We start from the raw sequence: 57,060 nt of genomic DNA, 5'->3' as shown, positions 1-57,060 counted from the left end.
CAGGATAATGCCAGCAATAATAGCGGGCCGGTGGCGATACAACGCAGTGGTCGCTTGAAGGTGATCCGCGCCAGCGAGGCAGAGCTGGCTGCACATGAAAGCCGGCTGGATCTGGTGCAGAAAAAAGGAGGCAGTTGCCTGTGGCGAAATTAATCTGCTTACTGATGCTGGTTATGCTGCTACCTGCCTGGGCGCAGCAATCAGAGCAGCAACCACAACAGGCGATTACACCAGAGCAGGTCGAGCAGGCCTTGCAGGAACATGGCTTTGCCCTGCTCAACGACTTGCCGACCAAAAACCAGATCCCGCTGTTTGACAATCGTTTTCGGGTAGATAACAACGTTGAGGAAATAACCTTACTGTTATTTCGCAAACGTGGCTCGGCATCAGCCGTGTTGGTGCGACCTGATGGCAGTAAAATCCACTTCAATACCGCAGAGGCGCAGCAGGTGCGTTGGCATGACGCCAGCAGTTACGACTTAATTCAGATTAAAAACCCTATGCCCGGCCCCTGGCAGGCCATTGGCCGGTTGTTGCCGGAAAGCCGTATTATGCTGCTAACCGAAATCCGGCTGCAGGTCGACCCGTTACCAGCCAATTTAATGGTGGGCGAAACGGTAAAGATCAGTGCCCGGCTAACTAACGGCGACGAGCCGATTACGGCCAAAGACTTTAATGAAGTGCTGGCGCTGGAAGTGATCTTTGTCAGTACCAATAATGCACAATACGATAACTTTGGCCGCGGCGTGGTGCAGGTGGCGCAATTTCGTGATGATGGCAAAGGCTATGATGAAAGAGCACGCGATGGCGTATTTACCGGCGAGTTTCAGCTAAGGTTTGTTGCCGGTGAATGGACGCCGAAATATATTGTCAGAACGCCACTCTATACCCGGGAAGTACAGCAAGCGCCGGTGGTACTCAAACCCGCCCCGATAATTGCGGACATCACCGCCTCACCGGCGGTGCCGGAAGACAAACCACAGCAACAAGCAATACCGCATCAGGTACTGTTTAAAGTGACTGACGCCAGTGTTAATGCCGACAGTGTTTTGCTGCAAGGGCGGGTACGTTATCCCAACGGCGAGGTAGAAAGCTTCTCGCTGAACGAGCCGGGTAGCGCTCCGCGTGAACTGAAGCTGCATAATCGTGGCCATGGTAGCTATATTCTGGAAGTGTCGGCCTATGGCACTATGCAGGATGGCCGTGAATTTATGCTCAATTTACCCGAAGTCAGTTTTGTGGTGAACCGGCCGGTGGCAGAAGCGCCGGTACTGCAAGAGTTACCCCAGCATGTAAAAGATGAAATTGCCAAAGAAAATGCCCCGCCAGAGCCTGAGTTTCCCTGGCTGCTGGTGATCCTGGCTAACCTGGTGATTTTGGGTGGCGGCGGTGTGGCGATCTGGCTGGTGATGACTGATCGTAAATTCGCTGACCTGATGTTCTGGCGTAAGAAGCCAGTAGCACCACCAAGCACAGCAAAACCAGCAGCCACAGCGGCGGCAACGGATAAAAATGCGCCGAATGCGCAAAAAAACAACGATATGGATGACATTCTTGATCTGACCTTGCCGGATGATTAAGGATTAAACAAAAGCGGCAAAAAAGAAGTTGACGGCCTTTTCGCTTATCCGTATCATTCCCGCCGCACTGCAGGATACCCAAATGAAATTTTGCAGCGCAATTGGCGCGGAGCGGTAGTTCAGTCGGTTAGAATACCGGCCTGTCACGCCGGGGGTCGCGGGTTCGAGTCCCGTCCGCTCCGCCAATTTTCGATACACACCGGAGCGGTAGTTCAGTCGGTTAGAATACCGGCCTGTCACGCCGGGGGTCGCGGGTTCGAGTCCCGTCCGCTCCGCCACTGTGTCGAATAAGCTTCCTGACCCGGAGCGGTAGTTCAGTCGGTTAGAATACCGGCCTGTCACGCCGGGGGTCGCGGGTTCGAGTCCCGTCCGCTCCGCCACTGTGTCGAATAAGCTTCCTGACCCGGAGCGGTAGTTCAGTCGGTTAGAATACCGGCCTGTCACGCCGGGGGTCGCGGGTTCGAGTCCCGTCCGCTCCGCCACTGTGTCGAATAAGCTTCCTGACCCGGAGCGGTAGTTCAGTCGGTTAGAATACCGGCCTGTCACGCCGGGGGTCGCGGGTTCGAGTCCCGTCCGCTCCGCCACTGTGTCGAATAAGCTTCCCAATCCGGAGCGGTAGTTCAGTCGGTTAGAATACCGGCCTGTCACGCCGGGGGTCGCGGGTTCGAGTCCCGTCCGCTCCGCCACTTCAGTAAGTTACCCAAGAGCCATAAGCTCACTCCAACGCGGAGCGGTAGTTCAGTCGGTTAGAATACCGGCCTGTCACGCCGGGGGTCGCGGGTTCGAGTCCCGTCCGCTCCGCCACTTTAAACCAGCATTATGCTGGTTTTTTTGTTTTAGGCAGCGGTAGTTCAGTCGGTTACTCTCTGTTAAGAACTTAGCCGGCCTGTCACGCCCCAAGCCAAAAGTGCTCGCGGGTTCGAGTCCCGAGAGCGTAGCCACTTTAAACCAGCATTATGCTGGTTTTTTGCGTTTTAGCCCCGGCGCTAGTGTACACAGCTGTTTATTGTTGACAGCGTGGCCAAAATGTCTTGGCGATTATTTAACAATAATCCATTTTTATATTCTTTTTGTCTGATTTTCGCCGGATTTTTTCTGGAAAAACAGGTACATCACTTCTAGAGTTGTAACTATTGTCAATAAACGGCAGTGTAATTTAGCAAATTATTATATTGCCTACTAATAATAGGTTTGGCCAGGTATGGATACTTTTGAGCTGAGTCAACTGCAGGAAGCCATAGTGCGCTCTGCGGTTGATGCCATTATCGTCATTGATCAACGGGGATTAATGTGTTTTTTCTCTCCATCGGCAGAGCAGCTGTTTGGCTATAGCGCCGCCGAATGTGTTGGTCAGAATGTGCATATGTTAATGCCGGAACCCTTTCATAGTGAACATGATAATTACCTGGCAAACTATGTTGAGGCGGGTAAAACCGCAAAAATTATTGGTATCGGCCGCGATGTGCAGGGCAAGCGTAAAGACGGCAGCATCTTTCCGATGCATTTGTCTGTCGGTGAAGCTAAAGCTGGTGCTAAGCGCTATTTTGTTGGCATCTGCCATGATTTAACGGCATATCAGGCCAGTGTTACAGCACACCTGAGTTTGAGGTCGATGCAGGATGCGCTATTGGAAGCTGCTGTCGATGGCATTATTTCTATCGATGAATGGGGCATAGTGCAAAGTTTTAACCGGGGGGCAGAACTGCTGTTTGGTTACCATAAACAAGAAGTAATCGGTAAAAATATCAGCATGTTAATGACATCAGCACATGCTGAAATGCACGATGGTTACCTGCACAATTATAAAACCAGCGGCAAAGCACAAATTATCGGTATTGGCCGCGATGTGCAGGCGCAACGTAAAGACGGCTCGGTATTTCCTATGCACCTGTCAGTGGGGGAATCCCGCACTGAGCAAGGGCGGCTGTTTGTTGGTGTGTGTCACGACTTATCTGAATTTAAGGCGGTATTACAGCGGCTTATCTCGGCTGAGCAACGCTATCGCGATATCGTACAGAACCAGAAAGAATTTATCTGCCGTTTAAGTAAAAACTCGCGGCTTACCTTTGTTAATAACGCTTTTTGCCGCCAGCTAAACCAGCAGTTGTTTCAAATGCTCGGCATTTCAATTCTCGAGTTTATCCATGCTGACGAGCGCCATAGTGTCGAAGCCTTGCTGGAGCAGCTCAGGCAAGCCGAGAAGTCTGCCACCGTATCGTTATCGGTGAGAATGCTTGGACCAAATAATAATGTGCACTGGGTCGATTGGACCTTTAGTAACCTGGCCGGCAGCGCTGAGTCTGCGGATGAGATTCAGGGGGTTGGCATCGATATCACCGAGCAGGTTAAGGCAAAAAATCATGCTAAATTCCTGACCAATTTTGATACGTTAACCGGCTTACTAAACCGTGAAGGGCTGGCAGAGCAGTTTAACCGCCGGCAAGACCCGCTTCAGCCGTACGCCATCTTATTTATTGATTGTCATCGGTTTCGGCTGATTAATGAAAAATATGGCCACGAGTTTGGTGATCTTATGCTGATAGAGGCCGCGCACCGGCTGCAGAGTGTGTTGCCCGAAGAAGCGTTGGCCTGCAGGCTTGGCGCTGATGATTACATTGTATTGTTGCCGGTCACTGAGCGGAGCAGCTTGCTACCTTTTATGCATTATTTAGTGGAAAAATGTGCAGAGCCTTACTGGTTAGCAAATGAAAAAATCTCGCCCTCAATATGTGTAGGTGGCAGCATTTACCCGGATGATGCCACAGAGCTACATGTGTTGATCCGCCAGGCAGAGGCGGCAATGTTTGAAGCAAAACAGCAGCGGCTGTTATTACGGCTGTATCACGAAGATATTCATAATGCCCTGACCAGACAACTGGAGATAGAGCAGGGCTTACGTCGTGCCCTGGAACAAGACTTGCTTAGCCTGGTATTGCAGCCGAAATACCATTTACAAACCCAACAATTAATTGGCTACGAGGCCCTGCTGCGCTGGTATGACCCCGAGCTTGGCACTATAGCGCCGGATGTATTTGTGGCTATTGCTGAAACTGTGAATCTTGGTAAACAGCTGGACCGTTGGGTGTTGAAAAATGTGCTGCGACAAATCCGGTTATGGCAACTGGCTGGTTTGCAGCCATTACCTGTAGCGGTAAATATTACCGCTAAGCATTTTTCCGATCCGGCGTTATACGATTATATAGCAAGCAAACTGAGCTTATTGGAGTTATCACCGGCATGCCTGCAACTGGAGATCACCGAAGGCGTAGCGATGGAACACTCTCCTACCATTCAGGAGAACCTCAATGCGTTTCGCAGCGCCGGTATTAAAATTGCGATTGATGACTTTGGTACCGGGTATTCATCCTTATCTTATCTGACCGCTTTACCTATCGACTATATCAAGATTGACCGCATCTTTGTGCAACAACTGGATAAAGAGAACAATTTAGGCTTGGTTAAAGCCATGCTGGCGATGGCGCAGGCTATAGGTGTTGCTGTTATTGCAGAGGGTATTGAAACGGCAGAGCAGCAAAACATGCTGTTGGCGTTAGGCTGTGAATTTGGCCAAGGCTATTTTTACGCTAAACCCACCGGCTTGCCCGACATTGAGCAACAGTTGCGTCAGGCAAAGGCTCAACGTGAGAAATAACTTAATTGCGCTTGCGTCGCATAGCGGCTTAACTGCTGATGGATATAGCTTTTATGTAGTGATTGCTCCGAGATTACATAAAACGCATCTATATGCTCCAGCAGCTGGCATTGGTAGTGTTTGGCGAAGGGCAGGTTATGCTGGTGCAGGTAATGGTTAAACGGCTCTTCGTAGGTCAGCAGGGCACTGCTGCGGGCCTTAATAAACATTTCAACCGCACTGATGCTGTCGGGCAGATCGATAAAGGTATAGCCTTTATCGGTTAATACCTGACGCTGGCCATGGTAGTCAAAACCACGAATGGCGGCGATGGTAGGGACTTTGTCGCGTGCCACGGCTGCACCGTGTGTCAGTAACACCAAAGACAGTTGCACATAAGGCGTTGCCACAAAGCTGACGTTATCGGGCAGGGCTTTGGTTTGCTTAATATTAATGGTTAAGTCCACCTCACCGCTTTGCAGCAACTTGTAAAGCCTGGCCGGCGTTGCGCATACGGTAGTAAGTTTAATGGTGTCTGTTTGCAGTAAATGACGGGTTAGCTCTACAGCCTCACCGCCGCAGTTTTCGTTATCGCTCATCACAAAATAAGGCGGGAAGTTATGCACCCCCAGGCGAATTTCACTACCGCTTGCCAGGGTGTTGCCAAGCAGCAAGCTTAACACCAGTAAGATACGCATACAGAGCCTTGCATTCACACTTAGCTGCATCTTAGCCTAAAGACGGACGCTTAAAAACCGGGCCAGCGCAGATAACTGACTGGTCGGATAATGTCCAGCCACAGCTCAGGCCCGCTTTTTCACCAACTGGGCAATATCATCAGCACTGCTGACTACTTTTATATCACTGGTCGTTTTGCGCGGCCGCAGTTTTTCACCCAATACCAGCATACAGGGTGTTAAAAACAGCGTTAGCACGGTGGCGAAGGTTAAGCCGCCGGCTATGGCACTGGATAACTGTGTCCACCATTGGGTGGATGGCGCACCAAAACCCAGGCTGGGTTCCAGCAAGTTAACGTTTACCGCCAACACCATCGGCATCAGGCCCAGCACAGTGGTAATCGAGGTTAACAGCACCGGGCGCAGGCGCAGGCAACCGGTTTCCAGCGCCGCATCTGCCGCTGACAGGCCGGCATCGCGCAGCTGATTGTAGGTGTCGATAAGCACGATATTGTTATTTACTACGATTCCGGCCAGACCAATAATGCCCATACCCACCATCACGATGCCAAAACTCTGGCCATTAACCAGCAGGCCCAGTAGCACGCCGGCGGTAGAGAAAATTATCGCTGATAAAATAAGCAGGCTTTGATACCAGCTGTTAAATTGCAACAGCAAAATCATCAGCATTAAAAAGATGGCAGTCGCAAAGGCGCCGAGTAAAAATGTCATCGCCTCTTGCTGATCGGCGCTTTCACCGGCGGTTTTTACCAGTACATTGTCTGGCAGTTTAATATCGCTGCCCAGCAGTGCCTGTAAACGCTCACTTACCTGAAAGCCTTCAGCTAAATCGCTTTTTATCGTTACGGCTCTGTTACCATCAATGCGTTTTATCACACTGGTTTTCGCTGCCGGCACCAGTTTAATAAAGTTACTCAGCGGCACCTGACCACGGGGGGTTTGAATGGTTAAGCGGCCTAACTGCTCTAAGGAGCGCCAGTTCTGCGGAAAACGCACGCGGATATCCACTTCATCACTGGCGTATTCGGGGCGGAATTTGGCCAGCAGTAAGCCATTACTGATCATCTGCACCGCATTACCCACGGTAAGCACATCGGCGCCGAAGCGGGCGGCAGCAGCGCGGTCAACCTCAATGCGCCATTCTATGCCGGGCAGGCTGCGGTCATCTTCAATATCAACAAAACCACCCGTTTCACGCATTTTGCTCACTATCTGCGTTACAGCCTGCTCGGTTGCCGCCGCCTCCATGCTGCTTACCTGCAGCTCTATCGGCTTACCGGCCGCCGGGCCTTCCTGCTGCTGGCGAAACTCAAGAATGACGCCGGGGATATCAGCAGTAAGCTGGCGCATATCAGCTAATATCGCGGCGGCACGGCGTCTGTCGTGCCAGTCGATAAACTGAAACTGCAAGGTGCCTACCACATCAGGTGCCAGCTCGCCGCCGGCGCTTGCCATAGAGCGGGCATATAGCGCTTTTACCTCTGACAAGCCAAGCAGGCGTTGCTCGACTTGTTGTAGCAGGGCGTCTTTTTCATAAATGGACATATCACCACGCGCCCGCACCCATACTTGTGCCGATTCAGGTTCGACAGACGGGAAAAATTCCAGGCCATGATTGTACTTACCATAAGCGACAAAAATCAGCAGCATAGCGCCCAGCATGCCGGCAAAGGTCAGGCCGGGACGGCGCAGCAAACGGCCAAGCAGGCTGCGATAAGCCTTACCCGCGCTGCTTTGCTGCACTTCATGCACCGGCGGCCGGGCTTTGCTTAAGCCACCCATTACTGGTAAGAAAATCAGCGCCATAAATAACGATGCCAGCAAACACAGGATCACCGTGGCGGGCAGGTACTTCATAAACTGACCGACGACACCGGGCCAGACCAATAACGGCATAAACACCACTATAGTGGTGGCGGTTGAGGCAATAATAGGCCAGGCCATACGGCCGGCGGCATTGGCCCAGGCTTGTTTCGGTGGCTGGCCTTCAGCCAGATTACGATCTGCCAGCTCACTGACCACGATAGCGCCGTCTACCAGCATGCCTGCTACCAGAATCAGGGCAAACAGCACGATGATATTCATGGTGTAACCCAGGGCGGCGATCATCAAAATACCGGCAAAAAAAGCACCGGGAATCGTAATGCCCACCAGCAGCGCCGAGCGCACGCCCATAGTGGCGATAATCAGAATAAGCACCAGTACCACAGCGGTTAACACGTTGTTCAGCAGGTCTGACAGCATGTTTTTCACTTCTTTAGACTGATCCATGATGTAGTTAATCTGCATACCGTCCGGAAACTGGCTGCTGGCTTGCTCTATTAACGTCTTGGTTTGTTCAATGGTGGAGATAATATTGGCGCCGGCGCGTTTTTTCACCTCTAATACCACGGCCGGTTGGCCGTTAATCCGGGCAAACCCCAGCGGATCTTTAAAACTGCGGCTAATGGTGGCAACGTCAGCAAAGGTAATGACAGTATCGCCGTCGGTTTTAATTGGCATCGACAGCACATCGTTTAAATCTTCAATCACGCCAGGCACTTTCATCGCCATGCGACCGGCGCCGGTATCTAAACTGCCGGCGGCCACCAGCCGGTTATTATTCGATACCAGGCTAAACAGCTGTTGGTAATCCAGGCCATAACCTTCCAGTACCTGGGGGTCGACCACGATTTCCAGTAAGTCTTCGCGGTCACCGCCAATATCTACTTCTAATACTTCGGGGATCGCTTCAATATTTTCCTGCAACTGCCGGGCGATAAACACCAACTGGTTTTCGGACACCGGGCCGGATAAACCGACTGACAGCACCGGAAATAAACCAACGTTAATTTCGTTTACCGTAGGTTCGTCCGCTTCGCTGGGCAGTTTAGAACGGGCTGCATCCACCTTTACCCGCACATCGGCCAGCGCTTTGTCGGCATCAAAACCGGCGTCAAATTCCAGCATCACAGAGGCGTGGCCTTCGCTGGCGGTGGAGGTCATTTTTTTAATGCCTTCCAGTGAGCGCAGCTCGTGCTCCATCGGCCGCACCAGCAAACGCTCGCCATCTTCCGGACTGATGCCGTCCAGTGACATCGACACATACATCATCGGAATGGCGACATCGGGGTTGGCTTCTTTCGGGATCGTTTGATAAGCGCTGATACCGGCAATAAATAAAAACACCAGCAGCATCATGCTGGCGCGGCTGCGGCCGATAGCGGCTTGGATCAGCTGATTCATAATGCAGCTCCACCCAGGCGTACCTTGTCGCCGCTGGCAACAAAGCCCGCCCCCTGTGTGATAATACGGGCGCGCTGTGGCAGGCCGCTGACCCAGGCACCGTTATTGTCAACGGTTAAAATGGTCACCGGGTAAGTCATCACTTGCTGCTTCTCATCGACTACAGCAATGGTTAACTGGCCACTGTCAGCCAGGCTTAACAGCGCGGGCGATACCCGATGCGCCTGCACGCTATCGAGCAGTATTTCAACAGTGGCGCTGGCACCGGCGATGCGCCATTGCTGTGGGTTGTCGACCGTAACTTCTATGTAAAAACTGCGGGTGGCGCTATCGGCCGCGTAGCTGATAAAGCTAAGCTCGCCTTGCAGGCTGCGCCCGTCCAGTAAGCGGATCTGCGCCTGTTGGCCGGTGTGCATCGCAGCGATATGCTGCTGAGGAATTTGCGCTGTCACTTTAAGTTTATCAATCTGTACCAGCTGCAAAAGCTCGCTGCCGCTTTGTACCAGCGAGCCTACTTCAACATGGCGACGGTCTATTACACCGGCAAAAGGTGCCTGCGGTACCGTTTGGCGCAGTGCCAGGCTGGCGGTTTGCATTTCTGCTTCGGCTTTGGCTAATTCGCTTTGCAGCCGGGTAAGCTCAGTTGCTGATAAAAACTGCGCTTTACCCAATGTCTTGGCACTGGCCAATTCAGTTTGGCGCAGGGTTAAATTCGCTTTAGCTTGCGCCAGTATGGTGCTGCGGCCTTCATCAGAAATCCGCAGCAAGTCATCACCTTGTTGTACAGCGTCACCCTGCAATTTTAGCAAGGCTTCAATCCGGCCTGCCTGTTGGGCTTTTATACTGACACTGCGCCAGGGCAACACCTGCCCCTGCGCAACCTGGGTTGCCTGGTAGGGCTGTGCCTCTGACCAGTGCGTTTCTACCAGTGGTAGTTGTTTTTCCGGTAATTGCTGTGCGGCCGGTGCGCTGTGCTGCGCGCTGTCATGGTCACCGCTTAACAACCAAAGTACTAAGGCGACACCGAGAATAACGGCCAGAATAACAGGAGAGCGGGGCAGTGTTTTCAGCATAAAGCGTCCTTGACGGCAAAAGGGTATCGGATGGTTTTAGTACAGCGGTAAAATATACCTACAGGTCTGAATGTCAGCAAGCCGCTAACTGTAAGCAAATATGGCTGGTTTAACAGAGTTTGCACTCTGTTAAACCGATAGACAGCGATTACGGTTGGCTGCGGGCAAAGCGACCTAATTGCTGCTGGGTACGGGCGGTGCCGGCCAGCAGATCTTTTGCCGCCTGATCAATCGACGCCATCTGGCTGTAGGCATCACTGGTTACCTGCTCTATCGCAGTTAAATGCTGGTGGGTTTGCTGATAACGCTGCTCCAGCTGCAGCACGGTCTGGTTGATATTCTGAATGCCGTTTTTCGCCTGTTGCAGCTCCTGTTGCAGTTGCTGAAATTCGTCACTGGTATTGGCAATTTGCTGCTGCGCTTGCTGTGCCTGCTGGTTTAGGCTTTGTGACTCGCTGCGTGTTTCGCCGACCAGCTGCTCCATTTCATTTAAAAAGCCGGAAATTTGCTTGGTAGCGTCATTTACTTTAGCGGCCAGGGTGCGCACTTCATCTGCCACTACGGCAAAGCCGCGGCCGGCATCACCGGCACGCGCCGCTTCAATAGCCGCGTTTAATGCCAGCAGGTTAGTTTGATCGGAAAAGGTTTCCACCATCACCAGAATTTGCCGTACATTTTCAGAGTTTTTGTGTAAGCCGGTAATGGTGCTGGCAAAGCTATCGAGCAGTGTCACTATACCGGCCAGCTGCTTGCTCAGTTGCTGCATCTGGCTGCTGGCGACTTTGGCTTTATCTACTGCAACAGTGGAGACGTTATTTACCTCGTCACCGTGCTGCACGATGTCGGCCAGTTCATGCAGTACCAAATCGCTGTCGCGGCGAATTTGTCCGCTACGCTGCTCGGTATCCTGTAAATGGCTGCGGGTGCTTTTAACTGCCTGTGCGACCTGTTCATTCACCTGATGGGTTTCCCTTGCCTGCAGATGAATATCGCCCAGTAATACCCCCAACTGGCTGACAAACTGATTGTACTCTTCGGACAGGGTGCGAAACTCATCAAAGGTAAAGGCCGGCAGCCGGTGCTGTAAGTCGGTGCCTTTACGGTTGGTGTCGTGCAAAGCGCTGACCAGGGCTTTTACCGGCCGCACAATCAGATAATGCATATAACCTACAGTAAACACAAAGGCGCCAAGCCCAAGCAGTGCCAATACCCACCAGGCAGTGTCGGCACCGCCTTCGGGGTAGGCTAAATACAGCGCCAGGATAAAAAAGATAGCTAAAAAACTGATATTGCCAACAATTTTGCGGCTTAAGGTGGCAAAAAAACTGCGCTCAATAAACAGGTAAACAGAGGTGAAAGCCGTCATAAGGTCGCTCGTCCTGGTAAGCTAAACTGAGTAAAATCAGCATAACATAGCCAATAACAGCCCGCGACCTCGATACTCTATAACGGCTTGATCTGCAGCAAATGCAGCTTAAATGGGGAGGCGGCGGCTGATAAACCAGCCGGCGACCATAGCGCCAATAAACACCAGCGTACCAACACTGCCGGAACTTATCGCCGCCAGTGCGGGCCCGGGGCAATAACCCACCAGGCCCCAGCCGGCGCCAAACAATAAAGAGCCAATAATCAGGGGTTTATCCAAATCTTTTTTGCTGGGTAAGCTAAAGTGGCTGGCAAATAACGGCTTGTCCTTTTTGGCAAACAGCCAAAACCCGGTGCTGTAAACGGCCAAACCTGCTGCCATTACCAGCATCAGGCTGGGATCCCAGTTTGCATTTAGCGTTAAAAAGCCCAGCACTTTTTGCGGATCGATCATCTGCGAATAAGCAACACCGACCGACATCAGTAAACCGGCAACAAAAGCAATAATAATGGGCATACTTGTCTCCTTAGCGCAGCAAAGTGGCAACTACAACGCCACTTAACATAAACAGCAGGGTGGCAGTAACCGAGCGGGGCGATAACCGGCTGATACCACAAATACCGTGGCCAGAGGTACAACCGCTACCCCAGCCGGTGCCAATACCGACCAGTAAGCCGGCGACAATGACCTGCCAGCCAAACTCTGGCGTGCTGTAGCTAAAATCAGTCACCAGCAAGCCAAGCAGTAACGGGCCGGCAACCACGCCGGCGACAAAGGCCAGCCGCCAGCTGCGCCCCTCGCTGGAAAACAGCGCCGAGCTGGTAATGCCAGAAATACCGGCAATACGACCGGAAAAGATAAACAACATAACGGCGCCCAGGCCAATCAGGCTGCCGCCGACGACAGCTTCAAACGGGGTAAAGTTTTCCATGCTATGCTCCTGTTACTGTTTGGTGGCCAAACCGGCATCCAGCCAGGCTTGCATGCCGCCGGCTACCGAATACACCTTGCTAAAGCCCATCCGCTGCAGTGATTCGGCCGCCAAAGCCGAGCGTGCGCCAGAGCGGCAAATCAGGTAAACATTTTGCTGTGCCAGCTGGCTTAAGGCCACGGCCGGCTCGCAGCCGCTGGCGGCCACTTTGGGGTGGTTGTGAATATTCATCTCCAGCACGCCACGTGGGTAGTTCACCGCGCCGACGATATGCTGCTGGCTAAATTCGGCAGGCTCGCGCACGTCTATCAGTACGGTTTCACTGTCTTGTGTCAGCGCCTGTTGTAAGGCATTAACGCTGACTTCCTGTATCGCGGCTTTGGCTTCGGCTACTAGCTGTTGTGCAGTTTTCATTTTCCCCTCCCGGCGAGCGTTAAATAACAGATTGATAAATGACCACCGCGGCCATGACGACTAAAAATACGGCAAAAGCGCGCTGTAGCTGTTGTTTGGGTAAGCGTTTACCCAGCGCTGAGCCGGCAAAGCTGCCGGCAATGCCGGCGCCAATCATTAAGCCGATGGTCGCCCAGTCAAACACGGCGCCCTGTGCCGCCATTACCCAATAGTATTTGCCAAAACCAACAAAAGACTTCATCGCAATTACCACCAGGCTGGTCGCCACGCCTACCGGCATACTTAAACCACCCAGCAGTACCAGCGCCGGTACGATTAAAAAGCCGCCGCCCACGCCAACAAAACCGGTGATGGCACCAACGGCCAAACCATCAATAACAATTTTTACCGGTTTAAAGGCTTTGCCATTGCCAAGTTCGCTTACCTTATTGCGCCACATCATCAGCGCAGCCACCAGCATCAGTATGGCAAATACCAACAATTGCCAGCGGGCATCCACTAAGGTGCCCAGCCAGGCACCACCATAGGTGCCCAGCATACCCGGTAAGCCAAACCACCCTACGTGACGCCAGCTGATTAAACGTTGTAAACCATTACGCACTGAACCAAACAGGCTGATAGCGGCGACTATCAGCAGTGACGAGGCAATGGCTAATTGGGGCGGCATGTGCAATAAATACAGCAGCACCGGTACGGTCAGAATAGAACCACCAGAGCCAAACAGCCCCAGACTTAACCCGATAACAATGGCACCCAGTAAGGCTAACATAATGACTTTACCTTATATAATAAAATGGAATATGCTTATAACCGTATTTGCATTCTAGTTTGGCTTTGGTTAAACTGCAATCAAAATTTAGCATATTCTAATGTAGTGCTGTATCAGACGGGGTGAGGTGAGTATGGTCGCAACTAAGGCAACGATAGAAATGTTTTTCGACAAGGACAGCTCTACCTTCAGCTACGTGGTAGCTGATGTCAGTAGCGGTATGGCTGCGGTGATCGATCCGGTGCTGGACTATGACGCCGCCGCAGGCCAGGTCAGCACTGCAGGGGCGGATACCATTCTGGCTTATCTTGCCGCGAATAAGTTAACGCTGCAGTGGATTTTAGAAACTCATGCCCATGCCGATCATTTATCTGCCGCGCATTACCTGAAAAACAAAACCGGCGCGCCGGTTGCCATCGGCGAGGGCATTAAAAAAGTACAGCAAACTTTTAAGCTGGTGTTTAACATTGGCGATGACGAGCTGCTGGCCAAAGGCGATTATTTCGACAAGCTGTTTGCCGACAATGAAACCTTTAGCATCGGCAGCCTTAAAGCCACAGTGATTAACACACCGGGCCACACCAACGACAGCGTCAGTTATTTGATTGCCGGCAATTTGTTTGTCGGCGACTCACTGTTTATGCCTGATGCCGGTACCGCCCGCTGTGATTTCCCCGGTGGCGATGCCCATGTGCTGTATCGCTCTATCCAGCGCATTTATCAGCTGCCCGATGACACGCAAATTTTTATGTGCCACGACTATCAGCCCAATGGCCGCGAGCTGAAGTACCAAACCAGCGTACTGGAACAAAAAACGCAGAATATTCATGTAAAAGCCGACACGCCAGAGCAGGAGTTTGTACAAAAGCGCGAAGCGCGCGATAAAACCCTGGCAGTACCGCGCTTAATTTACCCGGCGGTACAGGTGAATATTCGTGGCGGCCAGCTGCCTAAAGCTGAACAAAATGGCGTTAGCTATATCAAGATCCCACTAAAACCGCAGAGATAAAAAAAGGCCGATCAGGGGTTGGGGCGCTGACCGGCCGAATACAACAAGAGGTACTAAGCAATGTCGATGTTAAAACAGCACCGCCCTGTCTGCTTTGATATAACGCAATATTACGCCGCTTAGCCCACTGCTGTCAGAAACAAAATGTAAGCTTTTATATCGGCGATAACACTTTAGCGTGTTTCCAGTCTGGGGCATTCAACCGTAAGCTGGTAGACTGTCGCCAGATGTTTAGCTTGGGAGACAGCAGTGCGTTACCAGTGGATTTTATTCGATGCTGACGAAACCTTATTTCATTTCGATGCCTTTGCCGGCTTACAGTTAATGTTCTCCAGGCATGATTACCAGTTTGACAGCACTGAGTACGATTACTATCAGTCTATTAACCTGCCGCTGTGGCAGCAGTATCAGCAAGGCGAAATCAGCGCCAAGCAGCTGCAGATAAACCGTTTTACGCCCTGGGCGGCCAAGTTGAATACCAGCGCCTCAGCACTAAACAGTGCTTTTATGCAGGCGATGGCCGATATCTGCACCCCGCTGCCCGGCGCCACTGAGCTGATCACTGCCTTAAAAGGCCGGGTTAAGCTGGGTATTATTACTAATGGCTTTACCGAGCTGCAGCAAATACGGCTTCAGCGCACCGGCTTTGCCGAGGTATTTTCGCCGCTGGTGATTTCTGAACAAGTCGGCGTCGCCAAACCGCATATTGATATTTTTAACCATGCCTTTGCACTGATGGGTAACCCGCCGAAGCAACATATTTTAATGGTGGGTGATAACCCGCATGCCGATGTGCAGGGCGGCATTAACGCCGGTATCGACACCTGCTGGCTAAATCGCCACGCTGCGGCTCGGCCAGAGGGCATAGCACCGCATATCGAAGTTAGCTCGCTGGCACAGCTGCAGCAGTGGCTGCTGGGGTGAAGTAGATACCCTCACCGCAAAACCGGCCAGCTGAGCTAACTGCAGAGCTTTATTTAATCAGCTGGTATTGCTGCGCCACGGTATCGGTTTGCAGGCCAAAATGGCCCAGCACATAGGTGTAGCTGGCATTCTCGCCCCAGATACTGCTGCTGTGGATACCATATACCAGACAGCTGCCGGTGGCACAGACCACCTGATCGCTGTAACTTTTAATTGAATACACTCTCTGGCCAAAGCGGTTGCCGTATAAGCTATCTAAAAACGGGCTGGATACCGACAAACCGGCACTGCCGCAGGTAGCGTTCCATACATTGTACGGGTAGACACCACAACTTAATAAACCGCGAAACGCACCGGCAATACCAACAAAGCTGTTTACCTGTGACGCTATCGCCAGCTTATCAATTTGCTGCGCAGCCAGCGTGGCGCCCATCGAATGGCCTATCACATCTATCTTGCCGGTGCAGGAATTAGCCAACGCCTGTTGCAGTGCATTGCGTACCGGCGTTTCTTCACTGCCGTTGTGGTCATTGCAGGCAGCGCAGCTTTTCGAGCCCCAGTCCGGCCGGTAAATATCGCTGCTGCTATAGCCTTTAGTCAGTAAGTAGTTGTAAGTGTTGTTCCAGCTGGCCGGTGTGGCGGTATTGCCATGCACCAGCACTACCGCATCAACGCAGGCGGCCTGCAGCATCAGGCTACAGCTGGCAAAAAGGCTAAACAGGGTGGTAAGGGCAATATTCTTATAGTTATACATGGTGTTAGCTCCTGTTGGGTTGCAACAACAAGCTAAGCAACTGGCGAAAAATTCACCATAGCACTTTAGTGCTGAGACCTATGCCCTGTGCTTTTGTTTAAATTTAGTAAATTTAAAGTTGATTGACTGGGTGTTGTTAGCTAATTTAGCCGTCTACAGAAAAATGCAGTATGGAATAAACAGGCAGGGAGTCTATATGTTGAATTTCGAAAAGCTATGGTCAGATTTTCCAACCAAAAATGAGATCAAGGGAAGGTGCTTTAATAAACAGCAGCATAATTCGCAGCCTTTTAGCGATTACTGCGCGATTTTACTTAGCGAAGCTTTGATACGCTCCGGGGTTTCCACAGCAAGTTCCGGAGCGAACAAATGCTGGTCTCATGCAGGGATGAAACATATTTTACTGGCCGAGCAAATGGCAGACTGGTTGTTCAAAAGCAACATAAAGGGGCTTGGACAGCGAGAAAGCATTTTGCCTGCTGAATTTCAGGAAAAACTAGAAGGCCGTACCGGCATTATTTTTTTCAAAGATTATTGGACTCGGGGTAATGAGTCTTTTGCCAATCGAAGTGGAGATAATATCGATTTGTGGAACAAGGATCGGATAACCAGTTCTTCTATGTTTACGCGCAGCATTCTGGAGTTTTTCGGTCGGGTAAGTGACTTAAATCAGGCAAAAGAAATTTGGTTTTGGGAGGTGAAATAATCAGCCTATGAAAACACTGTTGGTATATACCGGCTTAACATTGTTGAATTTTATCGTATGCTTTTTTATTTTTAATTATTCCTTTAACCAACAGGCAACGCCGTTTTTAGTGGAAGAGCAGCGGGTTGAAAGCGGCCTATTGATGCTACAGACGACATTGCCTGCCTATCTGGTGTGGTCAGTGATAATTAGCTTAATGTTCTATTGGATTGCAAGGAAGCTAAAGAGCAATCGTTAACAAGTGATAAGTTTCTAAAACCAAAAGCCCGCTTGCGCGGGCTTGGTTTTTTAATGCTGCCAGGTTACCAGCCGCACTGCAGCCCTTTGTTTTGCTCATCTAAATAAGCTTGCAGCGGGGCGAAGTAATCCAGAATGGCAGTGGCGTCCATTTCCGGCTTGCCGGTGACTACCTCCAGTGCTTGCTGCCAGGGCTGGCTGGAACCCATTTCCAGCATCTGGTTAAGGTTGCTGCCGGCTTCTTTGCTGTTGTAAATCGAGCAGCGGTGCACGGCACCTTCGTTACCGGCGATATCACACAATGCCTTGTGGAACTGGAACTGCAAAATATGCGCTAAGAAATAGCGGGTATAAGGCACATTGCCCGGCACATGGTACTTGGCACCCGGGTCAAAATCGGCTTCAGTGCGGGCGATTGGCGCGGCTACGCCCTGGTACTTTTCACGCAATTGCCACCAGCTTTGGTTATATTGCTCCGGCGTGATCTGGCCGTTAAATACCTGCCAGCGCCACTGATCAACTAACAAACCAAAGGGCACGAAGGCAATTTTATCCATCGCCATTTTCAGCAGCAGGCCGATGTCTTTGCTTTCATCCGGCACCTTATCCAGCAGGCCAATTTGCTGCAGATAATCCGGTGTTACCGACAGGGCAATGGTATCGCCAATGGCTTCGTGGAAGCCGTCGTTAGCGCTTTCCTGATAATACACCGGCTGGTCTTTATAGGCGCGCTGATAGAAGTTATGCCCCAGCTCATGGTGAATAACCGAGAACTCTTCGCCGGTGCGCTGAATACACATTTTAATGCGTAAGTCGTCTTTGGCGTCTAAGTCCCAGGCCGAGGCATGGCACTCTACGTCGCGATCACGCGGTTTGGTAAATAGCGAACGCTGATAAAAGGTCTCCGGCAACGGCGCAAAACCTAACGAGGTAAAGAAGGCTTCGGCGCCTTTGACCATTTTTATTTCGTCATAGTTATGTTTGGCCAGTAGTTCGGTAACGTCATAACCGGGATCGGCATCTTGCGGGGCGACTAAATCATAAATATTGCCCCAGCTTTGTGCCCACATATTGCCCAGCAGATGCGCCGGGATCGGTTTATCCAGCGCCACTTTATCGGCGCCGTAGTGCGCAGATAACTTGCTGCGCACATGGCAATGCAAAGACTCATACAGCGGCTTTACCTGGCCCCAGACGCGGTCTAGCTCTTTGGCAAAGTCATCGGCCGGCATATCGTATTTAGAGCGCCACATGGCGCCGGTGTCGGCATAACCGAGTTCTCTGGCACCTTCATTGGTCAGTTCTATTAAGCGGCTGTACAGTGGCCGCATCGGTTTGCTGATTTCACGCCAGCCCTGCCACATCTCCAGTTGTTCGTCATAATCGCGGCTGCTGGCCATAATGGCCGACATTTCACCAAGCGATAAACAGCTGCCATCGGCTTTGCAATATTTACCTTTGCCGTACATGCCGCCCAGTTCTGCGACAATTTTTGCCATTTCGGCGGTTTTCGCTGCATCCTGTGGTGCCGGTAAGGTTAGCGCCAGTTTGAGTTTGTCCAGCTTGCGCCGGCTGTCGGCTGATAAGGCTACCTGATCAAATTTTGCCGCAGCGCTGGCCAGGTTGACCATTTCTACAGTGAGTTTTTCGTTAACATCGGCGGCTAACGAGGCGGTATCTTCGGTAATAAAGTTGGCATAAATCCATTCGGCGCGGTTGGACTCTTTATACAGCTGTACCAGCTTGGTCTCGGTTTCTGCTAAAAACGCCAGCGCATCAGCTTCAGTTAAGGCGCGCTGCTCCGCTTTGGCGGGCGTGGTGGCTTGCTGCTTTTCGCCACAGCCGGCCAGTAACAGCGCTGACCCTACTAAGGCGGCTGTCAGCGAAAGTTTAAAAGGTGTCATCGTGATCCCCTGTGAAGGTGTTATTGTAATTAGCGTTGCCAGTATAGTCAGTCTGTCGCGGGCAAGCCAGGCAGCCGGGTTTTAGTGCTGCTGCTTTTGCTGCAGCTGCCACATACGGGCGTACTCGCCGTTGGCGGCGAGTAACGCATCGTGTTTACCCTGTTCGGCCAGTTGGCCGTTTTTTAGCACAATAATAGTGTCGGCATCGGTAATGGTTGACAGCCGGTGGGCAATGACCAGGCTGGTGTGATTACGACTGACCTCGCGCATGGCGTGTAAAATGGCCTGCTCTGAGGCGGAGTCGAGCGCTGAGGTGGCCTCGTCAAATACCAATATCGGCGAGCCTTTAAGCATGGCACGGGCGATGGCGATACGCTGCTTTTCCCCGCCAGACACTTTTAAACCGCGCTCGCCTACTAAAGTAGCATCACCCTGTGGCAGGCTGTCGATAAAGTGGCGCAGGTGCGCCAGCTTAATCGCCTGATCAATCTCCGCCTCACTGGCATCAGGGCGGCCATAGCGGATATTGTCGCGGATGCTGCTGTTAAACAGCACCGTATCTTGCGGCACTATGGCAATGGCCTGGCGCAGGCTGTCCAGTGTCACCTTGCTGATGTCCTGGCCATCAATATAAATGGCACCGGCGCTAATGGGGTAAAAGCGATACAACAGCCGGGACAAGGTGCTTTTACCGGCCCCGCTGGCGCCGACCACGGCGACTTTGCTGCCGGCCGGCACAGTAAAACTGAGCTGGTGCAATATAGGCCGCGCGGGCTGATAGGCAAATGACACCTGCTCAAAGCGGATCTCGCCCTGAGTTAGCTGCAGCGGCCTGGCGCCCGGGGTATCGGTGATGGCAGGCTGGCGCTTAAGTAGCCCCAACATATTTTCTAAATCTGTTAAAGCACGGCGGATTTCGCGGTAAACAAAACCTAAAAAATTCAGCGGTAAAAACAGCTGGATCATATAGGCATTCACCATCACCAAATCGCCCAGCGTAAGCGCGTTATTCACCACTTCGTCAGCGGCCAGCCACATTAGCGCGGTAATGGCCGCGGCGATAATCAGCGCCTGGCCCGAGTTTAACGCCAGCAGGCTTAGGCGGTTTTTTAACCGGGCTTGCTCCCATTTGGCTAAAAAGCTGTCGTAGGTATTGGCTTCGTACTGCTCATTATTAAAGTATTTTACTGTCTCATAGTTCAACAGGCTGTCGATGGCACGGCTATTGGTGGTGTTATCGGCCTGGTTGGCTTCACGGGTATATTTATTACGCCACTCGGTAATCACCACCGTAAAAAAGATATAGATGCCCACTGCCAGCACGGTCACCAGTGAATACAGCGGGGAGAACAGGGCGGCGAAAATAACCGCGACGGCCAGAATTTCAAACAACGTCGGCGCGATATTAAACATTAAAAAGCGCATCAAAAAGCTTAAGCCATTGGTGCCACGCTCAATATCACGGCTGATGCCGCCGGTTTGGCGGTCCAGATGAAAGGCCAGCTCTAAGCTGTGCAGGTGCTGAAATACCCTGAGCCCGAGTTTACGCATTGCATGTTCGGTTACCCGGCCAAATAGTGCATCGCGCACTTCACCGAAAAACACCCCGGCAAAGCGCAGGCCGCCGTACAGCAGTAACAGCGCCACCGGCAGCACCAACAAGGCTTGCTGGCCGCCGTCCAGTGCATCGACAATGTATTTAAGCGCCACTGGCATTAACAGCACGGCGGCTTTGGCGCCAACCAGTGCCAGCAGCGCCAGCAGCACACGGTATTTAAACTGCCACAAATATGGCCATAGCATGGCCAGGGTTTGCTTCAGGCTGGTTGCCCCGGGGCGTTTGCTGGGCTCAGGTTGTTTCGCCGCAGAGCGCATACCGCGCATGGTTAATCCTTGAACTGGTATCAGGCGTAGGTGCAAAGGTACGCGGTATCAACGGCCACCTGCAACTGAAATTTGCTGTTGGCCGGCACGTCAAAGTGCTGGCCGCGGCTAAAGGTTTGCCAACCTGCTGCGCCGGGTAGCAATACCGTTAAGGCGCCGCTTATTACCGTCATCACTTCATGTTGGCTGGTGCTAAATTCATATTCGCCCGGTGCCATTACGCCAACGGTGGCAGGGAGTTGCTCACCGGCAAAGGCGATTGAGGCCACTTTGCCGTCAAAATACTGGTTTACTTTAAACATATGTCGCTCCGTTATGAATAAGGCTAACAGTAAAGCCCAATTAGGTGCTGAAAGGAATAGCCGTGTATAAATTTAGCTGTCTGGGTGGCTAAATAAAAGCGGCTATGTTGTAAAACAATCACTTGTATAACTGTAAATTTATTTGACGAATTTATGTCAAAAAAAACCTGACAATATTTAACCAAAGTTAATGAATCTGCCATAAAAGCGTTTTATATTCGACTGCCCTAAACAACACAGCACGATAACAATAACCCTAATAACAACTCCAAGGAGCAATAATGAAACTCAGGATGCTATCAGCAACCATCGCCATGTTACTGGCCCCGGCGGTATCGTCACAGGTATTTATCTCTGAATATGTTGAAGGTTCAGGTAACAACAAAGCATTAGAATTTTACAACCCCGGCAGCGATACCGTTAATTTAGCCGATTACCGTATCAACGTGTTTTTTAATGGCAGCAGCACTGCCGGCTTTAGCGTAGCATTAAACGGCCAACTGGCGCCCGGCGGTGTTTACGTATTTGCGTCAGCCAGCGCGGCGCCGGAACTGGTCGCCTTGGCCGATCAGACCACCAGCGCTGGCTTATGGAATGGCGACGATGCCATTACCCTAACCAAAAATGGCATAGTAGTAGACAGCATTGGCCAGGTAGGGTTTGACCCAGGCTCGGCCTGGGGCAGCGGCAGCATTACCACGGCGAATGATACGTTGCGCCGCGCAGCTGTAAGCTATGATACGGAACCCTTTGATACTTTTGAGCCAGCCGATCAATGGCTGGGGTTTGCCCAGGACGATTTTAGCGATATTGGCCTGTTTAACGGTGAGGGTGGTGGCCCGACTGATCCTGAACCGGATCCGGACCCGGTGCTAAGCTGTGGCGCTACCGCTACGCCGATTTCGGCCATTCAGGGGCCAGGCTTTGCCAGCCCGTTACTGGGCCAGACGGTGCAGGTAGAAGCTGTTGTCACCCAGACCTTACCGGGACTGCGTGGCTACACGATTCAGGCTGTTGGCACTGAACAAGATAACGATCCGGCCACCTCTGAAGGTGTGTTTGTTTATGTGAACAGCAGTAACCTAACGGTAGCAGAGGGCCAGCGCGTGCGTTTGTTGGCCACCGTTGCGGAATTTAATGGCCACACCCAGCTAACCAATATCAGTGCCAGCTTAGATTGTGGCAGCAGCGAACTGCCTGCACCGACGCCGCTGACTTTACCGGTAGCCAGTTTAGCTGAGCTGGAAGCCCATGAAGGCATGCTGGTACGCTTTGAGCAGGAGCTGACAGTAAACGATACCTTTACCCTTGGCCGGTTTGGCGAGTTAACCCTGGCCAATGGCCGACGGTATACACCAACACAAGTGGTTGCCCCAGGTGCCGAGGCTATTGCGCTGGCAGAGCAGCATGCGCTGAACAAAATTGTACTGGACGATGCCAGTACCCAGCAAAACCCGGCAGTGGTCCCTTACCCAACCGGCGGTTTGTCGGCCGCTAACACGGTACGCAGCGGCGATACGGTTATTAATTTAACCGGTACTTTGCATTACGGTTTTAATGAATACCGCATTATGCCCACACAGGCACCAAACTTTGTGTCGGCTAACCCCCGTACGGCTGCGCCGCAATTAGCCGCTGAGGGTAACGTTAAAGTGGCCAGCTTTAACGTGCTTAACTACTTCAATGGTGATGGTTTAGGTGGCGGTTTCCCAACCTCACGCGGCGCAGACAGTGCCGCCGAGTTTGAGCGCCAGCGCGCAAAAATTCTCTCTGCCATGGTGGCACTGGATGCCAGTGTGATAGGGCTGATGGAAATTGAAAACGATGGCTACGCCGACACCTCGGCGATTGCCGATCTGGTGGCCGGGTTACGCCAGGCCTCAGGCATTGATGGCTGGCAGTATGTAAGCGCGGCAGGCCCGGTAGGCAGTGACGAAATTGCGGTGGGGTTAATATACCGCAGCGATGTAGTGACGCCAGCTGGGGCATTACAAGTGCTGGATTCCAGCAATTCAGCCGTCGATGAGCAAGGCGTGGCTTTATTTGATGATAGCCGTAACCGGCCGATGCTGGCGCAGCAGTTCCGCCTGCTGGAGAACGATGCTGAATTTGCCGTGATGGTAAACCACTTAAAATCTAAAGGCTCTGGCTGCGGTGCGGCTGATCCTGATACCGGCGATGGCCAGGGTAACTGTAATTTAAGCCGTACCCGTGCTGCCCAGGCTATCGGTATCTTTGCCGCCGAGCATTTTGCCGATGTGCCGGCACTGGTGATTGGTGACTTAAACGCCTATGCCAAAGAAGATCCTATTACCACGCTGGCACAAGCCGGTTATCAGAACGTGTTCGAGGTACTGGGCAAGGTACCCAGCCATGGCTACGTGTTCTCCGGTTTATCGGGTTCACTCGATCATGCACTGCTAAACGATCTGGCGGTAGAGTATCTGGCTGATGCGGCTAAGTGGAACATCAATGCCGATGAGCCAATAGCACTGGATTACAATGTCGAGTTTAAATCGCCACAGCAGCAGCTGGATTTCTACGCGCCGGATGCGTACCGCTCATCGGATCACGACCCGGTGATCGTAGCACTTAACTTACCTGCGGTTATTCCGCCACTGGATGTCAGCCTGGAGCTACTGCGTACTGTCAGGTCGCGCTTTGGTATGAGCCTGGTGCAATTGCGCTGGAGTGGTGACGCCGCTGGCTTGACGCTGTATCGCGATGATGTGGCAGTAAGAGATTTAAACCCGTCAGGCCGGGTAAACGACAACTTCCGCTCCATGGCCGATAGCGTGACGTACAAGATCTGCCAGCCAGCGACCGGTAGTTGCTCGCCAGAGTTGGTGGTGCAGTTTGACTAAGCAAAACTAAGCCAATAAAAAACGCCGGCATTATTAGCCGGCGTTTTTGTTTGTGTTGCTTGATGTCGGTATTGCGCTTAAGCGGCTTTTACCTTCTTGCTGCCAACGACGGCACCGGCACCTTGCTGCGGTAAACTTTTGTCTGCGGCCAGGTACTCAGGCTCGAAGTCGTCGACATTAATAGCAAACAGGCGGCCTTGCTCTGCGGTGCGCAGTTGCTCAGCTTCAGCTTCAGTAATGGCTTTTAACTGCAAGCCCAACTCCGCCACCTCATTCAGGCGGTAAAACGGTAAGCGTTTTCCGGCGGCATGGGCCACTTTATCAAAGATAGGCTCTGCGGCGAGGATATCAGCTAACGCCTGCTCCATTAAGCCTAACTGGTTTAATGGCTCGTTTTTCAGGTACAGGAAGTGGCCCAGACGGTTACGCGCCTCCCCCGGAGTTTGCATAATGCGGGCAACTTTGTGCTCGACCACGTCAGAGGCTTTACGTAAGGTGCGGCCCCACGGGAACACGATACGTTTTAATACGACACCGATTGCGCGGTTCGGGAAATTATCAAATAACTCATTTAACGCCAGCTGGGCTTTGGCCAGGTTGTCTTCACAGGCCCACTGTACCAGCGGTAAATCTTCCGCTTTACGGCCTTCATCGTTATACCGCTTTAACACCGCTGACGTTAAGTACAACATACTTAAAATATCACCCAGACGGGCCGAAATCCGCTCGCGACGTTTTAAATCACCGCCCAGTGTGCCCATGGCCACGTCTGACATCAGTGCTAAGGCTGCACTGAAGCGGTTCATTTGCTTGTAGTACTTAGCGGTGGCATCGGCAAAAGGTGCGCTGCTAAAGGCACCACCGGTGAACGATAACCAGAAGGTACGGAAGAAGTTACTGATAGCAAAGCCGATATGGCCAAACAGCGCTTTATCAAAAGCGGTGACTGCTGCGCCCTGATCGTCTAACTGGGCTGCCTGTAGCTCAGCCAGTACATACGGATGGCAGCGGATAGCCCCCTGACCATAAATAATCATGTTACGGGTCAGAATGTTAGCGCCCTCTACCGTGATGGCAACAGGCGCACCCTGATAGCCACGGGCCAGGTAGTTGTTCGGGCCCATACAAATGCCTTTACCACCGTGTACGTCCATCGCGTCAATAATGGCCTGGCGCATCCGCTCGGTCATATGGTATTTGGTAATGGCAGAAATAACGGATGGCTTTTCACCTAAATCAATTGAGCCCACCGACATGGTGGTAGAGGCATCAGCCATATAGGCATAACCACCGATACGTGCCATCGCTTCTTCGACGCCTTCCATTTTACCAATTGGCAGTTTGAACTGGCGGCGAATACGGGCATAGGCACCTGTAGCCATCGCCACGGCTTTAATACCACCGGTACTGTTTGATGGCAGGGTAATAGCACGGCCTACCGACAGACACTCAACCAGCATGCGCCAGCCCTGACCGGCCATTTTGGCACCACCGATAATGTAATCCAGCGGCACAAAGATATTCTCGCCCTGAGTCGGACCATTTTGAAACGGCACGTTCAGCGGGAAGTGACGACGGCCAATTTTAACGCCCGGTGTAGTAACCGGAATAAGGGCACAGGTAATACCCAGCTCTTCTTTATCACCGAGTAATTTTTCCGGATCATACAGTTTAAAGGCTAAACCCAGCACCGTAGCAATCGGCGCCAGCGTGATGTAACGCTTGTTCCAGGTCAGGCGCATACCAATCACTTCTTTGCCTTCCCACTCGCCCTTACAAATAACACCAGTGTCCGGAATAGCACCGGCGTCAGAGCCTGCTTCCGGGCTGGTTAGCGCAAAGCACGGTACTTCCAGGCCCTTGGCCAGGCGGGGTAAATAGTGGTTTTTCTGCTCGTCAGTACCATAGTGCTGTAGCAGCTCGCCCGGGCCTAACGAGTTAGGTACACCGACGATGCTTGATAACACCATACTTTTACTGGTTAATTTTTGCAGTACACAAGATTGGGCATAAGCGGAAAACTCCAGACCACCGTATTCTTTTTTGATGATCATGGCAAAGAAGCCTTTATCTTTCAGGTACTGATAGACCTCGGGCGCCAGGTCAGCACGCTCGTGCGTGGTGTGCCAGTCGTCTACCATCGCCAGCAGCTCTTCTACCGGGCCATCTAAAAAGGCTTGCTCTTCTGCGCTTAAGCGTGGCGCCGGGAAGTTGTGCATCTTATGCCAGTCCGGGTTGCCACGGAATAAATCGGCTTCCCACCAGGTGGTGCCGGCATCGATGGCTTCTTTTTCGGTGCTGGACATCTCCGGCATGATCTTGCGGTACACGTTAAGCAGCGGTTTGGTCAGATATTGCTGGCGGATACCGGCAATATTTAACGGTAGGGCTATCACTAAAAACACCAGCCAGGCTAACGTGCCTGCAACATTAAAAGCACTGCCCAGCGCCAGTATTACCGCAATGGCGGCAGTAAACATGGTTAGGCTGGCGCGGTTATACGCCAGTACACCAATAGCGGCGATAAGCACCGCACAGAGAATTAACACTTCCATCTTTTGCTCCTGATAAGAGGTCTGACCACTACCTGGCTAGAGTAGAACGCTTTAGCAAAAGTTGCAAGCCTTTGCTGGCTTTGACCGGCAAAGTGATTGTCAACTTAAGTTGCAACGTTACGACCTGTACGTCTAAGCATAGCCGTTAGGCTCAGTTTTGGCCGGTAAAATAGCGTAAATCGCTGTAAAACGGGGGGATAGACTGCCAGATATCCTGGCAGTCTGACTGAGGGTGTTAGTTTGCCGGCGCTGGCGGCGGGTCTTGTGTGAAGTCCAGTTTGTGCAGCTGCACATCAAATTGCTCGACGTTATCTTCGCCCCGCCACAGCCGCACCAGCATGTAATCCAGTTCGGGCGCCACCCAGGCGTAGATTTGTTTATCGCTGTTTTGCTCAATACGGGCGATGCGCAGCGTGTTAATGCGGCCGTAAGGTAAGGGTAATATTTCTTCGGCCACCACTTTGTAATGGTACATCTTGGCGTTGCCATTACGGTTTAACACCTTATAGTGAAACTCGGTTTTACCGGCTTTGAGATCCAATACCAGTTGCAACTGGTAGCTGAGTTGATCCAGCCAGTCGTCCTGCCAGCTAACCTGTTTAACGGTGCGCTTTTTACCTTCGCTCAGCGTTTTTTCCACCGGGTCCAGGTTAAGCTCGTAATAGCGGTTAGGCCCGGTGCCAGAGCGTTGCAGTACGTAACGCTCTGGCTGAATACGGCCATCCTGCAGGCTAAAATCGGAGGTTTCCTGGCGTTTGTCGGTGAAAATCATCCAGCTGATATCGCTGCTGTAGCCCAGCTGATAACCTTGTTCAGTCAGCTTTAAATAACGCTGGGCAGTACCATGCTGTTTGCCGGCACGGTAAACGGCGTAATCCGCTTTAAAACTGGCCAGTGCCGGGGGGGCGGCTTGTATCGGGGTTTCGGCTTTTAATAGCGGGCTTAGCAGAGCGCCCAACAAGAGTGCGGGCGCCCAGCGGCGGTGTTTAGTCTTCATCTTCATTGGCATAACCGTTGGCAGCTAATACATTGCCATCCAACGATGCCTTATCTGCATGCTGTTGTAAACGGTTTTGACAAAACCAGCGCACTACCAGCGGGTAAACCCGGTGTTCCTGCTCGTGCACGCGCTCGGCCAGGCTTTGGGCGTCATCATCGCTGAACACCGGCACCTTGGCTTGCAAAATCACCGGGCCGCCATCCAACTGCTCGGTAACAAAGTGGACGCTGCAGCCATGCTCGGTATCGCCTGCATCAATAGCACGCTGATGGGTGTTTAAGCCCTGGTATTTGGGTAACAATGAAGGGTGAATATTCAGCAGCCGGCCCTGATAATGTTGCACAAAGGCCGGTGTCAAAATGCGCATAAAGCCGGCCAGTACCACCAGATCAGGCTGATGCTGGTCAATGGCATCTATCAGCGCATTATCATAAGCCTCGCGGCTGCTGTGGTGTTTGTGGCTTAACACCTGGGTGCTGATGCCCGCTTCACTGGCGCGCACCAAACCATAGGCATTGGCTTTGTTAGCGATAACAGCACTGATTTTGCCCGGGACAAAACCGCTGCTGCAGGCATCAATTAAGGCCTGCAGGTTAGAGCCACTGCCGGAAATCAGCACAACGATAGATTTCATCAGCAGCCTTATTCGTTAATGATGACCAGCTCGTCACCAGCGGCAGCAGCATGAATTTCACCCAAGTGCCAGGCGGTTTCACCGGCTGCAGTTAACAAGCTCAGTGCTTGCTGCAGTTTGTCTTGCGGTACTACTACTATCATGCCGACACCACAGTTAAAAGTGCGGTACATTTCATGCCGGCTGATATTACCCTGCTGCTGCAACCAGTTGAAAATAGCCGGCCACTGCCAGCTGGTACCGTCAATGACTGCTTTGGTATTGTCAGGCAATACGCGGGGAATATTTTCCCAAAAACCACCACCGGTGATATGACACAGTGCATGTACCGGCAGCTGTTTGAACAGCTGAAGCAGGTTTTTCACATAAATGCGGGTAGGCTCCAGCAAATGGTCGGCCAGGGTTTTACCTTCCAACAAGGTATCAGGGCGTTGACCACTGACTTCCAGCACTTTGCGGATCAGTGAAAAGCCATTAGAGTGCGGGCCGGAAGAGGCCAGTGCAATCAGCTGATCGCCCGGTTTTACCTTGCTGCCATCGATAATGTCGGCTTTTTCGACCACGCCCACGCAAAAACCGGCGATGTCATAATCTTCACCGTGATACATGCCGGGCATCTCTGCTGTTTCGCCGCCCACCAGCGAGCAGCCAGACTGATAACAGCCTTCGGCAATGCCATTCACTACTGCAGACGCTGTGTCAACATCCAGCTTGCCGGTGGCATAGTAATCGAGGAAAAACAGTGGCTCAGCACCTTGTACCACTAAGTCGTTCACGCACATGGCGACCAGATCAATACCGACACCGTCGTGGCGTTTTAAATCCATCGCCAGGCGCAGCTTAGTGCCGACACCATCAGTACCTGACACCAACACCGGCTCTTTATAACCGGCCGGGATCTGACATAAAGCACCAAAGCCGCCTAAGCCGCCCATCACCTCTGGGCGCCGCGTGCGTTTTACTGCGCCTTTAATACGCTCGACCAGCGCATTGCCTGCGTCTATGTCAACTCCGGCGTCTTTGTAGCTTAATGATGTTTTCTGCTCGCTCACGGCTATCCTCGAATGGCTAAAGTGGAAAGGCTAAAAGTGGCGGCATTTTACCTGCTTAACGCCGCCGACAAAAGCCTTACTGCATAGCATTTGCCATGGCTTGTTTTACATAGTCGTATAGGCTAATGCTATTGTCGCGGGTAATTTTATGATAACAGACTGATGCAAAAGGAAATTCTTTATCCTGAAATTGCACGTACACAAAGGGCGCGTCACTGTCGGCCTGATTAAGCTGCCAGTGTCCGCCAACGTTAGCGATAAAGAGTTGGCCAACATAGGCACCAATGATATTGCACAGCGTAAACACCAGCTCGGCGCTGTGGCGCTGTTGCTGTTCGCGCTGGTGCAAGCTGCTCAGCAAGGTATCGACCTGATGTAAGCTGTCAATACTATTATCCAGTTGCAGCTGATGCTCGTCTTGCGCGTAGTGAACGGCGTCTGTGGCAGAGCCCTGCATCAGGTTGGCCAGCTCTTGGGGTGACATAGATGGTTGCATAAAAGCCTCAGGTTTTTTGATGGGCGGCCAGAATAAGCTGACGCAGCTGTTTACTGCCGGGGCCCAGGGTTTCTTCTTTTGGCGTCACCAGCGAAATGGCGGCAATGCGCTCGCTGCTGTGCTTTAAGTTTATTTGTACCAGCTGACCGGCGGCGAGGGCATCGTTAACCAGAAAATCCGGCAACCAGCAAAAGCCCAGCCCCAGCTGCAGTATTTCTATCGCTTCAGCAAAGTTATCCACCGTCCAGCGCTGTTCAGCACGCAACCAGCCGGCATTTTCCTGTGGCTTTTGCGCCGTGTCGCGGATCACCAGCTGCAAATGCTGGCTTAGCTCATTCTGATCAATCTCGCCTGCGCCGGCCAGGCTGTTACTGGCGCTGGTAACCGGAATAAAGCGGGTAACACAAAGCGGTTCACCCAGGAAGCCTTTGGGAATTACCGCAGCGGCGGCGATGACTAAATCGGCCTTTTTCTGCTGGATAATCTCTGCACTGCCGGTAATGACGCTGTCAATCAGCTGAATACGACTGCCGCGGCTTAGCGGATAAAACGCTGCCAAGGCCTGATTTAAAAACGTTCTTGGGTAGGCCAGCTCTACCGCAATACGGATCTCCGGCTCCCAGCCCTGGTTAATATTCGAGGCCAGCAGCTCCAAGTCTTCAACCTGTTGGGTCAGCAGGCGGGAGCGGCGCAGCATCACTTCACCGGCTTCGGTTAAATAGGCTTTACGGCCACGTACTTCGAGTAATTCTACCCCCAGCTGCGATTGCAATTTTGCCACCGCATGGTTCAGTGACGACTGGCTTTTATTTAGTACATCGGCTGCCTGAGCGTAGCCACCGGCGTCTACCACTGCCTGCAAAATGCGCCATTGTTCTAAGGTTGAGCGAGGGCGGTAAGGCATAGTGGTGTCAGCACTCCGGCAGGGTTAGTTATTGGCGATAATCACGGCCCTAAGTGGCGCCGGGTAGCCTTCGATGGTTTTACTATGATCAGTTGCATCAAGAAAATCAATTAAACTTTCATTGTCCATCCAGTCGGTTTTGCGCTGCTCCGCCAGGCTGGTTTGGTTTAAGTCGACCAAGCGCACCTGACTAAAGCCCAGGCGTGACAGCCAATGGGTTAGTGCTGCAACGCTGGGAATAAACCAGACATTACGCATTTTGGCATAGCGCTCGCCAGGCACCAGCACGGTATGCTCGTCGCCTTCCACCACCAGGGTTTCCAGGATTAACTCACCGCCTGGGCGCAGCTGGTTCTTTAGCTGTTGTAAGAAATCCAGCGGCGAGCGGCGGTGATACAATACGCCCATGGAAAATACCGTATCAAACTGTTTTAGTGGCGGCATCTCGTCAATACCAATGGGGATAAGGTTAACTGCCGGGTCTGGGTTAAAATGCTTGATGGCCTGAAACTGGGCGTAAAAGAGTTGTGACGGATCTATCCCCACGACAAAGTCGGCCCCTTCACCGCGCATACGCCACAGGTGATAACCACTGCCACAGCCGACATCCAGCACTGTGCGGCCTTTCAGCGCGCTGATATGCGGCAGTACCCTGTGCCATTTAAAGTCAGAGCGCCACTCGGTATCGATCTCAATGCCGTGAATGTTAAAAGGGCCTTTACGCCAGGGTTTAAGCTGTTGCAGCAAATAACGGATTTGCTGTGCCTGACCGGCGCTAATGTCCTCTGCCGTACCAAATTGTACCTGTTGCTTTAATTCAATCTGGCTGGCGCTGGTTGGTGGCAGGTTGGTAATGACTTTTTGCCACTGTTTAAAGTCACCGTGCAGCGCCTCTTTACTCCAATTGGCCAGCTGAGCCGGCAGGGTTTCCAGCCAGCGGTGTAATTTATTTTGCGCCAGTTGGGCGTAAAACGCTGAGAAATCGAGCATAGTTGACCTTATTTAATCGCGACCATTGAGCAAAAATTAAAGCACTGAAACCACAGTGTCTGACTGGAGAAACCGGCTTGGGCCAGGCGCTGTTGGTGCTCGGCTAAGGTGTCGGGTTTCATCACATTTTCCAGTGCGCTGCGTTTTTGGCTGATCTCCAGCTCGCTGTAGCCATTGGCGCGTTTAAAATCGTGGTGTAAGTCGATGAGTAAATCGTTGGCGGTGTTATCGTGGCTGATAAACTTCTCCGACAAAATCAACACACCGCCGGGTTTTAGTCCCTGGTATACGCGTGTTATCAGCGCGGCGCGATCGGCCTTAGGTAAAAACTGTAAGGTAAAATTAATTACCACCACTGCGGCCTGCTCGATGCTTTGCTGGCGGATATCGGCCAGTAACACCTGCACCGGCACTTGCGAGCGAAAGGCCTGTAAGTGACGCTCACAGCGCTCTACCATGGCGCTGCTGTTATCCACGGCAATAATACGGCAGTTAGCCGCGCTGATATTACGCCGCATTGCTAACGTTGCGGCACCTAATGAGCAGCCGAGATCATAATACTGGCTGTCAGCTTGCTGAAAGCGGGCAGTAAGTTTGCCAATCGTTTGAATAATAGTCTGATAACCGGGTACAGAGCGCTGGATCATGTCAGGAAAGACGTCAGCTACCTGATCGTCAAAACGAAAATCCTGTACCTGTGCCAGTGGCTCGGCAAATATCTGATCTTTTTGCATACAAGCGTTACTACCGTAAAAAGTGGCGCGAAAAATGTGGCGCTTAGTTTAGCCTAAAAGCGCCCGACACTACAGCAGGCTGTATTGCTGCTCGCCCGGCCACGGCGCCAGGCAAGGGTGTGGATAGCCCAAATCGGTGGCAAACTGCCGGCATAGCTGCGGTGCTAGGGTGTTGTCTGGTGTGTGAAAAAAGCAAAACGGTGTTTTACCCATCTTAAGCCACTGGGTAATTTTGCCAAGCCAGGGCTGATAAAACTGCCGGTTTAATGCCATGTCGTCACTGCCGATAAAGCGCAGCATGGGTGTGTCGCTAAAGCTGATGGCATGCACCGCGACCCGCGGCTTTTTCGCCTGCGCATCAACCAGGGCGGGTGTGGTTGGCGGCACTGCAAACAGCGCCCGGCTGTCTATCACCACCCGCTCAGCGCCATAGTGCTGCAGCATCTTATGCAGAGCAACTTCGTGCTGGCCTTTGTCAAAATAGGCCGGGTGGCGCACTTCAACCGCACAGCGATAGTGCTGGCTTATTTGCTGCACCATGCTACTTAGGCGTGGTAGCGTATCGGGCCCCAAATGGGCCGGTAATTGCAGATGCACCAAGGCCAGTTTGTGTGCCAGTGGCGACAGCAGCGCTAACCAGGCGGTCAGCTGCGACAGGTCAGCTTGCTGTTGATGGCTTAAGCGCTGCGGCACCTTTAACACAAAGCGGTAATCGTCCGGTGTGTCGTGTTGCCAACGTGTCAGGGTTTCAGTTGAGGGATCAGCATAGAAACTGGTATTGCCCTCAGCCGTGTTAAAGAAACGCGCATACTGGGCCAGATACTGCACTGCCGGCTGATCTTTTGGATATATTGAATTTTTCCAGGCCGGATTGGCCCACACCGGGCAACCAAGATACAACATGCTGGCTTGACCTTCTTAAAGTGGCAGCGTAAAACTAACTAGCAGCGTGAAACTAACAATAGCGGCAAGAATAACATAATGATAATAAGATTATTAATCTGCCTGTTACTGTGCCTGGGTTGGTCAGGCCAAAGTGCTGCAGCAAGCTTGCCTGATCCCCTGCAGGTAGCTATCAGCAGCGACAGCTTTCCTTATATGTTTGCTGATGATCACGGTGAGCCGTCAGGCCTGGTGGTAGATTACTGGCGCGAAGTAGGGCGTCAGCAAGGTGTCGCTGTGCGTTTTACCATGGCGGATTGGCCGCAAACTTTGCAGCTGTTGCAAAGCGGTGCGGTACATTTACACGGAGGCATCGCCTACACTGCAGAGCGGGCACAGCGCTATCAATTGGGTGATACCGGCATCTCAGTGCAAAGTAACATTTTTTTGCATCGTGATTTGCCCTCAGCCAGTAATCTGACGGAGCTTACCCCCTATGCTATCGGCGTAATAGATAAGTCCAGCCATGTTGATACCATTAAGCAATGGTTACCCAACGCCATCTTAAAGCCGTATCCGAATGTTAGCGCCATGTATGATGCTGCGCTGGCCGGGGAGCTCCGTGTGATGAGTGCGCTGGATCGCTTGCCGCCACGCTATACACGCTATGACGAGCTGATTGCCCAGTTTCCCTTGTATAAAAAAGTGCCACTGCGCAGTATCAGCCTGAACTATGCGATGAATAAAGACTCGGCTTTATCGCCAGCCCTGGTGCGGGCAACCGCCGCGGTGGAGGCCGCTTTTCTTGAGCGCCTGGAGCGGCGTTGGCTTGGCGTTGCTGCAGATGATGATACGCTGTTATTGGGTGTGCCTATTGATAACCAGCCTTATATGCATGTCTCACCACAGGGCGAGGCGCAAGGCTTATTTGTCGAGCTGTGGCGGCTGTGGTCAGAGGCAACCGGCGTTAAAATCGCTTTTGTGCCAGACACCTCTTTTAATAATTTGCAACAATTGGCCAAAGGCCGCATTGACGTGTTAATTGGTTTTCCCAGCAACCAGCAATTGCCGGCAGAAGTGACTACCGCATATCAGTTATATGGCTTTGACTCACATTTTTATGCTCTACAAAGCGCAGAGGAAGAACCGCTTAGCGCCGACAGTGCCGTGACCATAGGACTGTTTGAAAACGCACCTTATCTTGAAGAGTTGGCACAGCGCTATCCCAAGGCTCAGTTCGTACGTTTTCGTGCCCTTACCCAAATGATTGAGGCGGTAATGGCCGGTGAACTGGCCGGCTTTTACGGCGCCACGGCGATTATGGCGCAGCGTTTGCCTGCAATGAATTTACAGGATGTGTTCAAACTGCAGGCGGATAGCCGGATCAGTGCGCCACTGTACAGTTTAATCCGCAGCGGCCGGCTGCAGTTGGCTGAGCAAATCCGTCAGGGCTTTAATCAAATTCCACTGCAGCAACTGATTGAGGTCGAGAAAGTGTGGGTAACACAAGCCAGCCAGCGCTATTTTCCGCAGTTTTTGCAGCAAGTGCCGATTACGCTGACTGAACAGCAATGGCTGGAACAGGCTGGTACGCTCAAAGTGGGTATGCTGTCTAACTGGCCACCGATGGAATTTGTTAACGACGATGGTGAACCGGCTGGTGTGACTGTTGATATGTTTGACATCCTGAGCCGGCGTTTAAAGGCTCAGTTTGAAATTGTCACCTTTGCTGATTTTTCCGCTATGTTAGCTGCGCTTAAACAAAAAGACATTGATCTGGTGGCAAATGTGTCAGAGCGGCCGGAGCGGCATGCGTATGCGAAGTTCACCGATGAGTTTTGGTCGACACAATGGGCGGTTATCAGTGCCTATGACGGCACAACTGTAGTTAGCACCAGCCAGTTAAACGGCAAAACCGTTGCTGTTTACCAGGATTACCAATTGGCCCGCCATCTGAATGATACTTATCCCCAGATACAGGTGGTTCCGGTAAGCTCGTTACGCCGTGGTCTGCAGCTGCTGCAACAGCAGGATGTCGATTACGTTCTGGACTCAGTTGAGGCCGCCAGTGAGATGTTACGCCAGATGGGATACTTATCGTTGCGGGTACAGATATTAGACGATTTACCCTCCTATCCGTCACTCATTGCGGTGCGGGAGGATTATCAGCCGCTGGTTGTGATGCTGAACAAGGGCCTGCGCAGCATTGGTAAAGAAGAGCGGCAGCAGCTGTACCAAAAGTGGTTTAGTTTTCAGATAACCCAGGGCATCAACAAGGCACAGTTACGTACCTTAATGTGGCAAATTGGCGGCGCCGTCGCAGTATTATTAGTGTTCGTGGTGTTTTGGAACCTGTCACTGCGCCGTGAAGTGTCATTGCGCCGCCAGGCCGAGCAGAAAATGCGCTTTATGGCCACGCATGACGATTTAACCCGGCTACCTAACCGTACTCTGATAAAAGAGCGCATTGAACAGGCACTGCTGCAACATGCGCGGCATAACGAAATTCTGGCGCTGTTGTTTATTGATTTAGATGGCTTTAAAGAGGTAAATGATCGCTTTGGTCATGATGCCGGCGATGAGTTACTGATCAAGTTGGCGGACGTACTTAAAGATACTGTGCGAAAAAGTGACACAGTGGCCCGCTTTGGCGGCGATGAGTTTGTTATTTTACTTACCGGGCTGTTAAGCCGTGATGATGCCGCCATTGTTGCGCAAAAGATCCTGCACCAGCTAAGTCAGCCGGTCACCTTATCTGTCGGGCAAGTGCAGGTAGGGGCCAGCATTGGTATTGCTGTTTATCCGGAGGACGGTACCGACAGTGCCAAACTGCTGAAAGTGGCAGACAGTTTGATGTACCGTATTAAGCAGCAGGGTAAAAATCAGTATTGTTTTTCCCGGGCGGTGTTTTCGTAAGCGGGCAGTGACATTAAGCGTCAATTCTATATAATTAGCCGTCATTTTAATGCCGCTGATTAGCAAGGTAGAAGGAAGGTTTAATGCGTAGCCATTATTGCGGTTTGTTAACTGCACAACAGGTGGGACAACAGGTTTCGTTATGCGGCTGGGTTAACCGGCGCCGCGATCTGGGTGGGTTAATTTTTATCGATTTGCGTGACCGTGAAGGGTTAGTGCAGGTCGTCTGCGACCCCGATTTAAAAGACCTGTTTGATGTGGCCTACACGCTGCGTAACGAATTCTGTATTCAGGTAAAAGGCACAGTGCGGGCGCGGCCTGATTCACAAATTAACAAAGATATGGCCACCGGCGAAGTTGAAGTCTATGCCAGTGAGCTTATCATCCTAAACAAAGCGGCACCCTTGCCGCTGGACTCTAATCAGAACAACAGTGAAGAGCAGCGCCTGAAATACCGCTACCTGGACCTGCGCCGGCCTATGATGACTGAGCGGCTGAAGTTTCGCGCTAAAGTAACCAGTTTTGTGCGTAACTTTATGGATAGCCACGGCTTTATGGACGTGGAAACGCCGATTCTGACCAAAGCCACGCCCGAAGGCGCGCGTGATTACTTAGTGCCAAGCCGCACCCATAAGGGCCAGTTTTTTGCGCTGCCACAATCGCCGCAGCTGTTTAAGCAGCTGTTGATGATGTCAGGCTTAGACCGCTACTATCAAATTGTGAAATGCTTCCGTGACGAAGACTTACGTGCAGATCGCCAGCCAGAATTTACCCAAATCGATATTGAAACCTCGTTTATGACATCTGAGCAGGTCATTGAAGTGACTGAAAAGATGGTGCATCAGATGTTTAACGAGTTGCTTGGGGTAGACCTGGGCAGATTCCCGCGCATGCCGTACAGCGAAGCGATGCGGTTATACGGCTCAGACAAGCCGGACTTACGTAACCCAATGCAGTTTGTCGATATTGCCGATCTGGTAAAGGACGTTGAGTTTAAAGTGTTCGCTGGCCCGGCAAATGACAGCAAAGGCCGTGTGGTGGCGCTGAAAGTACCCGGCGGCGCAGAGAAAATCTCGCGTAAAGATATCGACGGCTACACCAGTTTTGTCGGTATATACGGTGCCAAAGGTCTGGCCTGGATGAAGGTTAATGACATTGCTGCAGGTGTCGATGGCGTACAATCGCCGGTAGCGAAGTTCTTAACGCCAGAAATTATTAATAGCATTATCAGCCGTACTGGCGCCGCCAATGGTGATTTAATTTTCTTTGCTGCCGATAGTTATAAAGTGGTGTGTGAGGCGATGGGCGCGCTGCGCTTAAAACTGGGCGAAGAGTTAGCCATTACCCAGCCTGGTTGGAAGCCGCTGTGGGTAGTTGATTTTCCGATGTTTGAAGAAAATGACGATGGCAGCTTCTCTGCGGTGCACCATCCGTTTACGTCACCTTTGGACACGGCTGCTTTTGTTAACACGCCTAACAACGAACTGCAGCTAGGCAGCCTGTTGTCTAACGCTTACGATATGGTGCTAAACGGCACTGAATTAGGCGGTGGCTCGGTGCGTATTCACACTGCTGAGGTGCAGGCTAAGGTATTTACCCTGCTGGGCATTAGCGATGAAGAAGCTGCCGAGAAATTCGGCTTTTTGTTAGAAGCGTTAAAATACGGTGCGCCGCCACATGCTGGCCTGGCTTTTGGCCTGGACCGTCTGGTGATGCTAATGACCGGCGCTACGTCAATTCGTGATGTAATGGCATTCCCTAAAACCGCCACTGCCGCTTGCCCGCTAACTGATGCGCCTGGGGCGGCTAACCCGGCGCAACTGGCTGAGCTTGGCATAGCTGTGGTGGCAAAACCACAATAAGTTGTTTTACCTGCAATACCGTGGCAGCCTGCAAGGCTGCCACAACTAAGGAGTAACTGATGGCCGGCCATAGTAAATGGGCGAACATGAAGCATCGCAAAGCCCGTCAGGATGCGAAAAAAAATAAAATCTTTACCAAAATTATCCGCGAGCTAACGGTAGCTGCCCGGTTAAACCCAGATATCAGTGCTAACCCCAGGTTACGGCTGGCGGTAGATAAAGCGCTATCAGAAAATATGACCCGCGATACCATCGACCGGGCAATTAAGCGCGGTGCCGGTGCCAGCGAGGGCGAAAACTACGACGAGTTAGTGTACGAAGGCTATGGCCCGGGGGGCGTAGCGGTGATCGTTGAAACCATGACCGACAACCACAAACGCACTGTGGCAGATGTGCGTCATGCCTTTACCAAAGCCGGCGGCAGCCTGGGTACGACAGGTTCTGTAGCGTATTTATTCAGTCGCCGTGGTGTGCTGCTGTTTGCCCCTGGTGTAGATGAAGATGCGTTAATGGATGCAGCGCTGGAGGCCGGTGCTGAAGATATTATGAATCACGATGATGGCAGCATTGAAGTGTTAACCGCCGCCGAGCAATACAACGATGTGAAAGACGCGCTGGCTGCCGCCGGCTTTAACGCTGATAACAGTGAAGTGACCTTAATACCGGCAAGCCGTTGTGAGGTCACAGCAGAGCATGCAGCTGCCTTTTTTAAATTGCTCGACCAGTTGGAAGACTCTGACGATGTGCAAAACGTCTATCACAATGCTGACATCAGTGACGAACTGATGGCCGAGCACGGCTAGGCGTGAATATTATCCTGGGCATCGATCCCGGTAGCCGGTTAACCGGTTATGGTGTGGTGCGCCAAAGCGGTATGAAGTTTGAGTACGTCGCCAGTGGTTGCATCCGGCTTAACAGTAGCGATCTGCTGCCAGAGCGGCTGTTGGATATCTTTAACGGCGTAACGGAAATTATCCGCCAAACCCAGCCTACCATTTTCGCTATTGAACAGGTGTTTATGGCACGCAATGCCGACTCCGCATTAAAGCTGGGGCAAGCCAGAGGCGCCGCTATTGTTGCCGCCAAACACGCCGGGCTGGAGGTATTTGAGTATTCTGCCCGTCAGGTGAAGCAATCTGTGGTTGGCACTGGCGCTGCTGATAAAGCCCAGGTGCAGCACATGGTGCGCACCTTACTGAAGCTGCCCGCCAACCCTCAGGCTGACGCCGCTGATGCGCTTGCAGTTGCTTTGTGTCATGGGCATACTCAGCAAAGTTTGGTTAGCCTGGCGGGGCAAGCCCGCAAAACCGTGCGTGGCCGCCTGCGCTAAGCGCGTCACCTTATATAAGCAGAGACTATGATTGGACGGTTACGTGGTATCTTGCTGGAAAAGCAAGCGCCTGATTTATTAATTGAAGTGGCTGGTGTCGGCTATGAAGTACAGTTGCCGCTGACCAGTTTTTATCAGCTGCCGGCTATCGGCGCCGAGGCGGTAATTTATACCCATTTTGTTGTGCGTGAAGATGCACAGCTACTATATGGTTTTGTTAATCAGACTGAGCGGGCGCTGTTTCGCCAACTGCTTAAAGCCAATGGTGTTGGGCCCAAACTGGCGCTCACTATCTTATCCGGCATGACGGCTTCACAGTTTGTTCGCTGTGTGCAGCTTGATGACCTTAGCGCCCTGGTGAAGCTGCCCGGCGTGGGTAAGAAAACTGCTGAGCGTTTAGTGGTGGAAATGCGCGACCGGTTAAAAGACTGGGGCATCGCGCCACACACTCCGGTTACTGACAGCCTGACACTGCAAGGTGACGAGGCGCTGTTTATCGGCACGCCCAGTGCAGAGCAGGATGCCGCCAGCGCCCTGGTATCGTTGGGTTATAGTCAGCAGCAGGCAGATAAAGCGGTAAAAGCAGTAAAACAAGCTGATATGAGCAGCGAGCAACTGATTAAAGCGGCGCTTAGGAGCATGATGTAACCATGATTGAAGCCGACAGGTTAATACAAACCACTGCGACACGCGAAGATGAAGTCATTGATCGGGCGATAAGGCCGAAAACCCTGGCGGATTACACCGGGCAGCAGCACGTTTGTCAGCAAATGGCCATCTTTATTGAAGCAGCTCGTGGCCGCGGCGACCCTTTGGATCACTTGCTGATTTTCGGCCCGCCGGGTTTGGGTAAAACCACATTGGCGATGATTGTTGCTAATGAAATGGGCGTCAATATTAAAACCACCTCAGGGCCGGTGCTGGAAAAAGCCGGCGATTTAGCCGCGCTGTTAACCAACCTTGAACCTAATGATGTACTGTTTATTGACGAAATTCACCGCCTAAGCCCGGTGGTAGAGGAAATTCTCTATCCGGCGATGGAAGATTATCAACTGGATATTATGATAGGCGAGGGGCCGGCAGCGCGCTCCATTAAACTCGATTTACCGCCGTTTACCCTGGTGGGCGCCACCACCCGTGCCGGTGCCTTAACCTCGCCATTGCGCGATCGTTTTGGCATAGTGCAGCGGCTGGAATTTTATAAAGTCTCAGAGTTAACCCAAATTATTCTGCGCTCGGCGCATTTTCTTCATTTAAACCTGGACGAAGCAGGTGCCGCCGAAATTGCCCGCCGCTCGCGCGGCACCCCACGCATTGCCAACCGCCTGCTGCGCCGGGTGCGCGACTATGCTCAGGTAAAGCATGATGGTACCGTAACACCGGACGTTGCCGCAGCAGCGCTGCAGATGGTTGACGTTGATGCCGAAGGTTTTGACTATATGGACCGCAAGCTGATCTTGGCCATTATTGAAAAATTCAGCGGCGGCCCGGTTGGGCTGGATAATCTGGCTGCGGCTATAGGTGAAGAGAAAGACACGATAGAAGATGTGATAGAGCCGTTTTTAATTCAGCAGGGCTTTATTCAGCGTACACCGCGTGGCCGCACAGCTTCGCCACGCGCCTATACCCACTTTGGTTTCGACCTACCCAAATCAGACTGAGCTGAATAAAAGTATCCACTAACTGGATGGTGCTGCAGCTAGGCGACAAATTAAAAAGCAAGACGAGCATAGCTGACTATGTGAGTTTTTCGGACTGGCGCACCAGCGTTTTAATGCAGGCAACAACGCTGTAGTGCCAGCCAGGACGTGGATAAAAAAAGCCCGCTCAAAGGAGCGGGCAATGCAACAAGTTGAAGGAGTGCTTCAAAAAATCCAGGGAACATGTTGAAACAGCAACAAAATTTGGTTTAAACACAAATCTCATTACCAAGTGATCCTTACTAAGACAGAGCAGCTCGGCTGCTGTATCTTTGCGCTAGCTCAGAACACCTGCGTATTATGTCGATTTGGAGTAATTACTTCAAACGAGAAAAACTGCAGCGCTACTATTAAAAAAACTAATGTGACTCAGGGTTAGGATCGGTTAATTCCTAAACAGCTTTGCTTTATTATCGCTTCAAGCCTCTTGTTCATGCAGGGTTAAGATAGAAGCCGCATCATAGCCGCATTACTTTTTGTCACAATTTATGTCGTGGGCCAGCCAGATCGAACTTACAGGGCGTTTAACTTAGCTAAAGTAAAAATTAACGAAATACTTGAACTAATTGCAGAAAAAATGTCCAACAATGCAAATTTAAAAAATCAAGTAGGCGATGCAGAAAAATATAGTTGTGTTTAGCTTGCATCGACGATTGAGTTAGTGCGCGTGCTTACTTATCATATGCAGCAATTAAAGCGATCAGCCATGTCAGAAACTGTCTTTTCATTCCCCGTGCGCGTGTACTATGAAGATACCGATGCCGGAGGAATAGTTTACTATGCCAATTATTTAAAATTTTTTGAGCGAGCGCGCACCGAATGGTTGCGCGCCCTGGGTATTGAGCAGGATTTATTATTGTCAAAAAATGTCGCCTTTGTTGTTACCCAGGTTTTAATGGATAACAAAAAGCCGGCTAAATTTAATGAATTATTGACGGTTTCCAGTCAAATCAGTACCTTAAAGCAAGCGAGCATAGTTTTTATACAAAAAATTCATAACGTTGCCGGCGATCTGGTTTGCTCGGCAACCATTAAGGTTGCCTGCGTTGCACCGCAGGAGATGAAGGCCAGGGCCATTCCGGCCGACATTACAGAGGTATTATCAGGTGGCAGGTGAGATTTCTATTTTAGGGTTGTTAATTGAAGCCAGTTTCGTGGTGCAGCTGGTGATGCTGATCTTAGTGGCGATGTCAGTGATGTCATGGACCATGATTTTTCGCCGTCGTAAGGCGCTAAGCGATGCGGTGGTAGATGCGAAGAAGTTTGAAGACAGGTTTTGGTCTGGTGTTGATTTAGCCAAGCTTTATAACGAAGTGAGTGCCCGTGCCAGCAACAATGGCTTAGAGGCGTTATTTAAAGCAGGCTTTAAAGAGTTTGCCCGTTTGCATAAAACCAACAGCCGCCAGCCGGCCGCTGTAATGGAAGGCACCCAACGCGCCATGCGCGTAGGTCTGTCGCGTGAGGTAGAGCGTTTAGAGATGCACTTGCCATTTTTGGCGACAGTGGGCTCGATAAGTCCTTACATTGGTCTGTTTGGTACAGTGTGGGGCATTATGAATTCGTTTATCGCACTTGGCGCGGTAGAGCAGGCCACGCTTGCAATGGTAGCGCCTGGCATAGCTGAAGCCTTAATTGCAACGGCGATCGGTTTATTTGCCGCGATTCCGGCGGTGATTGCTTACAACAAGTTTTCGCATCAGGTGGAAGTACTGGAAAGCAGTTATGCCAACTTTGTTGAAGAGTTCGCCAATATATTGCACCGCCAGGCCGTTGCCAATAACGGAGATGCTGCCTGATGTATGTTAGAAAAAAGCGTCGGTTAAAGGCTGAAATTAACGTTGTGCCTTATATTGACGTGATGTTGGTACTGTTGGTGATTTTTATGGTAACTACGCCGCTGATTACGCAAGGCGTAAAGGTAGAGCTGCCTAAATCTGCTGCAGAGCCAATTAAACAAATGCAGGACGGTAAAACGCCGCTGGTGGCGACCGTTGATCAGGATGGTCTGTACTATTTTGAAAAAGACGGCAAGCAGCAGGGGCCCTTTACTGCCGCCGAGCTTACTGTCGAAGTGGCCAGTTGGCTGAAAATAGAGCCCGGTACCCAGGTGATTGTAAAAGGCGATCGTAAAGTCAGTTACGACGCCGTGATCAGGCTTATTAATGTGTTAAAAGGCGCGGGTGCGCCTGCTGTAGGCCTGATGACAGATAACGTGGACGCGGGTTGAGATGGCGATGCAGATAGAACCGGCATTAGCAAAGTCGTTGGGCTTGCATGTTGGCATTATTATCATGCTGGTGTTTAGTGCTGATTTTTCCAGTAAGCCTGAGATGGTATCGGTCAGCTTGCACAGTGAAGGGACAGCGCCGGTTGAAGCGGTAGCGATAGATGAGCAACAGCTCAATCAGCGCGTAGCGCAGATGCAGCAAGAGCGTGATGCCGCTAAAGCCGCAGAAGAAAAACGTATTCGTGATTTAGAACGTCGTGCTGAGCAGGCTGAAAAAAGCCGCGCCGCCGAAGAAGCCCGATTAAAGCGGGTAGCCGAAGAGAAGCGCAAAGCGGATGCTGAAGCGGCTAAAGCTAAGGCGGCGGCTGCTGAAGCGAAAAAGCGCCAGCAGCAGGAAGCCGCTAAGGCAAAAGAAGCTGAGCAGGCGCGGCTGGTAAAAGAGCAAGAACGCAAGAAAGCGGAAGAGGCAGCCAAGGCTGCTGAACAAAAACGCAAAGCGGAACAGGAAGCTGCAGAGAAAGCGGCTGCTGAGCGGGCACGTCAGGCAGAAGAGGCGCGTCAGCGTGCCGAGCAAGAGCGCGCCATGCAAGAGCAGCTGGCCAAAGAAGCGCAAGCCCGTGCAGCAGCACGCTCAAGGCAGGCCGCTACTGAGGTGCAGCGCTACACGGCGCTGATACGTGATGCCATCCAGCGTAATTTGTTGGTGGATGAAAGCATGCGTGGTAAGTCGTGCCGGATCAATATCCGGTTGGCCAGTAATGGTTTTGTGACAAATGTTGGCGTGTTAAGCGGTGACAAAACGGTGTGTGATGCCACAGTCAGGGCCGTAAATCGGGCCGGAACCTTGCCAGTGTCGGCAGATCCGGATGTGTATAACCAGTTAAAAGATATTAACTTAACGGTAAGCCCAGAACTTTAATTATGCTGAAATTTATCCGAACGACAGTTTTGTTTTTTGCGGTGCTGCTAACGGCTAAAGCCAATGCGTCACTGGAGATTGTTATCACCGAAGGTATTGACTCGGCGCGGCCGGTAGCCATTTTACCCTTTACCTTTAAAGGCGCCACCTTGCCTAGCCAGCGGTTAGACGAAGTGATCGCGGCCGATTTAATGCGCAGTGGTAAATTTAGTCCGCTGGCTAGCATTAAGTTTCCACAGCGGCCGCCAAGCGCAGCGCAAATTGATTATGCCGCCTGGTCACGCGAAGGGGTAGAAGCTATTGTTATTGGCCAGGTAACCGAAGTGGGTATCGATCGTTACACGGTAAGTTTCGAGTTGATTGACGTGCTAAAAGGCAGTAATGCTGCCAGCCGGCAATCACTGAATGCCGGTCGCTTAACCACCGGTGGCCATATTCTTGATAGCCGCGAAACGACAATTAGCGGCAGTCAGTTCCGCCAGTACGGCCATCGCATCAGCGATATCGTTTACGAAAAACTGACCGGCGAGCGTGGTGCTTTTTTAACAAAAATTGCTTATGTGTTGGTTAATCGTCAACTGGAGTTTCCTTACCAGTTAGTGGTTGCTGATTATGATGGCTTTAACGAACAGATTTTATTGCGCTCAAAAGAGCCGCTGATGTCGCCAAGCTGGTCACCAGATGGCACCAAGCTGGCATATGTCACCTTTGAGAAGCGTCAGTCACAAATTTATATTCAGGACATTTACAGTGGCCGTCGCACTATGCTTAGCAGCACGCCGGGCATTAATGGTGCGCCTGTGTGGTCCCCCGATGGCCGCAGGCTAGCTATGGTGCTGTCAAAAGACGGTAACACAGAAATATACATCATGGAGGTGGCCACCAAGGCACTGACACGGGTAACGAATCACCGGGCAATTGATACAGAGCCTGCGTGGTCGCCAGATGGTAAGGAGCTGTTATTTACTTCTGAGCGAGGTGGAAATCCACAACTTTATAGCGTAAATTTGTTAACGGGTACAACCAGACGTTTAACCTTTGAAGGTGAAATGAATTTGGCTGGATCTTATACACCAGATGGTAATTCGGTGGTGATGGTAAATCGCACCCGTGGCCAGTATCACATTGCAAAAATGGATCGTCAGACCCGGTTTTTGCAGGTACTGACCAAAACCAATCTGGATGAATCACCGAGCGTGGCTCCCAATGGTTCTATGATTATTTATAGTACCATGCACGGCAATGCTCAGGTGTTAGCACTGGTTTCTATGGATGGGCGTTTTAAAGCACGACTGCCGGCGGTGGAAGGACAAGTTAAATCGCCGGCCTGGTCGCCTTTTTTATAAAAAAGCAAGATCGTAATTACATTTAAATACTAAGGACAACATCATGAAATTAAATAAAGTGTTAAAAGGTTTGTTCGTGGCATTACCAGTGCTGACTCTGGCTGCTTGTAGCTCAACTTCTTCTACTGACCAGTCTGGTGCAGACACTTCAGGTGTGCAAGAGACTGTGCAGGTAGAAACGGTAGAGCAGGTTGTTAGCCCGGCAGAGCAGATGCGTCAGAAGCTGGAAGCGCTGCGTCAGGAAAACACCATTTACTTCGATTTCGACAAAGCCACTGTACGCCCAGAGTTCGTAGAGACTCTGCAAGCTCACGGTGCTTTCTTATCAGCTAACCCTTCAGTTCGCGTGACAATTGAAGGCCACACTGACGAGCGCGGCACACCAGAGTACAACATCGCCCTGGGCGAGCGTCGTGCAATGTCTGTGGTACAGTACCTGCAAAACCTGGGCGTTTCTGCCGGCCAAATCTCTACTGTTAGCTACGGTGAAGAGAAGCCAGCTGACACCTCACGTACTGAAGCAGGCTTTGCTAAAAACCGTCGCGCAGTGTTAGTCTATTAATCCAGACTACTCACTTAATTGATGCGAATGACAGTTAAATATACTCTGCTTGCCGCAATAACACTGGCTCACACCAGTGTTATTGCTAATCCGGCGCCGGTTACTGATATTACCCGTAACCGGCCGGTTAACAATTCCGGCCAAATTCAGATGGGCGGCTCTATTGAGCAGCGTCTCACTGCGCTTGAACGTATAGTCGAAGCCCGCTCTGAAGCACAGTTGCGCATGACTACACAGCTACAGCAATTGCTTGATGAGGTGAGTGAGCTGCGTGGCGTGACAGAAACCCACTCTTACCAGTTAGAAGAAATCCTGCAGCGTCAGCGCGACCTGTATCAGGAAATAGACCGTCGTGTCAGTGCTATACAAACACCGACAAACAGCGCCAGTACCGCAGCGCCCGTAACTAATAACGAGCCTGCTGCTGCCGTATACTCGTCAGACGCCTCTGAAAACGATGCCTATGACAGAGCGGTCAATATGGTGCTGAAAGATCGGCGCTATGATGCCGCTATCCCCGAATTTGAGAGTTTTATCCGTACCTATCCCAACTCTGGTTATGCGCCCAATGCGCATTACTGGTTAGGGCAGTTGTTATTTAATAACAATGAATTAGCTAAAGCAAAAACCCATTTTGAACGTGTGGTGAATAATTTTCCGCAATCTAATAAAGTGGCTGATGCGCTGTTAAAACTTGGCCAGGTAGCCGAGCGTGAAAATAACAAAGACGCCGCACTGCGGTATTACCGTCAGGTAGTCGAAAAGCATGCTACTGCCACTTCGGCAAAGTTAGCACAAGATCGCATAACCGCATTACAGTAAATCAGCCCGGCGTTAGCCGGGTTTTTTCTGCGTGCCGTTTGCTGCTAACGCTGGCATTTTGACCAATCAGGCAGGAACCTTGCGCTTTTTAACACTTTTTGGTTGCACAAAAGCCGTAAATCAGTAAGATATGCGTCCGCAGTGTGGGTCATTAGCTCAGCTGGTAGAGCAGCGGACTTTTAATCCGTTGGTCGATGGTTCGAATCCATCATGACCCACCACTTTATCTCGTTTTTCCTGTTTGGGTCATTAGCTCAGCTGGTAGAGCAGCGGACTTTTAATCCGTTGGTCGATGGTTCGAATCCATCATGACCCACCAACAACACGACATCATTACCTTTAAACTTGCACGGCTGCAGCCGGGCCAGGCTGTATTTTGCCCCTGCTCGGCGGTATAATATTGGCCCTTTACAGCCAGCGGGTAAGCGCTATGGAACAGACGTTGTATTTCACAGAGCAAGACTTTGCTTTTCCAAAAAAGCCGGTGCCGTTAAGCAGCGATGAAAAGCAGGCTTACAAAGCGCGGATCAAAACCCTGCTGCAGCAAAAAGATGCGGTGTTGGTTGCACATTATTACACCGATCCGGAAATTCAGGCGCTGGCCGAAGAAACCGGTGGCTGTGTTTCAGACTCGTTAGAAATGGCCCGTTTTGGTAACGAGCACCCGGCGAAAACGCTGATTGTGGCCGGTGTTAAATTTATGGGCGAGACGGCTAAAATTTTAACGCCGAACAAAACCGTCTTAATGCCTACGCTGGACGCCACCTGCTCGTTGGATTTAGGCTGCCCGGCTGAGCCGTTCTCAGCATTTTGTGACGCGCACCCAGACCGGGTAGTAGTGGTTTATGCCAACACCTCTGCTGCGGTAAAAGCCCGCGCTGACTGGGTGGTTACTTCGTCCATCGCCTTAGATGTGGTGGATTATCTGGATAGCCTGGGCAAAAAGATTATCTGGGGGCCGGATAAGCATTTAGGCGCTTATGTGCAAAAGCAAACCGGTGCCGATATGCTGCTGTGGAACGCTGCCTGTATCGTACACGATGAGTTTAAAGCTAAAGCGCTAATCGAGCTGAAAAAGCAGTACCCAGACGCTGCGGTACTGGTGCACCCGGAATCACCCGATAGCGTAGTGCAATTGGCCGATGCGGTAGGCTCAACCAGCCAGCTGATTAAAGCCAGCCAGACGCTGCCTAACGAGATGTTTATCGTAGCCACCGATAAAGGCATCTTTTATAAAATGCAGCAGCAGATGCCGCATAAGACCTTTATAGAAGCCCCAACCGGCGGTAATGGTGCTACCTGCCGTAGCTGTGCCCATTGCCCCTGGATGGCGATGAATGGTTTAAAGGCGATAGAAGCAGCCTTAACCGATACCAGCGGCCATGAAATTTTTGTTGACGCCATGCTGCGGGAAAAAGCCTTAATCCCGCTTAACCGTATGCTGGGCTTTGCCGCTGATATGAAAAAGCAGGTAAAAGGCAACGCTTAAGCTCGTTATTGATAAAACTGGATAAAAATCCGTCAGTAGCGGGCGAGGTGCACAGATAACAGTTGCGCCTGCTGCGGAATTTCCCTAGTATAGCCGCGCTTGCAACGCAAGTTCCGGAGAGATGGCTGAGTGGCTGAAGGCGCACGCCTGGAAAGTGTGTTTAGGTTAACCCCTAACGAGGGTTCGAATCCCTCTCTCTCCGCCAGATTAAAACAAAAGGCCCACGCCACAAGCGTGGGTCTTTTGTTTTAACGCGGTGTAGCCGTGCGAGTAGTTTGAGAAATTGCGCAGGGTAGTTTGAGAACAAGGCAGAGTTTATCTGTCTACGTTTTTAGCTAATCCGCAGTGCCATGCCGCACTGCGCAAATATGGCCATGTCTTTTGCAAACCAGGGCTGGGCAAATTTACAATCAGTCACCGCCCGGGTATATAGCTGCTGTAAATTAACACCCCTAAAATTTCGTGACATTTTTGTATTTATCAGGTTATCTTTCATGCACTTATTTAATGCTTACGTTAGCACCGTAATTTTTTGCATTCGGGAGTAACTACGATGAAATTGATCATAGCGGGCTTAGTGCTGGTGTTGGCGGGCTGCGCCTCAGAGCAACAACTGGCTGAGTTTGAACACGGCATGCCCAACGAAATTGACTGCCCTGGTGGTGTAGAACACAGCTACGATACCACTATTTTTAGTTCAGAGGAGCCGCAAAGCGTTGGTAAAACGAAGGTAAATACCAAGTGCCGGCAAATTGATATGAGATCTGATATCGAAAAACAGCAGAGCAAAAGATAACCTGACTGATGTAGCTCAGTGCATCAGTCATCCTGATAACAAAGGCCCATGCCAAAAGCATGGGCCTTTTTCATTTATGCCCCACTGTTGTAGTTTCGGCTTGCATTTTGTCGTACATGTACTAAATTGATATCAAAATAATATCATTATGGGGTGGTGAAATGTTGCAAGAACGGATTATTAACAGTAAAAGCGGTTTCGCGATGATTGGGGTTTTGCTGCTACTGCAGTTAGCCGCACTCGCTGGTGTGGTGGTGTTGCCTGGATTTATAAAAGCACTGGCGCTGCTGTTGGCAGTAGTAGTGTTTATTTGTTGGTTCGGTTTTTACATGGTGCACCCCAATCAGTCGGCGGTGTTGCAGTTATTCGGCCGTTACGTCGGTACAGATTTGACCAATGGCTTACGCTGGGCTAACCCCCTTTACAGCAAGCAAAAGGTCTCACTAAGAGTGCGTAACTTTGAAAGCAGCAAAATGAAGGTTAATGACAATGCCGGTAACCCGGTGGAAATAGCGGCCGTAGTGGTATGGAAGGTGGTCGACAGTGCGGAGGCAGTGTTTGAGGTCGATAACTACGAAAACTTCGTTAATATTCAAAGTGAGTCTGCTATTCGTCACTTGGCTTCGAGTTATGCTTACGATGCCGGTAACGATGAAGCAATCAGCCTGCGCAGCAGTACGGATGAAGTGACAGAGCTGTTAAAGCAGGAAATTCAGGCGCGGCTGAACAAAGCCGGTGTACAGGTACTGGAAGCGCGCATTAGTCATTTGGCCTACGCGCCGGAAATTGCCAGTGCTATGCTGCAGCGTCAGCAGGCCGCTGCCATTGTTGCTGCCCGCCAGCAAATTGTTGAAGGTGCTGTCGGTATGGTAGAAACGGCATTACAGCGTTTATCTGAGCGTAATGTGGTGGAGCTGGACGATGAGCGTAAAGCGGCGATGGTGAGTAATTTACTGGTGGTGTTGTGTGGTGACCACCATGTGCAGCCTGTGGTTAATGCCGGCACGCTATATTAACGGGAGTTGTCGTGGCGAAAAAAGCCTTTGCCTTACGCCTGGATGAAGCCATGCTCAGCGCGCTGCAGCGCTGGGCAGATGATGAATTTCGCAGTATTAATGGCCAAATTGAGTACCTGCTGCATGACGCGCTGAAAAAAAATGGCCGTGTAGCACTAAAATCAGTGCAGGTGGACGCTACGCCACCGGCCGTTAAAGATGCTGGCGAGAAAGACAGTTAGTTGTTTTTCTTCTGTAAAATAATCGTTTCATGCTGACCGAGCTGGCGCTATAATCGCGCCGCCAATGGATAGCTGTCAGTATGGAGATGAAATTAATGCAGTTGCGCCCCGCGATAAAATTACTTAGTAAAAGCCTGGTAGGAGCCTTAGCCGCCTTGCTGGTGTTGATTTTTGTGCTAAGCCGCTCAGTGTTTTATGCTGAACCTGGTTATGTGTACCATGTGCGCACTATCCTGGGTGCTGAGCATGTGGTTAGTGATGTCGGTTATCAGTTTTTCTTTTTTGGCCGCTGGAATGCATGGAAGCGCTCGCTAACCGTGCAGGCGGTAACTGGTGGTTCAGACATTATGGATTACGCTGAAGTAGAAAATTCAGAAGACAGTGCCGCCTTGCCACCACAGAACATTATGTTTTTAGATCAGGTAGATGCTAATGCACAAGCCACAGTAAGGTTTTTAATTCCTACTGATGAAGTGGCCTTTACCCGTTTAGCCCATGAATACCGTACGCCAGAAAACCTGCTGCGCACTGCCCTTATTCCGGCGTTTAAAGAAACGCTACAGGCCAATGCGTCTTTGATGGGAGCAGAAGAGTATTATTCCGGTGGCCGTACTGAGTTTAACAACGAATTTGAAAACCAGATGACCAATGGCATCTATGTGGTGCGGCGGGAAGAACAAAATCTGGCGCAGTTACGCCGGCAAAAAGGTACTGCCAATGTGGCGCTGGGTACTGAGCAGGAAGATTTTGGCGATGAAACCCGCGTTAGCTTTGTGGTAAACAAAGTGCGTGATAGCGAAGGCCAGCCACTGCGTAAACGGCAGAAGTTCGTCGATTACGGTATTACCGTCGTCGATGCCCGTATCACGCAAATGAACCCGAACCAGCGCTTTGTTGAGCGCATGCAGTTAAAGCAGAAAGCCTCGGCCGACAGAGCCATAGCCCGCGAGCAACGTATTCAGGAGGAGGAGCAGCGCTTACTGGCGATTTCGCGTGGTGAGCGTGAAGTGGCCGAACGTCAGGCTAAAGCTAAGGTAGAGCAAATTCAGGCTACTACGGAAGCCGATACCCAGAAACAATTGGCGATAACTGAAGCGGAAAAACTGCAGGCACAAGCCAATATCCAGCGCGAAACGGCAAAAATTAACCTGGAAAAAGCCGAAATTGAAGCACAAACACTGCGCACACTGGCAGAAGCTGAGGCGTACCAGAAGAAGGTGATCCTGCAAGCTGATAACGCCTTAGCACAAAAGCTGGATGCCGAAATTCAAATTCAGCGTATCTGGGCTGAGTCTTTTGCCAAACGTGCGGTACCGCAGTATGTGTTTGGCGCTAATGGCAATACGCCAACCGGCAGTGACAGCGAAGCGCGCATGTTTATGCAGATGTTGACCATGGACGCGGCCAAACGCTTAAGCTACGACCGCGACCTGAAGAAATAGCCCTATCTCCATAGTGCTAATGCAACAACCAGGACACCAGCGGCAGCGTTAATAAACCGCTGAGGATACCCAAACCGATAATGCCGCTAACCAGGCGGGGGGCCAGCCCCGCCATTATCGCAATAGCGCCGGCAGAGATCATCGGTGGCATCGCTGCCTGGAAAATACTGATATTCACCGCCACACCGCTGTAACCCAGGCTAAACCATAACAGCGCCGCCAATGCAGGCATCATTACCAGCTTAATGCCCAGCGCACTTAGCAGCGGCGAAATTTCGGCTCTACTGAATTTTATTGTTAACGCAAAGCCAACAGCTACCATCACTACCGGCACTAAGGTGGCAGCTAAGTTATCAATCAGCTGGGTTGCCAGTGGCGGATACTCTGTGCCGCGCAGCAATAAACCCAGTGCCAGTGCAATAAAAGACGGAAAGGTGACAATTTTTAACGTGATGCCTTTCAACGTAGGCTTGGCCGCCGTGGGGCTGTAGAGCGCCGCTACGATAGTGACATAGGTTGCCAGCGCAATAAAAGAGCCGACCTGATCGTACACCACCGCATACGGCATAGCAGCGCTGCCAAATAAGGCTTCAGTCATCGGAAAGCCTAAAAACGAGGTGTTACCCAGTGGCAGCACAATCAGCAAAGCGCCGGTGACCTCGCGTGACCAGTGCAGTAACTTACTTAGCAGCAGCACAGTAGCAACTACTGCCAGCAACAAAAACCACGGTGTAATAGCGGGGATCAACAGTTCTGCCGAGAACTGCAGCTGCGGCACATTCTTTAAAATTAACGCGGGTAGTGCCACATATAACACATACATATTCAGCGCTATGCCACTGTTTTCCGGCATGGTCGGTAAGCGGCGCAACAATACGCCTATTAGCAAATAGGCTAATACCAGTAGAAAGTTATCCATTTATCTCACTTTGCTGATAAGCGGCAATCAATGCCCGTTTAGCCGCCCGCGGCAGCTGTTTTAGTTGATATTCGGCTTTGGCGGCAGCACTTTTGTCAGCCAGGGGTTGCTGGTACACCAGCTGCAGCGGCCCCTTGCCGCGCAGTGCCTTGGCGCCACCGGCCAACTGGCCACTGTGTTGGCGTAAACGTCGCGCGGGGTCGGTACTGATACCGGTATAAAGCACACCGGCTGCAGTTTGCACCATATACAAATACCAGTTGCTCACCGCGCTAACTCCGGCGCCGGCTGATCTGCTATACTGCGCCGGTTATTTGGCAGGCTTTGGCAAAACAGGAATTTTAATGTCATTTCAATCTCTCGCGCTGGCGGCGCCTATATTACGTGTGCTGCAAGAGCAAGGTTACGATGCACCCACACCAGTGCAACGGCAAAGTATCCCGGTTATTTTAGCCGGCAAAGATGTGTTAGCCGGCGCACAAACCGGTACCGGTAAAACCGCTGCATTTACTTTACCGCTGCTGCAGCAGATGCTCAATGCGCCTAAGGTCGTAGCGCCAAACCAGGTGCGGGTGCTTGTACTTACGCCAACACGGGAACTGGCGCAGCAAGTGTATGACAATGTGCGCAAGTATAGCCAGTACCTTGAGTGCCGTTCAGCGGTGTTTTACGGCGGCGTATCGATACGGCCGCAATACGATGACGCAGAGCAGGGGCTGGACATCTTAGTGGCCACACCGGGCAGGTTAATTGACCACCTGCACCAGAAAACCGTCGATCTATCTGCGTTGGAAGTACTGGTGCTGGATGAAGCCGACCGCATGCTGGACATGGGTTTTATTGTTGATATAAAACGCATTATGGCCAAGTTGCCGGCAAAACGGCAAACCTTACTGTTCTCGGCGACCTATTCCAATGAGATTAAACAGCTGGCCGATGAGCTGCTTAACAGCCCGCAACTGATTGAAGTGGCAGCGACGAATGCCACTGCCGAGCGGGTAGAGCAGCAGGCCTATCTGGTCGACCGCCACCGTAAGCGCGAGCTGCTATCGCATGTGATAGGCCGTAACAACTGGCCACAGGTGCTGGTGTTCGTCCGCACTAAGCACGGCGCAGATCGGCTGGCCAAGCAACTGGCAAAAGACGGTTTAAAAAGCGCGGCCATTCATGGCGATAAAAGCCAGGGCGCCCGCACCAAAGCCCTGGCCGATTTTAAGGCTGGTAGTGTACGCATTTTAGTGGCTACTGACATTGCTGCCCGCGGCCTGGATATAAACGAGTTGCCTTATGTGGTGAATTACGACTTGCCGCAGGTACCGGAAGACTATGTGCACCGTATCGGCCGCACCGGCCGCGCTGGTAACAGCGGTGTGGCGTTAACGCTGATCACACCGGACGAAATTAAAGCGCTGCAGGAGATTGAGCGGCTGATCCAGCAGGTGATTACCGCTCAGGTATTGCCGGGTTATGAGCACGACCCGACTTACATTACGCCAGAGCAAGCGCAAGCCAGGCACGGCGATGTGCCGAAAAAGCCAATGAAAAAGGGCAATTTAAAAGCCAAATTACGCGCTAAGGCTTTAGGTAAAGCCTGACATTGATGTAAAGCAGACGTACAAGTCTGCTTTTTTGTTGCCAAGCCAGTCTCTGTGTGGACATTGAGTAAATATAAGTCTATATTGATAGTCAAATGAATTGGCCGTGAGGTGGTTATGCAGGCAGTACAGCTTGATAGACAAAGCCAGCGCAATGTGGCGGCAACCGGGCTGAAAACGGTGTTAGCTATTTTAGATAAATGGCAATGCTCACCTGAGCAAATCCAGCGTATTTTGCAAATCTCCAAAGCAGCCTATTACAAGTACCGTAACGACCCTTATTGTGCCAACCTGACGCAAGACCAGATTGAGCGTATCAGCTACCTGCTGAATATTCACAGCAGCCTGCGGCTGTTATTCGATAACCCGCAAAACCTGTACGGCTTTATGGCACTGCCCAACCACAACCCGTATTTTAACGGCAAAAGCCCACTGGATATTATTAGCAGTGGCCAGTTTGCCGCACTGTACGAAACCTTTAAACATATCGACGCACTGCGTGGTGGCTTGTGGTAACAGGGGCCAGTTTAACGCCACAGGCTTTACCCCAGGTTAAACTGCAACAGCAGCGCAGTTACCGGCTGATCAATTCAAAATATCCGCCGGTATCGGTATTTGATGATGTGGCTGACGCTGATGAGTTCGATGCTTTATTTGCGCTGCAGGCACTGACTAACCCCAGGTTGCAGGCACAGGCCGGTAATTTAAGTCTATTGCCACGCAGTGAGATCCCGTTTGGTATTGCCGGTTGCTCTTATGCGGTCGCGCCTTTCACCCATGTTAACCCGGCTGGCAGCCGCTTTTCTGATGGTCGCTTTGGTGTGCTGTATCTGGCTGACACTGTGCAAACGGCGCTACGCGAAGTGGCTTATCATCAGGGGCAATATTGGGCAAAGGTACCGGGATTGGCCTATGAGCGCTTTGTGTTTAAGGCGTTAAGTTGTCAGTTTAGCGATGTTAGCCTGACAGATTTAACCAGTTTGCCGTTACAACATGCGGTTTATCATCCGCAAGATTACAGCGCGGCGCGTGCGCTGGGTATAAGTTTACGTGAACAGGGCAGTACCGGGCTGCAGTATCATTCAGTGCGTAACACGGATGCTTTGTGTTGGGGCTTGTTCAGTCCCAAGTATGTCACGCAGATGCTGCAGAGCGGGCATTATGAAATGATCTGGCAAAACGGCGGTATCAGTGCGATTAACCAGCTTGTCAGCTGTAGCGACTAAAGCCGCTAACTAACTGCGATACAGCGTTTTAATCAGGTGAAAGCCAAACTGGGTTTTCACCGGGCCCTGCACTTCCAGAACAGGGCCTTTAAACACGACATCGTCAAAGGCCTTTACCATCTGGCCTTTGCGAAACTCGCCTAAATCGCCGCCTTTTTTACCGGACGGGCACAGTGAATGCTGCTTGGCCAGTTTGCCAAAGTCCGCACCTTTGGCCAGCTGCTGTTTTAGCTTTTCGGCTTCTTCGCGGGTTTTTACCAGTATATGTAAGGCGCAGGCTTTCATTATTTATCTCTCAAACTTCATATTAGCTAGTTTACCCGATCAGGAGTAAGCAGCAATCTCGATGTTAATTTATTTATGTCGGTAACTATTTACCGCTGAAATTCTGAATTGAAGTTTTTAAAGCTCTGAAAATTATAGAGTAAAACTCATATGCGCTGTTTTGTTATAAATGATTTGTTACATTTGGATACGTAAAAATGTTTTTAAACTGTTAGAGTTGTTCTCAGTAAGGACAACTGAGGATAAAATTATGACGCGCAAAATTATTGCAATGGCAGCTACTGTTATATGTGTTTTAGGTGGCTTTACTGCTTCTGCATCAAGTGTTGCACAGGACAACCCAACGGTGAAAGAAGTGAAGCTTCGGGCTGAGTTTTATCAAAACGAGCTTGATTTATTGTTGGACAAGGCAAGACGTGGCAATTTTGCTGATTTTTATCAGGATGTCGTTAAGTTTGCGCACTACGGGGAGAAATATCCGCAATATCTGCTCGGTGTGATGTTGCTAAAAGGCGATGGTGTACAGCAGGACATTGGTCAGGGCTTGGTGTGGATCCGCCTTGCACTGGAACAAAAAAACACCGAATGGCAAAAAGTGTATGACAGTATCACGGCAAAGTTAACTAAAGAGCAGTTGGACGCTTTAGAGCCAATGTATGAGACTTACAAAGCCAGATTTGGTGTCCAAGCTCAGAAAATGAGTTGTAACAATGAAAAGATGGAAGCATCTAATATTCGCATTCATCAATGCCGTAAAACACTGGTGTTAAAAGAGTTCTACTCTGTTTACGAATATAACTGACAAAGAAAAAACCCGCTGTGAAGCGCAATACTGTTCACTTAAGCGGTGACGCTTTGTGGTTAACCGG

Annotated in this window: 53 protein-coding genes and 10 tRNA genes (1 of these 63 only partly in view); 39 read left to right on the top strand and 24 right to left on the bottom strand. The window is 51.2% G+C overall.

Going from position 1 to position 57,060, the window contains the following annotated elements:
- The 10 genes from dnaQ to RNAN_RS11165 all read left to right on the top strand — a co-directional run.
- Positions 1-153, top strand: the 3' portion of a protein-coding gene (gene dnaQ / locus RNAN_RS11210) for a DNA polymerase III subunit epsilon (RefSeq protein WP_008221823.1). The gene continues 549 nt to the left of window position 1, outside the view; the window shows 153 of its 702 coding nt (coding positions 550-702); the start codon falls outside the window, past its left edge; it ends in the stop codon at positions 151-153.
- Positions 141-1,580 (top strand): TIGR03503 family protein, encoded by a 1,440-nt coding sequence (locus RNAN_RS11205; protein ID WP_008221821.1) that lies wholly within the window; start codon positions 141-143, stop codon positions 1,578-1,580. The genes dnaQ and RNAN_RS11205 overlap by 13 nt, the downstream gene beginning before the upstream one ends.
- 108 nt (positions 1,581-1,688) lie before the next feature.
- Positions 1,689-1,765, top strand: a tRNA-Asp gene (locus RNAN_RS11200).
- Between the two features lie 16 nt (positions 1,766-1,781).
- Positions 1,782-1,858: transfer RNA gene (locus tag RNAN_RS11195), tRNA-Asp, on the top strand.
- Between the two features lie 25 nt (positions 1,859-1,883).
- Positions 1,884-1,960 (top strand) — tRNA-Asp (locus RNAN_RS11190).
- Positions 1,961-1,985: 25 nt separating this feature from the next.
- Positions 1,986-2,062, top strand: a tRNA-Asp gene (locus RNAN_RS11185).
- A gap of 25 nt (positions 2,063-2,087) precedes the next feature.
- Positions 2,088-2,164: transfer RNA gene (locus RNAN_RS11180), tRNA-Asp, on the top strand.
- Between the two features lie 25 nt (positions 2,165-2,189).
- Positions 2,190-2,266, top strand: a tRNA-Asp gene (locus RNAN_RS11175).
- A gap of 41 nt (positions 2,267-2,307) precedes the next feature.
- Positions 2,308-2,384: transfer RNA gene (locus RNAN_RS11170), tRNA-Asp, on the top strand.
- A 397-nt stretch (positions 2,385-2,781) separates the two neighbouring features.
- Positions 2,782-5,232, top strand: coding sequence for a sensor domain-containing protein (locus RNAN_RS11165; protein WP_008221817.1), 2,451 nt, complete (start codon positions 2,782-2,784; stop codon positions 5,230-5,232).
- Here RNAN_RS11165 and RNAN_RS11160 read toward each other — a convergent pair.
- The 8 genes from RNAN_RS11160 to RNAN_RS11125 all read right to left on the bottom strand — a co-directional run bounded on the left by RNAN_RS11160 (position 5,217) and on the right by RNAN_RS11125 (position 13,687).
- Positions 5,217-5,909, bottom strand: coding sequence for a transporter substrate-binding domain-containing protein (locus RNAN_RS11160; RefSeq protein WP_008221815.1), 693 nt, complete (start codon positions 5,907-5,909; stop codon positions 5,217-5,219). The genes RNAN_RS11165 and RNAN_RS11160 overlap by 16 nt on opposite strands.
- 105 nt (positions 5,910-6,014) lie before the next feature.
- Complete coding sequence (locus tag RNAN_RS11155; protein WP_008221813.1) at positions 6,015-9,134, bottom strand: efflux RND transporter permease subunit; 3,120 nt, start codon at positions 9,132-9,134, stop codon at positions 6,015-6,017.
- Positions 9,131-10,207, bottom strand: a complete 1,077-nt coding sequence (locus tag RNAN_RS11150; RefSeq protein WP_008221810.1) for an efflux RND transporter periplasmic adaptor subunit — start codon at positions 10,205-10,207, stop codon at positions 9,131-9,133. The genes RNAN_RS11155 and RNAN_RS11150 overlap by 4 nt, the downstream gene beginning before the upstream one ends.
- Positions 10,208-10,355: 148 nt before the next feature.
- Positions 10,356-11,573 carry a methyl-accepting chemotaxis protein gene (locus RNAN_RS11145; RefSeq protein ID WP_008221808.1) on the bottom strand — a complete coding sequence of 406 codons (1,218 nt, stop codon included), beginning with the start codon at positions 11,571-11,573 and terminating at the stop codon, positions 10,356-10,358.
- A gap of 108 nt (positions 11,574-11,681) precedes the next feature.
- A complete protein-coding gene (locus RNAN_RS11140) occupies positions 11,682-12,089 on the bottom strand; it encodes a DUF6691 family protein (RefSeq protein WP_008221806.1) in 408 nt (135 codons plus the stop codon).
- Between the two features lie 10 nt (positions 12,090-12,099).
- Entirely contained in the window at positions 12,100-12,504 is a 405-nt protein-coding gene (locus RNAN_RS11135) for a YeeE/YedE family protein (RefSeq protein WP_008221805.1), read from the bottom strand.
- 12 nt (positions 12,505-12,516) lie between these two features.
- The gene (locus tag RNAN_RS11130; RefSeq protein ID WP_008221803.1) at positions 12,517-12,918 is read right to left on the bottom strand and encodes a rhodanese-like domain-containing protein; all 402 of its coding nucleotides are present in this window, start codon (positions 12,916-12,918) and stop codon (positions 12,517-12,519) included.
- A gap of 19 nt (positions 12,919-12,937) precedes the next feature.
- Positions 12,938-13,687: a sulfite exporter TauE/SafE family protein gene (locus RNAN_RS11125; RefSeq protein WP_008221802.1), complete on the bottom strand. Its 750-nt coding sequence runs from the start codon at positions 13,685-13,687 to the stop codon at positions 12,938-12,940.
- Positions 13,688-13,820: 133 nt separating this feature from the next.
- Here RNAN_RS11125 and RNAN_RS11120 point away from each other — a divergent pair, with 133 nt between their 5' ends.
- Both RNAN_RS11120 and yjjG read left to right on the top strand, forming a co-directional pair.
- The gene (locus RNAN_RS11120; protein ID WP_040552035.1) at positions 13,821-14,696 is read left to right on the top strand and encodes an MBL fold metallo-hydrolase; all 876 of its coding nucleotides are present in this window, start codon (positions 13,821-13,823) and stop codon (positions 14,694-14,696) included.
- A gap of 249 nt (positions 14,697-14,945) precedes the next feature.
- Entirely contained in the window at positions 14,946-15,620 is a 675-nt protein-coding gene (gene yjjG / locus RNAN_RS11115; RefSeq protein ID WP_008221796.1) for a pyrimidine 5'-nucleotidase, read from the top strand.
- Between the two features lie 49 nt (positions 15,621-15,669).
- Here yjjG and RNAN_RS11110 read toward each other — a convergent pair whose 3' ends face one another.
- Positions 15,670-16,374 (bottom strand): alpha/beta fold hydrolase, encoded by a 705-nt coding sequence (locus tag RNAN_RS11110; RefSeq protein WP_008221794.1) that lies wholly within the window; start codon positions 16,372-16,374, stop codon positions 15,670-15,672.
- Positions 16,375-16,570: 196 nt separating this feature from the next.
- Between RNAN_RS11110 and RNAN_RS11105 the strand changes: the two genes are divergently transcribed.
- Positions 16,571-17,080 carry a type VI secretion system amidase effector protein Tae4 gene (locus RNAN_RS11105; RefSeq protein ID WP_040552045.1) on the top strand — a complete coding sequence of 170 codons (510 nt, stop codon included), beginning with the start codon at positions 16,571-16,573 and terminating at the stop codon, positions 17,078-17,080.
- Between the two features lie 302 nt (positions 17,081-17,382).
- On the opposite strand, the gene RNAN_RS11095 is transcribed toward RNAN_RS11105, so the two are convergent.
- The 3 genes from RNAN_RS11095 to ppnP all read right to left on the bottom strand — a co-directional run bounded on the left by RNAN_RS11095 (position 17,383) and on the right by ppnP (position 21,407).
- A complete protein-coding gene (locus tag RNAN_RS11095; RefSeq protein WP_008221788.1) occupies positions 17,383-19,221 on the bottom strand; it encodes a M2 family metallopeptidase in 1,839 nt (612 codons plus the stop codon).
- A gap of 81 nt (positions 19,222-19,302) precedes the next feature.
- On the bottom strand, positions 19,303-21,096 hold the full coding sequence (locus RNAN_RS11090; protein WP_202802297.1) for an ABCB family ABC transporter ATP-binding protein/permease: 1,794 nt from the start codon (positions 21,094-21,096) through the stop codon (positions 19,303-19,305).
- A gap of 29 nt (positions 21,097-21,125) precedes the next feature.
- On the bottom strand, positions 21,126-21,407 hold the full coding sequence (gene ppnP, locus RNAN_RS11085) for a pyrimidine/purine nucleoside phosphorylase (protein ID WP_008221784.1): 282 nt from the start codon (positions 21,405-21,407) through the stop codon (positions 21,126-21,128).
- 281 nt (positions 21,408-21,688) lie between these two features.
- Between ppnP and RNAN_RS11080 the strand changes: the two genes are divergently transcribed.
- Positions 21,689-24,271, top strand: coding sequence for an ExeM/NucH family extracellular endonuclease (locus tag RNAN_RS11080; RefSeq protein WP_008221782.1), 2,583 nt, complete (start codon positions 21,689-21,691; stop codon positions 24,269-24,271).
- Between the two features lie 77 nt (positions 24,272-24,348).
- On the opposite strand, the gene fadE is transcribed toward RNAN_RS11080, so the two are convergent.
- The 9 genes from fadE to RNAN_RS11035 all read right to left on the bottom strand — a co-directional run bounded on the left by fadE (position 24,349) and on the right by RNAN_RS11035 (position 33,539).
- The gene (gene fadE / locus RNAN_RS11075; RefSeq protein ID WP_008221780.1) at positions 24,349-26,826 is read right to left on the bottom strand and encodes an acyl-CoA dehydrogenase FadE; all 2,478 of its coding nucleotides are present in this window, start codon (positions 26,824-26,826) and stop codon (positions 24,349-24,351) included.
- A 235-nt stretch (positions 26,827-27,061) separates the two neighbouring features.
- The gene (locus RNAN_RS11070) at positions 27,062-27,829 is read right to left on the bottom strand and encodes a DUF3108 domain-containing protein (RefSeq protein WP_237739912.1); all 768 of its coding nucleotides are present in this window, start codon (positions 27,827-27,829) and stop codon (positions 27,062-27,064) included.
- Complete coding sequence (gene purN, locus RNAN_RS11065) at positions 27,813-28,460, bottom strand: phosphoribosylglycinamide formyltransferase (protein ID WP_008221776.1); 648 nt, start codon at positions 28,458-28,460, stop codon at positions 27,813-27,815. The genes RNAN_RS11070 and purN overlap by 17 nt, the downstream gene beginning before the upstream one ends.
- 8 nt (positions 28,461-28,468) lie before the next feature.
- Positions 28,469-29,512, bottom strand: coding sequence for a phosphoribosylformylglycinamidine cyclo-ligase (gene purM / locus RNAN_RS11060; RefSeq protein WP_008221775.1), 1,044 nt, complete (start codon positions 29,510-29,512; stop codon positions 28,469-28,471).
- 76 nt (positions 29,513-29,588) lie between these two features.
- Positions 29,589-30,008, bottom strand: coding sequence for a hypothetical protein (locus RNAN_RS11055; RefSeq protein ID WP_237739911.1), 420 nt, complete (start codon positions 30,006-30,008; stop codon positions 29,589-29,591).
- Between the two features lie 7 nt (positions 30,009-30,015).
- Complete coding sequence (locus tag RNAN_RS11050) at positions 30,016-30,912, bottom strand: LysR family transcriptional regulator (protein WP_008221771.1); 897 nt, start codon at positions 30,910-30,912, stop codon at positions 30,016-30,018.
- A 24-nt stretch (positions 30,913-30,936) separates the two neighbouring features.
- Complete coding sequence (gene cmoB, locus RNAN_RS11045) at positions 30,937-31,902, bottom strand: tRNA 5-methoxyuridine(34)/uridine 5-oxyacetic acid(34) synthase CmoB (RefSeq protein ID WP_008221769.1); 966 nt, start codon at positions 31,900-31,902, stop codon at positions 30,937-30,939.
- Positions 31,903-31,910: 8 nt separating this feature from the next.
- Positions 31,911-32,636: a carboxy-S-adenosyl-L-methionine synthase CmoA gene (cmoA, locus tag RNAN_RS11040; RefSeq protein WP_008221766.1), complete on the bottom strand. Its 726-nt coding sequence runs from the start codon at positions 32,634-32,636 to the stop codon at positions 31,911-31,913.
- Positions 32,637-32,705: 69 nt separating this feature from the next.
- Positions 32,706-33,539 carry a DUF72 domain-containing protein gene (locus RNAN_RS11035; protein ID WP_008221765.1) on the bottom strand — a complete coding sequence of 278 codons (834 nt, stop codon included), beginning with the start codon at positions 33,537-33,539 and terminating at the stop codon, positions 32,706-32,708.
- Positions 33,540-33,617: 78 nt separating this feature from the next.
- On the opposite strand from RNAN_RS11035, the gene RNAN_RS11030 reads away from it, so the two are divergent.
- The 21 genes from RNAN_RS11030 (at position 33,618) to RNAN_RS10930 (ending at position 52,166) form a co-directional block, all read left to right on the top strand.
- Positions 33,618-36,434, top strand: a complete 2,817-nt coding sequence (locus RNAN_RS11030; protein ID WP_008221763.1) for a transporter substrate-binding domain-containing protein — start codon at positions 33,618-33,620, stop codon at positions 36,432-36,434.
- An 83-nt stretch (positions 36,435-36,517) separates the two neighbouring features.
- Positions 36,518-38,296 carry an aspartate--tRNA ligase gene (aspS, locus tag RNAN_RS11025; protein ID WP_008221761.1) on the top strand — a complete coding sequence of 593 codons (1,779 nt, stop codon included), beginning with the start codon at positions 36,518-36,520 and terminating at the stop codon, positions 38,294-38,296.
- Between the two features lie 59 nt (positions 38,297-38,355).
- Positions 38,356-39,099: a YebC/PmpR family DNA-binding transcriptional regulator gene (locus RNAN_RS11020; protein ID WP_008221759.1), complete on the top strand. Its 744-nt coding sequence runs from the start codon at positions 38,356-38,358 to the stop codon at positions 39,097-39,099.
- 2 nt (positions 39,100-39,101) lie between these two features.
- Positions 39,102-39,626, top strand: a complete 525-nt coding sequence (gene ruvC, locus RNAN_RS11015) for a crossover junction endodeoxyribonuclease RuvC (RefSeq protein ID WP_008221755.1) — start codon at positions 39,102-39,104, stop codon at positions 39,624-39,626.
- A gap of 27 nt (positions 39,627-39,653) precedes the next feature.
- A complete protein-coding gene (ruvA, locus tag RNAN_RS11010; RefSeq protein ID WP_008221754.1) occupies positions 39,654-40,274 on the top strand; it encodes a Holliday junction branch migration protein RuvA in 621 nt (206 codons plus the stop codon).
- 2 nt (positions 40,275-40,276) lie between these two features.
- On the top strand, positions 40,277-41,287 hold the full coding sequence (gene ruvB / locus RNAN_RS11005) for a Holliday junction branch migration DNA helicase RuvB (RefSeq protein ID WP_008221753.1): 1,011 nt from the start codon (positions 40,277-40,279) through the stop codon (positions 41,285-41,287).
- 745 nt (positions 41,288-42,032) lie between these two features.
- Positions 42,033-42,443: a tol-pal system-associated acyl-CoA thioesterase gene (gene ybgC, locus RNAN_RS11000; RefSeq protein WP_040552033.1), complete on the top strand. Its 411-nt coding sequence runs from the start codon at positions 42,033-42,035 to the stop codon at positions 42,441-42,443.
- A complete protein-coding gene (gene tolQ / locus RNAN_RS10995) occupies positions 42,433-43,122 on the top strand; it encodes a protein TolQ (protein WP_008221750.1) in 690 nt (229 codons plus the stop codon). The genes ybgC and tolQ overlap by 11 nt, the downstream gene beginning before the upstream one ends.
- On the top strand, positions 43,122-43,553 hold the full coding sequence (tolR, locus tag RNAN_RS10990; RefSeq protein ID WP_008221749.1) for a protein TolR: 432 nt from the start codon (positions 43,122-43,124) through the stop codon (positions 43,551-43,553). Before tolQ ends, tolR begins: the two co-directional genes overlap by 1 nt.
- Before the next feature lies 1 nt (position 43,554).
- Positions 43,555-44,472: a cell envelope integrity protein TolA gene (gene tolA / locus RNAN_RS10985; RefSeq protein WP_008221748.1), complete on the top strand. Its 918-nt coding sequence runs from the start codon at positions 43,555-43,557 to the stop codon at positions 44,470-44,472.
- Between the two features lie 2 nt (positions 44,473-44,474).
- Positions 44,475-45,818, top strand: coding sequence for a Tol-Pal system beta propeller repeat protein TolB (tolB, locus tag RNAN_RS10980; protein WP_008221747.1), 1,344 nt, complete (start codon positions 44,475-44,477; stop codon positions 45,816-45,818).
- Positions 45,819-45,861: 43 nt separating this feature from the next.
- Positions 45,862-46,380: a peptidoglycan-associated lipoprotein Pal gene (gene pal / locus RNAN_RS10975; protein ID WP_008221746.1), complete on the top strand. Its 519-nt coding sequence runs from the start codon at positions 45,862-45,864 to the stop codon at positions 46,378-46,380.
- Positions 46,381-46,407: 27 nt separating this feature from the next.
- Entirely contained in the window at positions 46,408-47,202 is a 795-nt protein-coding gene (ybgF, locus tag RNAN_RS10970) for a tol-pal system protein YbgF (protein ID WP_008221743.1), read from the top strand.
- Between the two features lie 145 nt (positions 47,203-47,347).
- Positions 47,348-47,423 (top strand) — tRNA-Lys (locus RNAN_RS10965).
- 22 nt (positions 47,424-47,445) lie between these two features.
- Positions 47,446-47,521, top strand: a tRNA-Lys gene (locus tag RNAN_RS10960).
- Between the two features lie 111 nt (positions 47,522-47,632).
- Positions 47,633-48,691: a quinolinate synthase NadA gene (nadA, locus tag RNAN_RS10955; RefSeq protein ID WP_008221741.1), complete on the top strand. Its 1,059-nt coding sequence runs from the start codon at positions 47,633-47,635 to the stop codon at positions 48,689-48,691.
- A gap of 115 nt (positions 48,692-48,806) precedes the next feature.
- Positions 48,807-48,896 (top strand) — tRNA-Ser (locus RNAN_RS10950).
- A 348-nt stretch (positions 48,897-49,244) separates the two neighbouring features.
- Entirely contained in the window at positions 49,245-49,487 is a 243-nt protein-coding gene (locus RNAN_RS10945; protein ID WP_008221738.1) for a hypothetical protein, read from the top strand.
- A 161-nt stretch (positions 49,488-49,648) separates the two neighbouring features.
- Positions 49,649-50,503 (top strand): SPFH domain-containing protein, encoded by an 855-nt coding sequence (locus RNAN_RS10940; protein ID WP_008221735.1) that lies wholly within the window; start codon positions 49,649-49,651, stop codon positions 50,501-50,503.
- 11 nt (positions 50,504-50,514) lie between these two features.
- A complete protein-coding gene (locus tag RNAN_RS10935) occupies positions 50,515-50,724 on the top strand; it encodes a type II toxin-antitoxin system antitoxin (protein WP_008221733.1) in 210 nt (69 codons plus the stop codon).
- Positions 50,725-50,819: 95 nt separating this feature from the next.
- Complete coding sequence (locus RNAN_RS10930) at positions 50,820-52,166, top strand: SPFH domain-containing protein (RefSeq protein ID WP_202802294.1); 1,347 nt, start codon at positions 50,820-50,822, stop codon at positions 52,164-52,166.
- A 16-nt stretch (positions 52,167-52,182) separates the two neighbouring features.
- Here RNAN_RS10930 and RNAN_RS10925 read toward each other — a convergent pair whose 3' ends face one another.
- Positions 52,183-53,085: an AEC family transporter gene (locus tag RNAN_RS10925; protein WP_008221730.1), complete on the bottom strand. Its 903-nt coding sequence runs from the start codon at positions 53,083-53,085 to the stop codon at positions 52,183-52,185.
- Positions 53,078-53,353: a GIY-YIG nuclease family protein gene (locus RNAN_RS10920; protein WP_008221728.1), complete on the bottom strand. Its 276-nt coding sequence runs from the start codon at positions 53,351-53,353 to the stop codon at positions 53,078-53,080. Before RNAN_RS10920 ends, RNAN_RS10925 begins: the two co-directional genes overlap by 8 nt.
- A gap of 76 nt (positions 53,354-53,429) precedes the next feature.
- Here RNAN_RS10920 and RNAN_RS10915 point away from each other — a divergent pair, with 76 nt between their 5' ends.
- The 3 genes from RNAN_RS10915 (at position 53,430) to RNAN_RS10905 (ending at position 55,906) form a co-directional block, all read left to right on the top strand.
- Positions 53,430-54,680, top strand: coding sequence for a DEAD/DEAH box helicase (locus RNAN_RS10915; protein ID WP_040552032.1), 1,251 nt, complete (start codon positions 53,430-53,432; stop codon positions 54,678-54,680).
- Positions 54,681-54,797: 117 nt separating this feature from the next.
- Positions 54,798-55,196, top strand: a complete 399-nt coding sequence (locus tag RNAN_RS10910; RefSeq protein WP_008221723.1) for an antitoxin Xre-like helix-turn-helix domain-containing protein — start codon at positions 54,798-54,800, stop codon at positions 55,194-55,196.
- The gene (locus RNAN_RS10905; RefSeq protein WP_008221721.1) at positions 55,190-55,906 is read left to right on the top strand and encodes an RES family NAD+ phosphorylase; all 717 of its coding nucleotides are present in this window, start codon (positions 55,190-55,192) and stop codon (positions 55,904-55,906) included. The genes RNAN_RS10910 and RNAN_RS10905 overlap by 7 nt, the downstream gene beginning before the upstream one ends.
- 9 nt (positions 55,907-55,915) lie before the next feature.
- Here RNAN_RS10905 and ppiC read toward each other — a convergent pair whose 3' ends face one another.
- A complete protein-coding gene (ppiC, locus tag RNAN_RS10900) occupies positions 55,916-56,191 on the bottom strand; it encodes a peptidylprolyl isomerase PpiC (protein ID WP_008221719.1) in 276 nt (91 codons plus the stop codon).
- Positions 56,192-56,441: 250 nt separating this feature from the next.
- Between ppiC and RNAN_RS10895 the strand changes: the two genes are divergently transcribed.
- Positions 56,442-56,993 carry a sel1 repeat family protein gene (locus RNAN_RS10895; RefSeq protein ID WP_008221718.1) on the top strand — a complete coding sequence of 184 codons (552 nt, stop codon included), beginning with the start codon at positions 56,442-56,444 and terminating at the stop codon, positions 56,991-56,993.
- The last annotated feature ends 67 nt before the right edge of the window (positions 56,994-57,060 follow it).

The sequence above is a fragment of the Rheinheimera nanhaiensis E407-8 genome, from assembly GCF_000296695.1.
GTDB lineage: Bacteria > Pseudomonadota > Gammaproteobacteria > Enterobacterales > Alteromonadaceae > Alishewanella > Alishewanella nanhaiensis.
Note: the sequence above shows the minus strand (reverse complement) of the source record. Positions and strands in the feature narration are given on the sequence as shown.

What these genes read in the sequence shown, in the direction of transcription:
- RNAN_RS11120 (WP_040552035.1), top strand. Translation starts at nt 13,821, where the DNA reads ATGGTCGCAACTAAGGCAACGATAGAAATGTTTTTCGACAAGGACAGC.
- tolB (WP_008221747.1), top strand. Translation starts at nt 44,475, where the DNA reads ATGCTGAAATTTATCCGAACGACAGTTTTGTTTTTTGCGGTGCTGCTA.
- ppnP (WP_008221784.1), bottom strand. Translation starts at nt 21,407, where the DNA reads ATGTTTAAAGTAAACCAGTATTTTGACGGCAAAGTGGCCTCAATCGCC.
- pal (WP_008221746.1), top strand. Translation starts at nt 45,862, where the DNA reads ATGAAATTAAATAAAGTGTTAAAAGGTTTGTTCGTGGCATTACCAGTG.
- RNAN_RS11125 (WP_008221802.1), bottom strand. Translation starts at nt 13,687, where the DNA reads ATGTTAGCCTTACTGGGTGCCATTGTTATCGGGTTAAGTCTGGGGCTG.
- RNAN_RS11030 (WP_008221763.1), top strand. Translation starts at nt 33,618, where the DNA reads ATGATAATAAGATTATTAATCTGCCTGTTACTGTGCCTGGGTTGGTCA.
- RNAN_RS10945 (WP_008221738.1), top strand. Translation starts at nt 49,245, where the DNA reads ATGAAATTGATCATAGCGGGCTTAGTGCTGGTGTTGGCGGGCTGCGCC.
- RNAN_RS11110 (WP_008221794.1), bottom strand. Translation starts at nt 16,374, where the DNA reads ATGTATAACTATAAGAATATTGCCCTTACCACCCTGTTTAGCCTTTTT.
- RNAN_RS11105 (WP_040552045.1), top strand. Translation starts at nt 16,571, where the DNA reads ATGTTGAATTTCGAAAAGCTATGGTCAGATTTTCCAACCAAAAATGAG.
- fadE (WP_008221780.1), bottom strand. Translation starts at nt 26,826, where the DNA reads ATGGAAGTGTTAATTCTCTGTGCGGTGCTTATCGCCGCTATTGGTGTA.
- RNAN_RS11150 (WP_008221810.1), bottom strand. Translation starts at nt 10,207, where the DNA reads ATGCTGAAAACACTGCCCCGCTCTCCTGTTATTCTGGCCGTTATTCTC.
- tolR (WP_008221749.1), top strand. Translation starts at nt 43,122, where the DNA reads ATGTATGTTAGAAAAAAGCGTCGGTTAAAGGCTGAAATTAACGTTGTG.
- purN (WP_008221776.1), bottom strand. Translation starts at nt 28,460, where the DNA reads ATGAAATCTATCGTTGTGCTGATTTCCGGCAGTGGCTCTAACCTGCAG.
- RNAN_RS11160 (WP_008221815.1), bottom strand. Translation starts at nt 5,909, where the DNA reads ATGCGTATCTTACTGGTGTTAAGCTTGCTGCTTGGCAACACCCTGGCA.
- RNAN_RS11050 (WP_008221771.1), bottom strand. Translation starts at nt 30,912, where the DNA reads ATGCCTTACCGCCCTCGCTCAACCTTAGAACAATGGCGCATTTTGCAG.
- nadA (WP_008221741.1), top strand. Translation starts at nt 47,633, where the DNA reads ATGGAACAGACGTTGTATTTCACAGAGCAAGACTTTGCTTTTCCAAAA.
- RNAN_RS10895 (WP_008221718.1), top strand. Translation starts at nt 56,442, where the DNA reads ATGACGCGCAAAATTATTGCAATGGCAGCTACTGTTATATGTGTTTTA.
- RNAN_RS11020 (WP_008221759.1), top strand. Translation starts at nt 38,356, where the DNA reads ATGGCCGGCCATAGTAAATGGGCGAACATGAAGCATCGCAAAGCCCGT.
- cmoB (WP_008221769.1), bottom strand. Translation starts at nt 31,902, where the DNA reads ATGCTCGATTTCTCAGCGTTTTACGCCCAACTGGCGCAAAATAAATTA.
- RNAN_RS10940 (WP_008221735.1), top strand. Translation starts at nt 49,649, where the DNA reads ATGTTGCAAGAACGGATTATTAACAGTAAAAGCGGTTTCGCGATGATT.
- RNAN_RS11055 (WP_237739911.1), bottom strand. Translation starts at nt 30,008, where the DNA reads ATGCAACCATCTATGTCACCCCAAGAGCTGGCCAACCTGATGCAGGGC.
- ruvA (WP_008221754.1), top strand. Translation starts at nt 39,654, where the DNA reads ATGATTGGACGGTTACGTGGTATCTTGCTGGAAAAGCAAGCGCCTGAT.
- ruvB (WP_008221753.1), top strand. Translation starts at nt 40,277, where the DNA reads ATGATTGAAGCCGACAGGTTAATACAAACCACTGCGACACGCGAAGAT.
- ybgC (WP_040552033.1), top strand. Translation starts at nt 42,033, where the DNA reads ATGTCAGAAACTGTCTTTTCATTCCCCGTGCGCGTGTACTATGAAGAT.
- RNAN_RS11140 (WP_008221806.1), bottom strand. Translation starts at nt 12,089, where the DNA reads ATGCCCATTATTATTGCTTTTGTTGCCGGTTTACTGATGTCGGTCGGT.
- RNAN_RS10925 (WP_008221730.1), bottom strand. Translation starts at nt 53,085, where the DNA reads ATGGATAACTTTCTACTGGTATTAGCCTATTTGCTAATAGGCGTATTG.
- tolA (WP_008221748.1), top strand. Translation starts at nt 43,555, where the DNA reads ATGGCGATGCAGATAGAACCGGCATTAGCAAAGTCGTTGGGCTTGCAT.
- RNAN_RS11135 (WP_008221805.1), bottom strand. Translation starts at nt 12,504, where the DNA reads ATGGAAAACTTTACCCCGTTTGAAGCTGTCGTCGGCGGCAGCCTGATT.
- RNAN_RS11080 (WP_008221782.1), top strand. Translation starts at nt 21,689, where the DNA reads ATGAAACTCAGGATGCTATCAGCAACCATCGCCATGTTACTGGCCCCG.
- RNAN_RS10930 (WP_202802294.1), top strand. Translation starts at nt 50,820, where the DNA reads ATGCAGTTGCGCCCCGCGATAAAATTACTTAGTAAAAGCCTGGTAGGA.
- RNAN_RS11155 (WP_008221813.1), bottom strand. Translation starts at nt 9,134, where the DNA reads ATGAATCAGCTGATCCAAGCCGCTATCGGCCGCAGCCGCGCCAGCATG.
- ppiC (WP_008221719.1), bottom strand. Translation starts at nt 56,191, where the DNA reads ATGAAAGCCTGCGCCTTACATATACTGGTAAAAACCCGCGAAGAAGCC.
- RNAN_RS10910 (WP_008221723.1), top strand. Translation starts at nt 54,798, where the DNA reads ATGCAGGCAGTACAGCTTGATAGACAAAGCCAGCGCAATGTGGCGGCA.
- cmoA (WP_008221766.1), bottom strand. Translation starts at nt 32,636, where the DNA reads ATGCAAAAAGATCAGATATTTGCCGAGCCACTGGCACAGGTACAGGAT.
- RNAN_RS11035 (WP_008221765.1), bottom strand. Translation starts at nt 33,539, where the DNA reads ATGTTGTATCTTGGTTGCCCGGTGTGGGCCAATCCGGCCTGGAAAAAT.
- RNAN_RS11090 (WP_202802297.1), bottom strand. Translation starts at nt 21,096, where the DNA reads ATGCGCTCTGCGGCGAAACAACCTGAGCCCAGCAAACGCCCCGGGGCA.
- RNAN_RS10915 (WP_040552032.1), top strand. Translation starts at nt 53,430, where the DNA reads ATGTCATTTCAATCTCTCGCGCTGGCGGCGCCTATATTACGTGTGCTG.
- RNAN_RS11145 (WP_008221808.1), bottom strand. Translation starts at nt 11,573, where the DNA reads ATGACGGCTTTCACCTCTGTTTACCTGTTTATTGAGCGCAGTTTTTTT.
- ybgF (WP_008221743.1), top strand. Translation starts at nt 46,408, where the DNA reads ATGACAGTTAAATATACTCTGCTTGCCGCAATAACACTGGCTCACACC.
- RNAN_RS11130 (WP_008221803.1), bottom strand. Translation starts at nt 12,918, where the DNA reads ATGAAAACTGCACAACAGCTAGTAGCCGAAGCCAAAGCCGCGATACAG.
- RNAN_RS11165 (WP_008221817.1), top strand. Translation starts at nt 2,782, where the DNA reads ATGGATACTTTTGAGCTGAGTCAACTGCAGGAAGCCATAGTGCGCTCT.
- RNAN_RS11070 (WP_237739912.1), bottom strand. Translation starts at nt 27,829, where the DNA reads ATGAAGATGAAGACTAAACACCGCCGCTGGGCGCCCGCACTCTTGTTG.
- aspS (WP_008221761.1), top strand. Translation starts at nt 36,518, where the DNA reads ATGCGTAGCCATTATTGCGGTTTGTTAACTGCACAACAGGTGGGACAA.
- RNAN_RS11095 (WP_008221788.1), bottom strand. Translation starts at nt 19,221, where the DNA reads ATGACACCTTTTAAACTTTCGCTGACAGCCGCCTTAGTAGGGTCAGCG.